Below are 48,282 nucleotides of genomic sequence, written 5' to 3'. Positions count from 1 at the left end.
TCCAGACGGAAAAGGACAACCCCCGCGTCACCGACCCCAACAATTCCACCCTGAACGTGCTGGGCGGCGACCAGAAGGTGAAGGGGGCGGAGATCGAGGTGACCGGCCGCATCACCGACGCCTGGCAGGTCAACACCAGCTACGCCTACATGGACGGCCGGGTCATCAAGTCGACCACGTTCAGCCAGGTGGGCCGCGCCCTGGCCAACGTGCCGCACCATACCTTCAACCTGTGGACCACCTACCAGCTGACCCACGCGCTGCAGATCGGCGGCGGCGCCAACGCGGTGTCGCAGCGCGTCGGCAGTTCCAGCCCGGTGGCGGCCACCAACCTGATCAACACCGTGCCCGGCTATTGGACCTTCAGCGCCATGGCCAAGTACGACATCACCGAGAAGATCAGCGTCCAGGCCAACATCACCAACCTGCTGGACCGGTACTACATCGACCAGATCCACCCGGCCCACCTGATCCCGGGTGAGGGCCGCACGGCCCAGGTCACCCTGAACGTCGCTTTCTGATCCACCCCCAACGCCCGACTGGGCAAGGCCGCATCCATGCTTCTCCACATCCCCGGCGTCCTGACCCGAGAGCAAGTCGCCTGGTGCCGTCAGCAGCTGGACGCGGCCGACTGGGTGGACGGCCGGGTGACGGCCGGCCACCAGTCGGCCCTGGCCAAGAACAACGCCCAGCTGCCCCAGGACCACCCCGTGGCCCGGCGGCTGGGCGACACCATCCTGGCGGCGCTGGAGACCAACGCCCTGTTCCTGTCGGCGGCCCTGCCGCTGCGGGTGTTCCCGCCGCTGTTCAACCGCTATGCCGGGGGGCAGTCCTTCGGCATGCACGTGGACAACGCCATCCGCCAGCTGCCGGGCACGCCGCAGCGCGTCCGCACCGACCTGTCGGCCACCGTCTTCCTGGCCGATCCGGAGGAGTACGACGGCGGCGACCTCATCGTCGAGGACACCTACGGCGACCACCAGGTGAAGCTGCCGGCCGGCGACATGGTGCTTTACCCCTCCACCAGCCTGCATCGCGTGGAGCCGGTGACGCGCGGCGCCCGCGTCGCCTCGTTCTTCTGGATCCAGAGCATGGTGCGGGACGATGGCGAGCGCACGCTGCTGTTCGACCTGGACACGACCATCCAGGACCTGAACCGCGAGGCGGCCGGGGGACCGGCCGCCGTGCGGCTGACGGGCATCTACCACAACCTTCTGCGCCGCTGGGCGGAGGCCTGACGCCATGATGAGGACGCTGCGTTTCCTGCATTTATGGGTGGGGCTGATCCTGGGCCTGCCCCTGTTGGCGCTGGGCATCTCCGGCACCCTGCTGGTCATCGAGCCGGAGCTGCGCGAGCTGTTCGGCCCGTCGCTGCCCGCCGCAGCCCCGGCCGACGCCGGCACCCCGCACACCATCGCGCAGGTGGTGGCCGCCGCCACCGCCGTGGCCCCACCGGGCGCCAAGCCCGCGATGTACATGGCACCCAGCGCCCCGGGGGAGACGGCCACCGTGCGCTTCCAGGCGCCGCGTCGCGCGCCGGGGGCGGAGCATGCCCATGAGGGCCAGCCGGGGGGCCAGCCGCGCCCTGGTCAAGGCGGCCCCGGCGGCGGCCCGGGCGGCGGCATGCCCGGCATCAGCGTGCACATCGACCCCGTCAGCCTGGCGGTGGTGAAGACCCCGGGGCTGGACGCCACCATCGGCTGGATCCACCGCCTGCACGGCAACCTGCTGATCCCGGACCGCAGCGGCCGCGACGTGGTGGGCTATCTCGGCGTCATCATGACGGCGCTGGGCCTCACCGGCCTGGTGCTGTGGTGGCCCCGGCCGGGCCAGTGGCGCCAGGCCTTCATGGTGCGCAAGGCGGCCAAGGGCGCGCGCTTCCATCGGGAGCTGCACGGTGCGGCCGGCATCTGGGGCCTGCTGGTGTTCCTGGTGGTCAGTTTCACCGGTGTCGCCATCGCCTTCCCCCAGACCATCGCCGTCGGCGTGGGCGCCGTGCTGCCCATGGCGGCGCAGACCCAGGGCTTCGCCGTACCCAAGGTGGCGGTGAACCAGGACGTGGACCCCGCCACGGTGGATGAGGCGGTGGCCATCGCCATCGCCGCCGCCCCCCGCCCCGGCCTGGCCCTGCGCGGCGCCAGCCTGCCGCAGAGCCCGGACCAGGCCATCCGCGTGGTGCTGGCCCCGCCCGGCGGCGACGCGCCCAGCGCCGTCACCCTGATGGTGGACCCCTGGGCCCGCCAGGTGGTGGAGACCCGGGACCCCAGCGCCCAGGCGGCCGGCAACAAGGTCACCGGCTGGATGCGCCCCCTGCACGAGGGGGAGGGCCTGGGCCCCGTCTACCGCGTCCTGGTGGCGCTGAGCGGCCTGCTGCCCACCCTGTTCGCCATCACCGGCACCACGATGTGGTGGATGAAGCGCCAGAACCGCAAGGCCGGCGCCGCCCGGGCGGCGGCCATCCTGCGGCCCGCCGCCGAATGACTATGACCAACCGGCACACGACACGCGCGGCCAGGGGCGCCGCGTCATTGAGAAGGGGCACGATCATCATGGCGAACACCTCTCTGAAGCGGACGGCGGCCGGCCTGACGGCGGGCCTGACCCTGGCCTTGAGCGCCACCGGCGCCTGGGCACAAGAGGGGGCTCCCCGCGCCACCGCCGCCACCGTGCCGCACGACCTGTCGGCCATGGGCATGTTCCTGAACGCCGACGGGGTGGTGAAGGCGGTCATCCTGGGCCTGCTGGCGGCCTCCGTCGTCACCTGGACCATCCTGCTGGCCAAGGGGCTGGAGCTGCGGGCCGCGCGCGCCCGGCTGCAGGGCTCGCTGGACAAGCTGGACGAGGCGCCCAGCCTGGACGTCGCCGCCAGCCAGCTGACCGGCGGGGCCGACGCCCTGGCCCTGGCCTTCGCCCGCGCGGCGGAGGCGGAGCGGACCCTGTCCGACGGCTTGCCGGCCGAGGGCGTGAAGGAGCGCGTGGTCCTGCGGCTGGAGCGGCTGGAGGCCAAGGCCCGGCGCGCCATCGTGCGCGGCACCGGCGTGCTGGCCACCATCGGCGCCACCGCCCCCTTCGTCGGGCTGTTCGGCACGGTGTGGGGCATCATGAACAGCTTCATCGGCATCTCCAAGACCCAGACCACCAGCCTGGCGGTGGTGGCCCCCGGCATCGCCGAGGCGCTGCTGGCCACGGCCACCGGCCTGGTGGCGGCCATCCCGGCGGTGGTGGTCTACAACGTCTTCGCCCGCAAGGTGGATGGCTACCGCGTGCTGCTGGCCGACGTGTCGGCCGGCGTGCTGCGCCTGGTCAGCCGCGACCTGGACCGGGCCCAGGCGGATGTGGCGGCCGGCCCCCAGGCCCTTCGCACCCGCGCCCGCGCGGCGGAGTGACCCCATGGCCGCGCGTCTTTCCCACGGCGGCGATGAGCTGGCCGAAACCCACGAGATCAACGTCACGCCCTTCATCGACGTGATGCTGGTGCTGCTGATCATCTTCATGGTGGCCGCCCCGCTGGCCACCGTGGACGTGCCGGTGGACCTGCCCTCCTCCAACGCCCCGCCCCGGCCGCATCCGGACAAGCCGGTGACCCTGACCATCCGCGCCGACCTGACCCTGGCGCTCAACGGCGCCGACGTCGCCCGCGACGCCCTGGCCGCCGCCCTGGACCAGGCCGCCGGCGGCGACAAGGAGCAGCGCATCACCCTCAGCGCCGACCGCGCCGTCTCCTACGGCGACCTGACGGAGGTGATGAACCGCCTGCGCACCGCCGGCTACCTGAAGGTCTCGCTGGTGGGCCTGGACGGCGGCGGGGCGCCGTGACGCCATGGCCATGGCCTCGATGAACGACAACGCCAACCCCAGGGCGTACGGCAGCGACCCCACCGGCCGCGCCCCCATCAGCCGCGACCCCACCGGAGCCGGCCGGGCCCGCCTGGTCTGGGGCGGCAGCCTGGCCGTGGTGCTGGCCGCCCACGCCCTGGCCCTGCCCTGGCTGATGGCGCGCTCCACCCAGGAGGCGCCGCCGCCCCCGCCGGCCCTGCAGATCGACCTGCCGCCACCGCCGGCGCCACCACAGCCCGAACCACCCAAGCCGGAACCGCCAAAGCCCGAGCCGCCCAAGCCGACGCCCAAGCCCACGCCCCCGAAGCCGGTGGCGATGAAGCTCCCGCCGCCGCCGCCCGTGGCCCTGCCGCCCGAGCCGGCACCGGTTGCGACGCCGCAACCCGAGCCGCCGCCCAGCCCGGCGGTGCAGACCGCGGTACCGGCCCCGCCGCCGCCCGCCCCGCCGGCCCCGGCCAGCAAGGGACCGGACACCTATGAGGGCCGGCTGATGGCGCAGCTCTACCGCTTCAAGCGCTATCCGGCGCAGGCGCGCCAGCGCCACCAGACCGGCACCGCCCTGCTGCGCTTCACCATCGACCGCTCCGGCCATGTGCTGGCCGCGTCGCTGGAGCGCGGCTCCGGCTCCGCCCTCTTGGATGAGGAAACGCTGGCCCTGGTGCGCCGCGCCGATCCCCTGCCCCCCATGCCCGACGACCGCCCCGGCCCCAGCCTGGAACTGGTGGTGCCGGTGGAGTTCTCGTTGAACTGAGGCATACGGCCCACGCTATGCGAACCAGCGGCATGAGGTTCTGCCTCATGCCGCTGTAGGACGCGACCGCGTCCGCCGGAGCGAGCACCGCAAGGGCGCAGCGAGGAAGCCAAGGGCCGGACGGCCCGCCGGCGTTTGAGGCTACGAAACAGCCCCGCCCGGCGCTTGAGGGAACCCATATAAACTACAACCGGTTGAATTCGCGGGGCCGCCCCGTCAACGGCCCCCCTCATTTCCGTTGCGCCTGGTCCCGCCGCCGGTCAATTATTTTGACCGTCCCGTCAGCCCCGCCCCCGGCGCCGGCGGGGTTTGGCACGCGTGAGACGGGACCCCATGAAGGACAGCATCCGGCCGGCCAAGCTGGCCGACACCATCGCCGAGCACCTGGAGCAGCTGATCGTGGAGGGCAGCCTGCGCCCGGGCGAGAAGCTGCTGCCGGAGCGGGAACTGGCCGTGCGCTTCAACGTCTCCCGCCCGTCTTTGCGCGAGGCGCTGGAGAAGCTGGAACAGCGCGGCCTACTGCGCAGCGGCCGGGGGGGCGCCACCTTCGTCGCCCCCCTGCTGGGCCCCACCTTCACCGAGCCGCTGCACGCCGTGCTGGCCGCCCGCCCCGAAACCACCCTGGACTACCTGGAATTCCGCACGGAGGTGGAGGGGGCCGCCGCCTACTACGCCGCCCTGCGCGCCACCGACGTGGACCGCGCCCAGATCCAGAGCCGGTTCGAGGCCATGGAGGCCGCCCACGGCCAGGATGTCGCGAAAGAAGAGGCCGACGCCGACGCCGACTTCCACCTGGCGGTCTATGAGGCCACGCACAACGTCGTCATCCTGCACATCATGCGCGCCCTGGCCGAGATGCTGCGCCAGGACGTCTTCTTCAACCGCGCCAAGCTCTACCAGCGCACCGGCGTCCGCCAACTCCTCCTAGGCCAGCACCGCGCCCTCTACGAGGCCATCATGAAGGGCGACCCGGCGGCGGCGAGGGCGGCGGCCGAGGCACACATCAACTTCATCAGCGACGCGCTGGTGGAGATCTCTCGCGCGGATGCTCGACTGGAGGCATCGCTGCGGCGGATCGCGGGTGGGGATATTGTCGCGGAGAAATCATAACGAGGGCCGCATCGACGTGCCCGAAGGCATGATACAACTCACCATGATCAGTCTGCTACTTAGGTGAGTTTGTCACTGAACCGAGTTTCCAAACGGGCTCTTAGGGCATTATTGCACGCAGCCAGAATTTCTGTGTGAAGTGACGAGTATTTTTCAGAATAGTGGATAATACAGAATATCTATATGATACTATGGCACTATGATATTAAATAGCCCTTACCCATTGCTTCTCCAATGGCGTCGATTATTTTCTTATTTTTTGAATATGAAATTCTATTATTTTTCATGTCATCATAAGATAACCATTTATTCCTTTCTGGCCTTGATAAATATTCATCTGTCGAATTAGACAGAGTTCTGTCCAATTTTATCAAAAAGAATTTATACTCGTATAACTTTAGACTTAGATCACCGCCTGATTTCTTAAATTCCCAGAAATCAAACTCCTTTATTCGTTTTGATACTAAGGAATTTACAATTTCATCGGAAATATTTTCTGAAAATTCCCCTCCCAATTTATCATACATAGCCCTATGGATGGATTCGTAACTTTCATCGTCAATATTTTGTTTAATAACATCAACTCCAGGAACAAGATAACAACCCCATTCTCTATGAAACAAATTTAAAAATTCAAATTTTCCGGCCGTTTTTTTAATAATTATGTAAATTGCGACATTTTTTTCCCTAAAGAAAAAACGGATAAAGAAAGGAGCAATTGCCATGCCGAAACGACCAGCTTTGAGTGCTATGCTAGGGATTGTAAGTACCCCCATAACGTCCCCCACATTAACAATTCTAATAATACGGTCCGAATATGGCATACTTATGGCAATAACACAATCTATAAGAGAGATTTGCGTAACGGTTCTGCCCGACCATCGGCGCGCGTATCAGGCGATCTCGGCGGGCGCAGTGCGTCTTAGGGTATGGATTTGGGCTAGGTCACAGCCATTTTTCCCTGATTTCCTCGTGTGGAAGAGAGACTCCGCCCGTCATGCCGTCAGTACCAGGGCGCGGCGGAGGTTGATGGCGGCGAACATCAGGTGCAGATGACACGTATTGCGAGAACGTCCACGGTAGCGGACCCCCCGATACCCATAGTGCCGCTTCATGGTGGCGAACGCCCGCTCCACTCCCGCCCGGATCGGGGACACCGCCTTGTTGAACCAGTGCTGGGCCGGGGTCAGCGGCTTGTTACGGGCCGCCCGGCGCAGGATCTGGCTTTTGATCCCGGCCGCCGCCAATTCGTCGCGCAACGCCTAGCTGTCGTAGGCCTTGTCGGCGTAGACCGCCTCCTCATCCCCTTGGATCAGGGTCCGGGCCACCTGGCTGTCATGCACCTCGGCGCTGGTCAGCACCGCCGCCCGGATCAGGTTGGTCCCCTCGTCCACCGCGACATGCGCCTTGTAACCGAAGGTGCTCTCGCCGTTCTTCGTCGTCCACCCGGCATCCGGGTCCCGCTCCGATACCGTGCCTTCCGAGGATGCTGGCGGCTTCACCGCCGCCTTCACGATCGACGCGTCGATCAGCGTGCCCTTGCGCACGATCAGGCCCCGGGCGTCCAGTTGCCGCGTCACCTCGCCGAAAAGCTGTTCTGACAGACCGTCCTTCGCCAAGCGCTGACGGAAACGCCATATCGTCGAATGATCCGGAACACCTTCATCCAAAGGTAGGCCCGCGAACCGCCGGAACGACAGGCGGTCGTCCACCGCTTCCTCCAAGCCGGGATCCGACAGCCCGTACCACTGCTGCAACAGCAGCAACTTCACCAGCGTCCGCAGCGGATACGAGGGCCGCCCCTCATCGCTGGCATAGACAGACTCCAGTAATCGGTCGATCGCCCGCCAATCCACCAGCCGCTCAACATCCGACAACCACTCCAGGCGTCCCGCCCGTTGATTGACAAGACCGTCCACAAAGCTCGCCTGCCGTAAGTCACGACGCATTGCCAACCACCCGTAAATCAATTAATTCAATAATATCATATAGTTATTGGCTGCGCAAAGCTCTCTATAAGAGAATATAAATCTTCAGCCAAGACAGCCAGGAGTCCGTTTGGAAACTCGGTTCAGTGACAAGTTCGCCTAAGTAGCAGACTGGTCATGGCGAGTTGTATCATGCCTTTGGACACGTCCATGCGGCCCTCGTCATCACGGACGAGAGGCCGCCATCGCGTCTCCAGGCGAAGGTCCGTTCGACCACCTAGCGCCGGGGCGGCACTTTGAAGCCGGGCTCGGCGTCGATCCGCCGGCCGGGCCACTTCAATGGTGTAGTCCAGGAGGGCGGTCTTGTCTATCAAGACGGTTCGGTCGTACCCGCTGTCGAACAGATGTTTCATCCAGGGCCTACGCTTGCGCAGGCCATCCAGAATCTGTTGGCCCCCAACGGAGTCGGAAATGTCGGCCGGGGTCAGGTTGACATCAGTCAGGCGCCCATCGGTATCTACCGCGATGTGCCATTTGTTGCGGGCAATGACTGAGATGCACGGCATGATCCACTGGGGTTAATCCCAAAGTGGCGCACTGGACAGAAGAGGACGGAATGCCGAAGCAGCCAATGGACGCCACCATTCCGTTACCTTCGGTGTTGCACCCCGCCAGTTTTGCCCGCGTAATAAGCAAAACCAACCGGGGAGCCGTCCATGAGCAAACTGACCCTCTATTTTATCCGCCATGCCGAAAAGCCTGAGGAGCCCTGGCCCGGTCCCGGCCTGACGGTGGATGGCAAGAAGGACAAGGAGTCCCTGGTCATCCGGGGCTGGCAGCGGGCGGGGGCTTGGGCGGCGCTGTTCGGGGCGGGGCTGGACACGGGCGACTATGCCACGCCGCAGGCGGTCTATGCCGCCACGCCCGGCACGGTGGCGAACAAGGAGCCGAGCAAGCGGCCGTTCGAGACGGCGTCGCCGCTGGCGGCGCGCCTGGGGCTGGCGGGGCCCAACACCACCTATGGCAAGGGGCAGGAGGCGGCGCTGGTCAATGAGTTGCTGACCCTGTCCGGCGTGGTGCTGGTGTGCTGGCAGCATGAGGCCATCGTCCAGGACATCATCCCCCTGCTGCCCATCCGCCGGGGCAAGCCGCCCACGGTATGGCCCGGCGACCGCTTCGACGTGGTGCTGCGCTTCAAGCGCAAGGAGGCGGACAAGTCCGGCAAGGTTGGCGGCTTCGCCTTCAAGGAGCTGTATCCCCGCCTGCTGTCGGGGGACAGCGACACGCCTTTGTGAGGCGCCCTTAGGCGCCGGGCGCGGCCATCCGGCCGCTTGGCTTCCTCGCTTTCCAGTCCACTGCGTTCCCCGGAAAGCTCCGGCGGACGCGGTCGCGTCCTAGGCATGAGCCAAAGCTCCGGCGCCCGCAGTCGCGGGCTACAACGGCATGAGCCAAATGCTCATGCAGTGTTGGGAGTGCTCGTGCGCGCCCACAGGACTGGAGCGCCCCCAAAGAAAAGGCCCCGGCGGGTGAGCGCCGGGGCGTGGGAGGTTACGGGCTGACAAAAGGCCGATCCGCCTGGGGACGCCGGGCCCGTGAGGGCCCGGACGCCCTCAGCCCGGGATCATGCCGGGGAAGACATAGGCCTGCAGCAGGGTGATGACGCCCACGATGCAGACGAAGAACAGGCTGTGCTTCAGCGTGAAGCGCAGCAGGTTGGCCTCGCTGCCCACCAGGCCCACGGCGGCGCAGGCCACCGCGATGCTTTGCGGGGAGATCATCTTGCCGGTGACGCCGCCGCTGCTGTTGGCGGCCACCAGCAGCAGGTCGGACACGCCGATCTGCTGCGCCGTGGTGGCCTGCAAGGCGCCGAACAGCGCGTTGCTGGAGGTGTCGGACCCGGTGAGGAACACGCCCAGCCACCCCAGGATGGGGGAGAAGAAGGGGAAGCCCTTGCCCGCCTCCGCCAGCATCAGGGCCAGGGTGGAGGACAGGCCGGAATAATTGGCGATGTAGGCGAAGGCCAGGACGGAGCCGATGGTGTACATCGGCCACTTCAGCTCCACCAAGGTTTCACCAAAGGTGCCCAGCGCCTTGGCCGGGCTGTAGCGCAGCACGATCATGCTGAGCAAGGCCGCGATCAGGATGGCGGTGCCGGTGGCGGCCAGCAGGTCCAGCTTGTACTGCGCGGCGTAGGGCGTGGCCTTGGTCACGATGGGGGCCACCTTGGTCACCATGTTGTGCAGGCTGGGCACGTCGAACAGGAACACGGTGTCGATCAGCGACCCGCCCTTGGCGAACAGGGCCTTGAACGGCTTCAGGCTCCAGATCGTCACGACGCCGGTGAGGATGAGGAAGGGCGACCAGGCCTTGACCACCTGGCCGGCGGTGTAGGCGTGGGCGCTCCGCTCCACCACGCTCTGTTCCTTGAAGCGGAAGATGGTCTTGGGCTTCCAGAACTTCAGGAACACGGTCAGGCAGACCAGGCTGATGAGGGCGGAGATGATGTCCGGCAGTTCAGCGCCGATGTGGTTGGAGGTGAAGTACTGGGCGACGGCGAAGCTGACGCCCGTCACCAGGATGGCGGGCCAGGTTTCCTTCACGCCCTTGGCGCCATCCATGATGAAGACCAGCCAGAAGGGCACGAACACCGACAGCGCCGGCAACTGGCGCCCGGTCATGGCCGCCACCTTGGCGACGTCCAATCCTGAGACCTGGGCGCCGACGATGATGGGCGTGCCCATGGCACCGAAGGCCACCGGGGCGGTGTTGGCGATGAGGCAGAGGCCGGCGGCGTACAGCGGGTTGAAGCCCAGGCCGGCCAGGATGGCGGCGGTGATGGCCACCGGCGCGCCGAAGCCGGCCGCCCCCTCCAGGAAGGCGCCGAAGGCGAAGCCCACCATCAGCATCTGCAGGCGCTGGTCCTCGGTGATGGCGATGACGCTGGCGCGGATGATGTCGAACTGCCCCGTCTTCACCGTGATCTTGTACAGGAAGACGGCGGCGATGATGATCCAGGCGATGGGCCACAGGCCGTAGAAGAAGCCGTAGACCACGGCGGCGATGGCGGACGAGGCCGGCATGCCATAGGCGGCGATGGCGATGACCAGGGCGATCAGCACGGTCAGCGTGCCGGCGACATAGCCCTTCAGCCGCAGAACGGCCAGCGCCACGAAAAAGAAGATGATGGGCAGCACCGCGACCAGCGCGGACACCACCATGTTCCCGAACGGGTCATAGACCTGGACCCAAGGCTGCATGGCCTTCCCCCCCAATTGTTGTCAGATGACACGAGGCGGCAGGCATCAGGCCGGTGCGGGCCGGTGGTCGGGGCGTGCCGCCGAAGGGCCGGCCCCGTCCCGCTCATGGACGGCGCGTCACCCCGGAAGGCGGCGTCCCGACGCCCGGGATCCGGAGCGGCCGGTACCCGCCGGCGTTCCCACTATCCCTCAGGCACGTAAAACAAGCGTCCACTTGGCAGGCGTTTACTGGGCAGGCATCTACTGGCAGGCATTTCCACGGGCGGTTCCCAGGTATCGCCCGGGTTGGTGTCTCCTTGGTCAAATTACTGTACCATGGATGCCTTGATGGATAACCCGCGCGCCCGGCGGGCGCAAACGGAAAAGAGTCGCTCATCCCAAGGTCTTGGTTTGGCATCCCAAGGTCTTGGTTTGGTCACCGCATGGGTCGGCCGGCATGCCCAAATGCAGGCAGCGGCTGGCCGATCGGCCAGGACCCGGCCGGCGGTGGGCGTGGGGGTGAATTCTCTTGGTAAAATGATTTGACCAAATTTTGGCGCTGGTAAAATATGGCCGCGCCATTTTCCCCTCCGTCCCCTCCCGCAGGGTGGGCGGGCGGGGCTTCACGGACGGGGGTTCATCTTGGGGAGGGACCGGCTTTTGACAGCCGCCACGACATCCGCCACACCCGGGGCCGGCGCCAGGCCGGACACGGTCTATTTCTTCGGCACCTGCCTGGTGGACATGCTGTACCCGGAGGCCGGGCTGGCGGGCATGGACCTGCTGCGCCACGCCGGGGTGCGGGTGATCTTTCCGGAGGGGCAGAGCTGCTGCGGCCAGCCGGCGCGCAACTCCGGCTATTTCGAGGAGGCGCGGGAGGTGGCGCGGGCGCAGCTGGACGCCTTCCCCGGCGACTTGCCCATCGTCGTGCCCTCCGGCTCCTGCGCCGGCATGATGAAGACCCACTACGGCCATTTGTTCGAGGGCGACCCCGACCAGCCGCGCGCCATCGCCTTCGCCACCCGCATCCATGAGCTGACGGCCTTCCTGGTCAACGTCCTGGGCGTGCGGCTGGAGGACAAGGGGGAGGCCGTCACCGTCACCTGGCATCCCTCCTGCCACTCGATGCGGGAAATGGGGGTGAAGGATGAGCCCAAGACCCTGCTGCGCCAGCTGGCCAACGTCACGCTGGTGGAAAACCCGCGGGAGCGGGAGTGCTGCGGCTTCGGCGGCACCTTCGCCGTGCGCCAGACGGCCGTGTCCACCGCCATGGTGGCGGACAAGCTGGCCAGCGTGAAGGACACCGGGGCCGGCACCCTGCTGTCGGGCGACTGCGGCTGCCTGATGAACATCGGCGGGCATGCCGAGAAGGTGGGCGACGGCACCCGCTGCCGCCACATCGCCGAATTCCTGATGGAGCGCTGTCATGGCACCTGATGGAGAAGCGCACGGCCCCCGGTTCGCAGAATGCGCGCCCGATGCCCTGAACAACCCGCAGCTGCGCCGCAACTTCCGCCGGGCCATGGACGGCCTGATGACCAAGCGCGCCGCCCAGTTCCCCGATCCGGCCTATTGGGCGGAACTGCGGGAGCGGGGGGCCGCCGTGAAGGCCCGCGCCCTGGCCAAGCTGCCGGAGCTGCTGGAGCGGCTGGAGGCGACGCTGACCGCCAATGGCGTCCAGGTGCATTGGGCGGAGACGACGGAGGAGGCCAACGCCATCGTCCTGGGCATCCTGCAAGCGGCCGGCGCCCGCACCGTCATCAAGGGCAAGTCCATGGTGTCGGAGGAGATGCACCTGAACCAGCACCTGGAGCGGAACGGCATCGAGGCGATCGAGTCCGACCTCGGCGAATACATCATCCAGCTGGCGGGGGAGACGCCGTCCCACATCGTCATGCCCTGCATCCACAAGAACAAGGACGAGATTTCGGACCTGTTCGCGGAGAAGATCCCCGGCCTGGGGCGCACCGGCGACGTGGATGAGCTGACGGCCGCCGCCCGCCGCGTGCTGCGGGACCGCTTCGCCAACGCCGACGCCGGCATCTCCGGCGTCAATTTCGCGGTGGCGGAGACGGGCACCCTGGTGCTGATCGAGAATGAGGGCAACGGCCGCCTGTCCACCACCCTGCCGCCGCTGCACATCGCCGTGACCGGCATCGAGAAGGTGGTGGAAAGCCTGGACGATGTGGTGCCGCTGCTGGCCCTGCTGCCCCGCTCCGCCACCGGCCAGCCCATCACCACCTATGTCAACATGATCAGCGGGCCCCGCAAAGCCGATGAGAAGGACGGGCCGACGGCCGTGCACCTGGTGCTGCTGGATGCGGGGCGCAGCCGCGTCTACCAGGATGTGGAACTGGCGGACACGCTGCGCTGCATCCGCTGTGCCGCCTGCATGAACCACTGCCCCGTCTACACCCGCGTGGGCGGCCACACCTACAACGCCATCTATCCCGGCCCCATCGGCAAGATCCTGACGCCGCAGTTGCAGGGCCTGGACGCCGCCGGCGACCAGCCCCACGCCTCCACCCTGTGCAACGCCTGCGCGGAGGTCTGCCCGGTCAAGATCCCCATCCCCGACCTGCTGGTGCGCCTGCGGCGGGAGGCGGTGCGGCCGACCGAGACGCCGGCCACCCACCTTCCCGTGGTCAAGGACGGCGGGGCGGAGCGGTCGCGGCTGGAAAGCCTGGTCTGGGCCGGCTGGCGCCTGGTCTACACCCGGCCGCTGCTGTACCGCATGGTCACCCGCGCCCTGGCCTGGGGCGGCAACTGGGTGCCGGCCACCGCCCCGCTGATGCGCGACTGGACCAGGGCGCGGGCCAAGCCCCGCTTCCGCCCCCGCACCCTGCATGACCTGGCGCGGGAGCGGGGTTACTTGAGCGAGATCCCCAAATGAACGCACGGGCCAATATTCTCGGTCGGCTCAAGGCCGCGCCCGCACGGCCCCAGCCCGCGCTGCCGCCGTGGACGCCGCCGACCTACGCCGACAAGCTGGCCCGCTTCCGCCAGATGGCGGAGGCCAACCATGCCGAGATCCATGACGTCACCGCCGCCAACTGGCCGGAACGGCTGGCCGCCATCCTGGGCAATCGCGGCGTGCGGTCGCTGATGGTCGCCCCCGGCACGCCGCACGGCGACCGGCTGCTCCAGGCCCCCGGCCTGCCCGCCCTGGTCGCCTATGACCGCGCGGTGGAGGCGTTGAAGGACACGCTGGTGCGCCAGGTGGACGCCGGCCTGACCGGCACCCTGGGCGCCATCGCGGAGACGGGGACCCTGATCCTGTGGCCGACGGCGGCGGAGCCGCGCCTGTTGTCCCTGCTGCCACCCCTGCACATCGCCGTGCTGGAGGAGGATGCGCTGCACGACACCCTGGCGGCGGCCGTGCGGCACCAGGGGTGGGCGGCGGGCATGCCCACCAATGCCCTCTTGATCTCCGGCCCGTCCAAGACGTCCGATATCGAGCAGACGCTGGCCTATGGCGTCCACGGGCCCAAGGAACTGATCATCCTGCTGGTGCGAAAAGAAGGGGAGTGAGCGGCCATGCCGGACACCACGCTGAACCTTGGCCTGACGCGCGACTATGACGGGCTGCGGGCCGAACTCGCGGGCGTGGTGCCGGCGGACCGGCTGATCACCGACGCCCTGCGCCGCCTGGCCTATGGCACGGACGCCAGCTTCTACCGCCTGGTCCCTAAGCTGGTGGTGCGGGTGGACAGCGAGGCGGAGGTGTCGGCCGTGCTGGCCGCCTGCCGCCGGCATGGCACCCCCGTCACCTTCCGCGCCGCCGGCACCTCCCTCTCCGGCCAGGCCATCACCGACAGCCTGCTGATGGTGCTGGGCGATGGCTGGCATCGTTCCGTCATCGAAAGGAACGGGGAGGTCATCAAGGTCCAGCCCGGCATCATCGGGGCGGAGGTCAACCGCCGCCTGGCGCCCTATGGCCGCAAGATCGGGCCGGACCCGGCCTCCATCGAGTCCTGCAAGATCGGCGGCATCGCCGCCAACAACTCGTCCGGCATGTGCTGCGGCACGCACGAGAACACCTACAAGACCATGCTGTCGCTGCGTTTCATGCTGGCCGACGGCACCCTGGTGGACACCGGCGACCCGGCCAGCGTGGCCGCCTTCCGCGTCAGCCACGCCGAGCTGCTGGCCAGCCTGGACGCGATGGGCCGGCGGGTGCGGGATGACGAGGTGCTGGCCGCCCGCATCCGGCGCAAGTTCGCCATCAAGAACACCACCGGCTACAGCCTGAACGCCCTGGTGGATTATGAGGACCCGGTCGACATCCTGGCCCACCTGCTGATCGGGTCGGAGGGCACGCTGGGCTTCATCGCCGAGGTCACCTACCGCACCGTGCCGGAGCTGGCGGACAAGGCCAGCGCCCTGCTGCTGTTCCCCGACGTGGTGGAGGCGGGGCGGGCCGCCTGTCTTCTCAACGGCGGTCCGGTGGCGGCGGTGGAGCTGATGGACCGGGCCAGCCTGCGCAGCGCCAAGGGCCAGCCGGGTCTGCCGGCGGAGATCGACGGCATGGGCGACGACGTCGCCTCCCTGCTGGTGGAGACGCGCGCGGAAAGTCCCCGAAAACTCGCCGAAAACATCCAGGAAATTACCGCTTTATTGGGCGGCGTGACCCTGCTTCAGCCCCCCGCGTTCACCACCGACCCGGCCGAATACACCAAGCTGTGGAAGATCCGGAAGGGCCTGATCCCCACCGTGGGCGCCATGCGCCAGACCGGCACCAGCGTCATCATCGAGGACGTGGCCTTCCGCATCGAGGACCTGGCCGACGCCTGCCACGACATGCGGGCGCTGTTCGACAAGCACGGCTATCCCGACGCCATCCTGATGGGCCACGCGCTCGCCGGCAACCTGCACTTCGTCTTCGCCCAGGACTTCAGCACCAGGGAGGAGATCGACCGCCACGCCCGCTTCATGGACGAGATGGTCCACATCGTGGTGGAGAAGTACGACGGCTCACTGAAGGCGGAGCATGGCACCGGCCGCAACATGGCGCCCTTCGTCGAGCTGGAATGGGGCCAGGCGGCCACGGCCTTGATGTGGGAAATCAAGCGTTTGCTGGACCCGGCCAACCTGCTGAACCCCGGCGTGCTGCTGAACACCAACCCCACCCTGCACCTGGAGAACCTGAAGCCCCTGCCGCCCGCGCACGCCCTGGTCGACACCTGCATGGAGTGCGGCTTCTGCGAGAAGATGTGCCCCTCCCACGGCATGACGCTGAGCCCGCGCCAGCGCATCACCGGCCTGCGGGAGATCGCGCGGCTGGAGGCGCTGGGGGATCCGGCGACGGAGCTGCGGGAACTCTACGACTACCACGCCATCGACACCTGTGCCGCCTGCGGCCTGTGCGCCACCGCCTGCCCCGTGGGCATCGAGACGGGGCAGATGACCAAGTCCCTGCGCGGCAAGCGCCATGGCCAGACCGCCCGCACCGTGGCCAGCCTGATGGCCCGCCACTACGGCACCGTGCTGGCCGCCACCCGGGGGGCCCTGACCCTGGCCGGCCTGGCGGCGCAGGCCTTCGGGCCCAGGAAGGTGGCCAGCCTGGCGGCCCACGCCCGCCGCCTGTCCGGCGACCGCCTGCCCCATGTCGGCCCCAACCTGCCGGAGGCGGCGGGCATGGCCTGGCTGAAGGACCTGCCGCCGGCCACGGCCGCCGGTGACCCGGTCGTCTACCTGGCCGCCTGCGCCGGCCGCACCTTCGGCCCCGCCGTGGAGGATGGCGAGGCCGACCCCCTGCCCGCCGTCACCCTGCGCGTGCTGGACCGCGCCGGCTACCGCGCCATCGTGCCGGAGACCCTGTCCACCCTGTGCTGCGGCCTGGCCTTCGACTCCGAAGGCATGACGGAGGCCGGCGACGCCAAGGCGGCGGAGATGGAGGCGGCGCTGAGGGCCGCCAGCGACAATGGCCGCATCCCCATCGTCATGGATGCCAGCGCCTGCACCCAGCGGATGAAGACCTTTCTCTCCGGCCGGCTGTCGGTGAAAGATCTGCCGGTGAAGGATCTGGTGGAATTCCTGGCCCAGGACGCCCTGCCCCGCCTGACGCCGACGCCGCAGGCGGAGCCCGTGCTGCTGCACCTGAACTGTGCCGCCCGCAAGATGGGCATAGACCCGCAGGCCGCCACCGTGGCCAAGGCCTGCGCCCGCACCGTGGTGGTGCCGGAGCGAGTGGGCTGCTGCGGTTTCGCCGGCGACAAGGGCTTCAACGAGCCGGAGCTGAACGACCACGCCCTGCGCTTCCTGGCCCCCCAGGTTCCCGCCGGGTGCGAGGCCGGGTATTCCAGCAACCGGACCTGCGAGATCGGCCTGGCCGACCACGCCGGCGTGCCCTACCGCCATCTGGTCTATCTGGTCGACAGGGCCACGCGCTGAGGGCGTATGCCCGCCCGGGACCTTCCGCACCGTTGACGAGGGCGCCGCCGCCGCCTACCCATATCGGGCGTCGAAAAACAGTGCGTCATAAACCCGCGACGGCCGCCCAAGGCCGCGCATGAGCGAGAGAAATCAGGGGAGAAGGACCATGACGGCACGGGTTACGGCCGGGCATCTTCAGGTGGCGCAGGAACTGTTCGACTTTGTCGAGAACGAGGTCCTGCCCGGCACCGGTTTGTCGGTTGAGGCGTTCTGGCACGGCGTGGACGCCATCGCCCACGAGCTGACGCCGCTGAACCGCGACCTGCTGGCCAAGCGCGACGCCATCCAGGCGCAGATCGATGAGTGGCATCGCGGCCAGAAGGGACGGCCCTTCGACGGCGCCGCCTATCGCGCCTTCCTCTCGGCCATCGGCTACATCCAGCCCGAGGGGCCGGACTTCAGCGTCAGCACCGCCAACGTGGATGCCGAGATCGCCACCATCGCCGGCCCGCAGCTGGTGGTGCCGGTGATGAACGCCCGCTATGCCCTGAACGCCGCCAATGCCCGCTGGGGCAGCCTGTACGACGCCCTGTACGGCACCGACGCCCTGCCCGACGACGATGGCGCGGAGCGGGGCAAAGGCTACAACCCCATCCGCGGTGCCAAGGTCATCGCCTTCGGCCGCACCTTCCTGGACCAGTCCTTTCCCCTGGCCGACGGCTCGCACCGCGACGCCACCGGCTACGCCATCGTGGATGGCGCGCTGAGCGTGACGCTGGAAGGTGGCGCCACCACCGGCCTGGCCGACCCCGGCCGCCTGTCCGGCTGGCAAGGCGACGACGCCACCCCGACCGTCATCCTGCTGTGCCGCCACGGCCTGCACGCCGAGATCCACATCGATGCCAGCCACCGCATCGGCCGCGAGGACAAGGCCCACGTGGCCGACATCGTGCTGGAATCCGCCATCACCGCCATCATGGACTGTGAGGATTCGGTGGCGGCGGTGGATGCCGCCGACAAGGTGCTGGCCTACCGCAACTGGCTGGGCCTGATGGACGGCACCCTGACCGCCCAGTTCGACAAGGGCGGCCAGACGGTGGACCGCCACCTGAACCCGGACCGCGTCTACACCGCCCCCGGCGGCGGCACCCTGACCCTGCCCGGCCGCAGCCTGATGCTGGTGCGCAACGTCGGCCACCTGATGACGTCGGACGCCATCCTGCTGGCCGATGGCGGCAACATCCCGGAAGGGATCATGGACGCCATCATGACCGGCACCATCGCCCTGCACGACCTGCGGCGCGACGGCGTGGGCGACACCCCGGCCGTGCGCAACAGCCGCGCCGGCAGCGTCTACATCGTGAAGCCCAAGATGCACGGGCCCGAGGAGGTGGCGTTCGCCAACCGCCTGTTCGGCGCCGTGGAACAGCTGCTGGGCCTGGCGCCCAACACGCTGAAGATGGGCATCATGGATGAGGAGCGGCGCACCACCGTCAACCTGAAGGAATGCATCCGCGCCGCCCAGCACCGGGTGGTGTTCATCAACACCGGCTTCCTGGACCGCACCGGCGACGAAATCCACACCTCCATGGAAGCCGGCCCCATGGTGCGCAAGAACGACATCAAGTCCACCGCCTGGATCAAGGCGTATGAGGACTGGAACGTCGACACCGGCCTGGCCTGCGGCCTGAAGGGCCGGGCGCAGATCGGCAAGGGCATGTGGGCCATGCCCGACCGGATGGCGGACATGCTGGCGGCCAAGATCGCCCACCCCCAGGCCGGCGCCAACACCGCCTGGGTGCCCTCCCCCACCGCCGCCACCCTGCACGCCCTGCACTACCACACCGTGGACGTGGCGGCCCGCCAGGCCGTGCTGGCCGGCCACCGCCGCGCCAAGCTGGAGGACATCCTGACGCCGCCCCTGGCGAATGGGGCCAACTGGTCGGAGGAGGAAATCCAGCAGGAACTGGACAACAACGCCCAGGGCATCCTGGGCTATGTCGTCCGCTGGGTGGACCAGGGGGTCGGCTGCTCCAAGGTGCCGGACATCAACAATGTCGGCCTGATGGAGGACCGCGCCACCCTGCGCATCAGCAGCCAGCACATCGCCAACTGGCTGCACCACGGCATCTGCACCAAGGACCAGGTGCGCGAGACCCTGGAGCGCATGGCCGGCGTGGTGGACACGCAGAACGCCGGCGACCCGGCCTACACCCCCATGGCGCCCAACTTCGCCCAGAGCATCGCCTTCCAGGCCGCCTGCGACCTGGTGTTCGACGGCATCCGCCAGCCCAACGGCTACACCGAGCCGGTGCTGCACCGCCGCCGGGCGGAAGCGAAGGCGCGGCAGGCCGGGGCGTAGACGTCACCAGGGTTTGATGGGGCGGCGCCATACGGTGTCGCCCCATCAAACCCCTGCGTTACAGTTTCCCAGTCAATGTCTCGACATCAGGGTCACCGCGTGCCGGTTTGATCCGCTTCCAATGCCAGGGTCGCGCGATGATCCGCGGCGATGGCCAACAGGGCCTTCGCCGCCGCCTTCCGGATGTCGCCCGTACACAGCGCCTGGTCGATATGCGCCTCAAAATCACGGCGAAGGTGGACCACCTGGCCATCCTGCGACCAATGGCTGGTGTATTTGAGGTTGTCGCTGCTGATCGCCGCATCCTTGGGAAGACTCATCAAATGATAGCCCTGGGGCAGTTCCAGTGACAGGTCCTCAGCCGTGTGCCCAGTGTAGCAGGGCGTCGGTTCCGTATCCTTCATGCGCGGCAAGGCCAGAAGCCCCATGAGGAAGTTGCCGACAGGATTGAACAGCCGCAACCCGCCGGGCATCGCGAAGCCGGCACCGGACAGCCGCTCCGGCATGGGATCGGCGGCGAAGCGTCCGCTGACGCTGTAGCTGGGCGCCAGGTCCGTGGGCGCGGCGGCCAACGTGAACGTGCCCGTGCCCGGCGTTCCCAGGGACTGCAACTGCGTGGCTGCGGCCTGTTCCAGCCCGCGCGCCTGTATGCCTTGTGCCATCTGGCGCAGCACAACGGCGAAGGGCCCGGTGGCCGTGGTCACCGTTTCCCCGGTGAGCGCGCCGTCGGCTCCCAGCTTCGCGGTGGTGGAAACCTGGGCTTCCGCACCGGCCGCCACCACCGGCACCTGGCGCAGGGCGTGGCCGGCGGCGGTGGCATGCACCACCGGCTTGCCATATTCCGGGAAGGGCAGGACGCCGAACGGGGCCACGCCGGCGGTGGTGTCGGCGTACAGCTTGAACTCGGGCAGCCAGGTGATGGCATGGTTGAGCGATAACAGCGACGGATGCTTGGGCAAGGTGTAGCCATTGCCGCCGTTGATCAGCACCACCTCGCTGGCGATGCCCTTGGCCTTCAGCAGCGCGCCGAACAGGACCGCATGGTCCTTGCAGTCGCCGTAGCCATTGCCCAGCACCGCTTCGGCCCCATGGGGAATGACGCCACCCCGGCCCAGTTCGAGGCCGACATACCGGATGTGGCTGGACACCCAGGCATAAATCCGTTCGGCCTGCTGGCGCCGGTCGGTGACGCCGGCGGTGATGCTGTCCGCCTGTTCCTGGATTTTGGGCGTCACCTGCTCCGCCGGCGCGGACAGCTTGGCGTACTCGGTGGCGAAGCTGTCGTAGTCCTTGAATGTGGTTGCGAAGTAGCGCGGGTTGCGATCCGTCGGCGCCAACATGGCGATGTCTTCGGTCGGTGGGGTCAGGTTGGCATACCGCCACCGGTACAGGACGCGGTCGCCCTGTTCCTCCTGGCTGAGCGTCATGCCCTCGGCATCCATGTACAGCGGCATGTCCTTGGGCAGCGACAGGCTGCCATGGGCATCATGGACAGTCACCGTGGTGCTGAAGAAGGAACCGTGCAGGACCTCGCCGGGGAAGTAGGGCTTTGTCAGCCGCTTGCGTATCGTGGCGACGATGATGTCACCCGCCGCCACATCGGGGAAGATCAGGACCTTCTGACGCTGGTCATTGTACATGGGAACATTGGGCGCCCCGTGGGGCAGTTGCGCCTGAATGGCCGTCACATCGATCGGCAGCTTCCGGCCATCCGCCTTCAAGGTGTACGCCTCGGCGACGTCCACCTCCTCCATCGCCTCGCTATAAGACAGGGGGAATTGGCCGATGGCGTGGGCGGCGGCATCCGTCTTGGCCAGGATCTCAAAATGGTCGGTGGCGACGAAGGTGCCGTCCTTCTGCGCCACGATGTCCTCGGTGGACAAGACCGTTTCGATGGGAAGATCCGCACCTTGGACCACTGACCAGCTGGAGGCAAGCGCCGTGACCGCCAGAAAGGCGCAAGCGTAAGCCCTGAGCATGATGGATCGGCCCGGTACTAAGCTGCCAACGACCACCTTGGGAATTAAACGCATTCTAGTTATTTCCCTCGCTAGAACTCATCCATGCTTCGCATAAAGGAGAGCGTAAGGCCCGGACGACGAAGACGGCTTTGCGATGCCTGAGGAAATGGCCCCTGGATATCGGCAAGCACTCCGACTTCACAGGACACCTCAAAGAGCTTCCCCGCCACCCTGGCATTGAACAGACCGTCGCATGAATCAACTGAAACAGGCGGCTAGCAAGGACTCTGAAGTCCATCGGAAGGGGCCCTCGCTTGGCTCATGGTCACAAGCCACTTCCTAGGAGATTAACCGGAACTTGGTCATGCCGCACGCTTCCATGCAGGCGCTAACGGCGCCTTATGACTGATAGAATCAAATAAAAACCAAAAAATGATATGGATCCAATAATAACTGCCGCCGAATTCCTAATAAAATGCCCAGAGCCATCATCAGGTATTGGGTATATTTTTAATATTATAGATTTTGCGAACAAATACACCAACAAAGACAAAGCGATTGATATGGAATACATTATTCTTTTTGCCGAATTCATTTCGACCTCACTTTCATCCGTTACACACAAAATTTAGACCAAAACGCAAAAACCGGAGTATGGCCTGTGATGGTCATGATTCTATGACCACAGACCATACTCCGAGAATCTAAGCCTATCTCATAATTGGGAGCACCATCATGTACGGTACCTTGGCACCGCATCGCTGGCAGTTTTCAGGAAAGCGATGTTAAAGTGCTAATCAAATCATGAGCGGCAACTAGAATTCCTTAATCTTCGTTCATATGGCCATTATCGAATTGGGACCATGAACCTGGGCTGCCACCACCACCCCCATCCCCACCACCCCCACCGCCTCCATAGCCGCCGATGAAGCTGTCCGACGATGGTGTGTTACTCTCCTGCGAAATTGCCGAGCTGGCGGTGGAATTAATATTTTCCGGCGTTAGGGGCAACCCATTGTCAAAGCGTGATCCAACCGCGCCTCCCAGAATTCCGCCCGCAGCACTTCCCGCCATAACACCGAAAGGACCACCTGGCGTTCCGAGGTATCCGCCAACGGCGGAGCCAATTGAACTGCCGACCGTTTCTGCAGTCAAGCCTCCAGAAACTGATTCGACCTGATCATTACTCAGCTCATACATAGCCATATCCTCTGATTTCCGTGAAAGAACGTCTTCAAAATCCGTTAACCTCACATGATCTTTTTCTTGACATCCTCCGTCTTCAGTATTTTCTAGATACTGCCCTTATTGGGTCGAGCATCCAGTCGATGAAGTGCCAGCGGTCGGTGACGACATCGCCGGTCAGGGTCATGCCGGAGGTGAGCGGCCGGTCCTCGCCATAGGCGGTGACGCTGGTGCGCTCCAGGCTCACGGTCACCCGGTACACCGGGTCCTTGTAGGGGATGGGCGCCAGCAGTTCGCCCTCGCGGTAGGTGGCGTGGCTGACCTGCACCACCCGGCCCCGCACCGCGCCGAAGCGCTGGTAGGGGAAAGCGTCCACCCGCAACCGCACCTCCTGCCCCGGCTGGATCAGCCCCGCCGCCCGCGACGGCACCAGCAGGTTGGCTTCCAGGTCGCTGTCCGCCGGCACCAGGGCCGCCAGCGGCGATTGCGCCGCCGCCGTCTGCCCGGGCTGCGCCTGCAACGCCGCCACCCGGCCCGCCACCGGCGCCACCATGACGTAGCCCCGGTTCACCTCCAGTTGCGCCAGCGATTGCTCCAGCTCGCTGCGGGCGCCGCGCAGTTGCGCCAGCTTGTCCGACCGCTCCGCCGGCAGCGTGGCCAGTTGCGATTGCGTGTCCCGCAGGTCACCCTGGCGCGACTCCCGCTGGCGTTCCAGCTCCCGGATAGAACCTTCCTGCGCCAGCACCTGCTGCTTGCGCCGCGACAGTTCCAGCCGCGTGCCGTTGCCGTTGGCCTCCAGCTCGGCATACCGGGTCACATCGTCCCGTTGCAGCATCTGCAGGTCCCGCTCCGACACCAGGCGCTGGTCCAGGCTGGACAGCTCTTCCGCGATGCCCTTCAGCCGCGCGGCCAGGCGCCGGCCCTCCTCGGCATAGCGCGCCTCGGCCGCCGCGATCTGGGCGTCGGTCTCGCGGATGCGCGCCTGGGTTTCCAGCCGCAGCTTCTCCCCCACCGGGCCGTCCGCGCCCGCCGTCTCCAGCGACAGCGCCACCAGCGGCTGGCCCTGCGCCACCAGGTCGCCCTCGTGCGCCAGCACCGCCGTCACGATGCCGCCCTTGCTGGCGTAGACCTGGGCCAGACCACCGGTGGGGGCGACATAGCCCTGCACCGTCTCGGTCTTGGCGTAGGTGCCGGTCACCAGGTAGGTGGCCGCCGCCACGGTGAACAGGCTCAGCACCGCCGTCATCACCCCGTGGCTTACCGGCTGGACGATGATGACCTCGCCCCACAGGCGCCGGCGGCGGTTCTCCACCGCCTCGGGGCGGAACAGGCCGGCGGTCATGGCACGGCCTCCAGCGTCTCGACCGGGGTCGGCACCAGATGCGGCGGCTGGCTGGGAACCTCCCGCACCAGTTCCCGCACCTGCCCGCCCTCCACCGCGAACAGCCGGTCGGCCCCCTCGATGGCCGTGGGCCGGTGCGCCACCACCACCCGGGTGATGGCGAGGGCGGCGAAGGCCTGCATGATGCGGCGTTCCGCCAGCATGTCCAGGTTGGCCGTCCCCTCGTCCAGGAACAGGACGCTGGGCCACCGGTACAATGCGCGCGCCAGCAGTACCCGCTGCTGCTGCCCACCCGACAGGGTGGAGCCCAAATCGCCCACCAGGGTCATGTAGCCCATGGGCATGCGCACGATATCCTCATGGATGGCCGCCAGCTTGGCCACCTCCTCCACCCGTTCCAGATCCAGGTCGGGATCGAAGAAGGCGATGTTGTCGGCGATGGTGCCGGCGAACAACTGGTCGTCCTGCATGACCACGCCGATGCGTTCCCGGTAGGCCCGCAGGCCGAAGGCGGTCAGCGGCAGGCCATCCACCAGCACCTCCCCCTCGTTGGGCGGGTACAGGCCCATCAGCAGCTTCAGCAGGGTGGACTTGCCGCCGCCCGAGGGGCCGACGAACGCCACGAACTGCCCGGGCTCGACGGATAGGGCCACGTTCTTCAGCACCCAGGGCTCATGCTCGGCATAGCGGAAGCTGAGGTTGCGCAGGGCCAGGGCGCCGGTCAGCGGCCGTTCCTCCCGCACCTCGGCACCCAGGCCCGCCTCGGGGTCCTGGTGCACGGCGTCGGCCAGACGTTCCAGGTGCAGGCCCAGCATGCGGAACTTGAAGAACTGGTTCACCAGCGACAGGGCGGCACTGGAGAACTGGCCGCGATAGGACTGGAAGGCCATAAGCATGCCCAGGGTCATCTCCCCGGCGATGACCGCCTTGGCACCCAGGTAGAACACCAGCAGCGTCTCCGCCCCCGACAGGATGGACAGGCCGGCGCCGCCGTTCAGTCCCACCTTCTGCACCCGCAGGCCATTGTTCACGCTGTCGGCGTAGGCGTTCTGCCACACGGCGTGGCGCTCCCGCTCCCGCCCAAACAGCTTGAAGGCTCGGGCGCCCCGGATGGTCTCCAGGAACACGCTGTCCACCTTGGACTGGTACTGGATGCCCTCGTTGGCCAGGCGCTTCAGCCAGGGGAAGGTGCCCAGCCGCACCCCGATCAACAGTACCAACCAAGCCAGGACGACGCTCGTCAGCACGGGGGCGTAGAGCACCATCACCACCAGGGTGATCAGGGCCATGACCCCATCCAGCGCCACCGAGATGATGCCGCCGGCCAGCAGGTCCTGCACCGGCTGCAGCGAGTTGAAACGGGACATGATGTCGCCCAGGCGCCGCTTCTCGAACCAGGGCACCGGCAGGCGCAGGGCGTGGCGCAGCAGATTGCCGCGCATCTGGAAGGTCAGCAGCGTGCCGAAATGCATCTGCACATAGCCGCGCAGCAGGGTTGTCCCCGCCTGGATCAGCAGCAGCAGCGCGGCGCCGATGACGATGACGTTCAGCAGGTCCAGATCGCCCTTGGATATCGCGTCGTCCACGATCATCTGGTTGACCAGGGGCGACACCAGGCCGAACAGCTCCAGCAGGGCCGACAGCGCCAGGATCTGCACCAGGCTGGGAACGAAGCCCGCCGCCTTGGACCACAGGTCGGCCAGGCGCACCCGCTCCACCACCTCCCGCTTCTGGAAGGTGGCCGCCGGCGTCAGTTCCAGCGCCACGCCGGTGAAATGCTTGGACACCTCGGCATGGGTCAGGCGGCGCAGGCCGCTGGCGGGGTCGTGCACCTCCACCCAGCGCGGCGTCACCCGGCTCAACACCACGTAATGCGCCAGGTCCCAATGCAGCACGCAGGGGCGCTTCAGTTTGGGCAGGTCGTCCAGCTCCAGCCGCAAGGGCCGGCTGGTGAAACCCAAGGCGTCGGCGATGGCGATCAGCGTCTTGAGCGTCGTGCCCTTCAGCGACACCGCATGCCGCCGCCGCAGCTCCGACAAGGTCACGCGGTGCCCGTGGTAGCCCGCCACCATGGCCAGGCACGCCAGCCCGCACTCCGCCGACTCCGATTGCAGCACGGTCTCAACCTGAGAACGATGACGGAAGGAAAGCATCGACGAAAGAAGCCCCGATATTGGCGAACAAATATTGCGCATGGTGCGCAATCATTGGCTGTATCGGATGCGACACGCGGCAAATGTGTCAACTCTGTTTTGCCATTAACGCGTTCAATCCGCCTGGAGCATGCATGCATAATATTGTAGTCGGCGGGATATATGCATCAATTTCAAATACTTATCGGAACCAACGCCAAGCCGCCGATCATGGATACAATCTCCCATACCTACTTCAGGTGATGTGACAATACATCACAGATATTGCGCCATAACGCGCCATACCTGCGTCAATTTCTTACATATCATGCGTCAATTTTTCACAGATGCATGCCGCCAGTCCTTACAATGGAAAAGACTCGATTTAGGTAGATGGACGACATGACGCGCAGGTGCCCGCATTGAGCGAACATTGATATGCAGTGACTTGAGCATTCTTTGAATTCCCTCACATTATGCGTCAATGGGCGGGGAAATCATTTATGAGGAGGCGGTTCCAAGCCACCCATCGCGGAACGTCGTCTTTATCAACTGTTCCGCAAGGGCCACTCCGATGGTGTGTTCAAATGTCCGCGCCAGGAGTGGGCGTGCCCGGGCGGCGGCGGCCCGGTTCAGGCCATTCCAGGCCGCCCGCCAGTGATGCCGGTCATATCGGCGGTCGCGACCAATTCATGAGTATCCCTCAAGCGAAGGGCTGCCATGATTGAGCATTGCGAAATTGCCCCCGGCGCCGCAATGATCTTATACGTTCCCGGTGCAGCCCATCGCTGGTGCACGATTTACCCCGTGTCAGGAGGCGGCGATGGCGGTGCTTGGGGGGCGGTTGGCCTTGGTGAGGCGGGAAACGGCAGGTGCGCAGTTGACCGGGGATGGCCTGTGGGACCGCATCCGGCATGAGGCGGAGGAGGCGCTGGCCGGCGCCCCCATGCTGGCGCCCCTGTTCCTGGATTCCATCATCAACCAGTCCTCCTTTGAATCGGCGGTGTTCCACCGCATCGCCGCCCGGCTGAAGAACGACGTGGTGTCCCAGGCCCTGATCGTGGACACCTTCAACCAGGCGGCCAAGGACGACCCGACCATTCCCGCCGCCCTGCGCGCCGACATCGCCGCCGTGCTGGAGCGCGATCCGGCGTGCGAGCGGCTGATCGAACCGGTGCTGTACTTCAAGGGCTTCCATTCCATCCAGACCCACCGGCTGGCCCACTGGCTGTGGCTGAACGGCGCGCGCGACTTCGCGCTGTACCTGCAGAGCCGCTCGTCCGACGTGTTCCAGACCGACATCCACCCGGCCGTGCCCTTCGGCAAGGGCGTCTTCCTGGACCATGCCACCGGCCTGGTGGTGGGTGAGACGGCGGTGGTGGAGGACGACGTGTCCATGCTGCAGGACGTCACCCTGGGCGGGACCGGCAAGGAGACGTGCAACCGCCACCCCAAGGTGCGCCAGGGCGCCATCATCGGGGCGGGCGCCAAGATCCTGGGCAATATCGAGATCGGCGCCTACACCCGGGTGGCCGCCGGTTCCGTGGTGCTGCGTCCGACGGAACCCTATTCCACCGTCGCCGGCGTCCCGGCCAGGGTGGTGAAGGTGGACGACAGCGCCCGCAACGGCGCCCGGCAGCTGGACCAGACCCTCAGCGACCTGGCCTACAGCTCGTTTAATTATTCGATTTAGGTTGGGGCTCCCTCAGGCGCCGGGCGCCCGCGTCCGCGGGCTTGGCTATCCTCCCTTTTCAGTCCGCTCCGCTCCCCGAAAAGGTCCGGCGGCCCCGGTCGGGGCCTACAGCGGCATGAGTGTTCATGCCGCTGGTGTGAGGCCGGGCCAGCATCCGTACGGCCTGGGGCCGGCCGATCGCCTTTGCGCGCAGGCCCGGGGCCTGGGTGGCACCTTGCCGCGCGCGCACGGCCGGAGGGGCTGGCGCCATTCTCCTAAACAGGCCCGCGCGGGCGTTTTATCCTTTGCACCGGGACGATGACGTGCGATTAGAAATTTTATAATATTTATATCCAAAGAAGCCGGGCGCGCGCCCGGACCCCTGGAGGACAGGATCTCAAGATGGTGGGTTCACGGAAAATGACGCCGTTCCTGCGGACGGCACTGGCAGCGTTCACGTCGATGGTAGCGCTAACGTCCGGCATGGCCATGGCCGAGCCCGTGGCGGTGCTGGACCGCAACGGCGCCTATGTCGCGGTGGAAGGGTATGGCGCCAACGTGGTGCGCGTCACCATCGCCACGGAGAAGGACCAGGCGCTGAAGGGCCCCGGCTATGGCCTGCTGCCCGGCGCCGTGGACAATGGCGGCTTCCGCCGCGTGGGCGACCAGACGGGCGACAGCTTCACCTCCAACGCGCTCAGCCTGCATGTCGACGCCGCCAAGCCGCCGCGCGTGCCCAGCCAGATGGAGAAGTACTTCGCGCCGCAGCTGCCGCCCGTGACCCTGCAGGTGAAGAACGCCCAGGGCCAGGTAGTGCTGGCCATGGACGGCTGGTCCATGGCGCCGCACACCGTGGCGGGTGAGAAGACCTACCAGGTGGGCGCCAGCTTCAAATCGCCGGCGGATGAGCACTACTACGGCATGGGGCAGAACCAGCAGTCGCTGGGCCCGCTGGACCTGCGCGGCCGCACCCTGGACTGCAAGCACTGGTACGACGCCCCCGGCGGCGAGACGGTGTGCGTGCCGGTGCTGGTCAGTTCCAAGGGCTATGCCATCGTCTGGGACAACCCGGCCGAGACCATCCTGAGCGCGGGCGTCAACGGCGCCACCACCCTGTCCTCCACCGTGGGGGAGCGGGTCAGCTTCTTCGTCATCACCGGCGACACCCCGGCCGACATCTACGGCGCCTATGCCCGGCTGACCGGCAAGACGCCCATCCCGCCCAAGGCCGCCTTCGGCCTGATCCAGTCCAAGGCGCGCTATGACAGCCAGGATGAGATGCTGCGGGTGGCCAGGACCTACCGGCAGAAGAAGTATCCGCTGGATATCATGGTGCTGGACTGGTTCTACTGGACCCGCATGGGCCAGCTGGACATCAACCCGGCCGAGTTCCCCAACCCCGACGCCATGAACCAGGACCTGCACGCCCTGGGCATGCAGTCCATCGTGTCCATCTGGCCGCGGTTCGAGACCGCCAGCCGCTATTACAATGAGCTGGACACCAAGGGCTATCTGCTGAAGGACGAGGACGGCAAGAGCGTGGACGGCCTGCCCTTCCGCTCCGACCGCGTGGGCGGCCTGATCGACGCGACCAACCCCGACGCCCGCAAGTGGTTCTGGGAACACGCCCGCGACAACGTGCTGAGCCACGGGTTCGATTATCCCTGGCTGGATGAGACCGAGCCCGACCTGGTGCCCGACGGCTATTTCTATTCCATCGGTTCCGGCGACCGGTACCATAACCTGTTCCCGCTGCTGCATGTCGAGGGCGTGGCCCAGGGGATGCGCGCCTGGCGGCCCAACCGCCGGCCGCTGATCCTGTCCCGCGCCGCCTATCTGGGGTCCCAGCGCACCGGCGCCCTGTTCTGGTCGTCCGACATCACCCCGACCTGGGAGGCCCTGCGGCGCCAGATCCCCACCGGCCTGAACATGACGGCGTCGGGCATCGCCTATTGGGGCAACGACATCGGCGGCTGGCAGTACCTGCCGCAGACCACCGACTATACCGGCACGCCGCTGGTCAGCCCCGCCGGGGCGGAAGAGACGGTGGGCCAGAACCACGACTATCCGGAGCTGATGGTCCGCTGGTTCCAGTACGGCACCTTCCTGCCCACCCTGCGCCTGCATGGCGACCGCAAGCATACGGAGATCTGGGCCTTCGGCCCGGCGGCGGAGGCCATCATGGCCCGCTATGACAAACTGCGCTATGCCCTGGTCCCCTACCTGTACGCCCAGGCCAAGGCGACCTACGACACCGGCGTGCCCTTCATGCGCGCCCTGTGGATGGACTTCCCCCACGATCCCACCGTGGCGGACATCGGCACCGAATACATGTTCGGTCCCGCCTTCCTGGTGGCCCCGGTGACGCAGGCCGGACAGACGCAAAAGCAGGTCTACCTGCCCGCCGGCGCCGATTGGTACAACTACTGGACCAACGAGAAGCTGGCCGGCGGCCAGTGGGTGACGGTGGCCGCCCCCATTGACCAGCTCCCCCTGTTCGTGCGGGCCGGTTCCATCCTGCCGATGGGGTCCGAGGTGCAGTCGACGGCGGAGAAGCAGAAGATCGTGGCCCTGAAGGTCTACCCGGGCCGCGACGGCGCCTTCACCGTCTATGACGACGACGGCCTGAGCCTGGAGTACGAGAAGGGCAAGGGCGGTGTCCTCGCCACCCTGCGCTGGGATGACAAGGCCGGCAAGCTGACGGCCGACGGCTCGCGCGAGCCCTTCGCCAAGGCGCCGGCGGACCTGGTGCAGGTGGTCGGCCACTGATCTGATACCAACGGCATGAGACGGCGTCTCATGCCGTTGTAGGCTGCGACCGCAGCCGCCGCAGGTATTGGACCCTCAACCATTCATAGCGTTGGCGAATGAGGGCCTGAAGTCATTCGATTGGATTTCCCCCCGCCGGCCCGCCATCCTGGCGCCCTGGGGACGGACGGGCGCGACCGAGGGGAAACACCACACCATGAGTTTTGAGGCACAGCGACAGCAGTTCGCCACCGAAGGCTACGCCGTCTTCGACCGGGCGTTGCAAGGCCCGGCGCTGGATTTGCTGCGCGCCGAATGCCAGCGCTTCGTCGCGCGCGAGGATGCGCGGCTGGACGCGCTGGGCGTGGAGGTCGACGGCATCACCCATCGCGGCCGGCGCTATTTCGCCGGCGAATGCCAGCGGGAGCGGCCGGCCCTGCGCACGGTGCTGTACGGTTCGGTGATGGCCGACATCTGCCGGGCCACCCTGGGACCCGACGCCTATTTCTTCTATGACCAGTTCGTGGTGAAGGGGCCGGACAACGGCATGGCCTTCAGCTGGCACCAGGATTCCGGCTATATGGCCCACAACGGCGGGCCGCCCGACCACCTGCCCTATCTCACCTGCTGGTGCCCGCTGGACGACGCGACGGTGGAGAACGGCACAGTACGCCTGCTGCCCTTCTCCAAAGTGCCGGAAAGCCGCGACGCCATCCTGCCGCATGAGCGCGACCCGGCCAGCCGCGACCTGGTGGCGACCTGGAACGGGCCGGACGACGGCGTGGTGGTGGAGGTGCCGGCCGGCAGCGTCGTGGCCTTCAGCAGCCGGCTGTTGCACGCCACCGGCGGCAACCGCACGCCCAAGCTGCGCCGCGTCTATCTGATGCAGTATTCCGCCCTGCCCATCCTGGACCCGGGCGTGGGCCACCTGCGCCGCAACGCCGTGCCCCTGGTGCGCGACGGGCGGCAGGTGACCCTGGGCTGACGCCGGAAGCCGGGGCGCCCCGGGGCGCCCCGGCCTTCCCTTCAGCGCCGCAGTTCCGCCAGGTCCACGGCCCGGTGTTCGCGGGCGCTCAGTTCCGCCGCGGCGCCGATCTCCACGGCGCGGTAGCCGTCCTCCGCCGACACCGCCACCGGGCCGCCGTTCAGGATGGCGTCCAGGAAGGCGCGGTGCTGGAAGTAGGTGGCGCCGTGGTGGCTGCCGGCGGCCAGGGCCGCCCCATCCACCGCCACGTGCGTCCGCTCCACCAACTCCGGCCGGCGGAAGGCCTGGCGGGGGCTGTGGACCAGGTCGCCCCGGGGGATGGTGACGTCCAGGCGGGCCTGGTCGCCCACGGCCACGATCTCCTCCTGCTCCTGCGCGCCCTCGGCGAACATGGAGAGATCCAGCAGGGCGCGCACGCCGTTGGCGAAGTCCACGACGGTGTAGCTGTTGTCGATGATGTCCGGCGTCTGGCCGCCGTACCGCTCATCCCGGTGGTTCACGTCCATGGCGCCGGAGCAATAGACCCGCACCGCCTCCGCCCCCACGGTCAGGCGCATCAGGTCGAAGAAGTGGCAGCACTTCTCCACCATGGTGCCGCCGGTGTTGCGGCTGAAGCGGTTCCAGTCCCCCACCTTGGTCAGGAAGGGGAAGCGGTGTTCCCGCATGGACAGCATGACCAGCCGGCCGACCCGGCCGCCGTGCACCTGCTCCACGAAGCGGCCCACCGGCGGCATGTAGCGGTATTCCATGCCCACCCAGAACACGCCCTTATGGCCAGCCGCGGCCTCCGCCACCCGGGCGGCATCCTCCAGGCTGGAGCACAGCGGCTTTTCGCACAGGATGTGCAGGCCGGTACCCAGCAGGGGTCGCAGCACGTCGTGATGGGTATGGTTGGGCGAAGCGATGATGACGCCGTCCAACTTGGCCTCCCCCACCATCTCCTCAACCGTGCGGTAGGCGGCGACGCCGGCCGCCCGCTCCCCCAGGGCGTCGCGCGCCCAGTCCAGGGAGGTGGGCGTGGGGTCGACGATGGCCGTGACCGCCACCTCGGGCGACAGGGCCAGGCTGGTGATGTGCTCCACCCCCATCATGCCGGTGCCAATGATGCCGAAACGCAGACGCGCACTCATACTCGGACAACTCCCCTGGGTTATAGCAGCGGCGTGAGATCCCCCTCATGCCGCTGAGGCCGGCGACTGCCGGCCCGGGCCGGTCAGGCCCGTGAGCCAAGGCCACGGATGTGGCCGCCCAGCGCCTGAGGGGCCTTTGATCGGTCACGATCAAAGGCGATCGGAACTAGTTGCCCAGCGCCAGCGGCGCGTGCGGCAGGTGGGGCAGGACATGGCGGGCGAACAGGTCGCCCTCCGCCATGTGCGGGTATCCCGACAGGATGAAGGCCTCGATGCCCAGCGCCTGGTAGGCCCGCAGCTTGGCCAGCACTTGGTCGGGGTCGCCGACGATGGCGGCGCCACAGCCGGAGCGCGCCCGGCCGATGCCCGTCCATAGGTTGTCCTCGACATAGCCGTCACCGGCGGCCGCCTCCCGCAACTGCGCCTGCTGGCGCACGCCGACGGAGGCATGGTCCAGGGAACGCTGGCGGATGGTGGCGCCGGTGTCGGCGTCCAGCTTCGACAGCAGGCGGTCCGCCGCGGCGCGGGCCGCCGCCTCCGTCTCCCGCACCACCACATGGGCGCGGTAGCCGAAGCGCAAGGTCCGGCCGCGCGCGGCGGCGCGGGCCCTCATGTCATTGATGACGGAGGCGACGCCGTCCATCGTGTCCGGCCACATCAGGTAGACATCCGCCCCTTCCGCCGCCGCGTCGCGCGCGTCCTCCGACAGGCCGCCGAAGAAGAAGGGCGGCGCCTTGCCGCTGACGGTGCTGACGCGCGGCGGGTCCAGCGCCAACCGGTAGAACTCCCCGGCATGGTCGATGGACTGGCCGTTCAGCAGGGCGCGCAGGATGGACATGACCTCCGTCGCGCGGCGGTAGCGTGGGCCGGACTCCAGCGTCTCCCCCGGCAGGTCGCTGGAGATGATGTTGATGGCCAGGCGCCCGCCCGCCAGGCGATCCAGCGTCGCCAACTGGCGCGCCGCCTGCGGCGGCCACAGCTCGCCACAGCGGATGGCGGTCAGCAGGCGGATGCGCCGGGTCAGCGGCGCGATGGCACCGGCGAAGGCGATGGTGTCGATGCCCAGGGCGTAGCCGGACGGCAGCAGGATGGTATCGTACCCGCCGCTCTCCGCCGACAGCACGATGTCGCGGCAATGCTCGAACGACGATTGCAGGCGGCTGTCAGGCACGCCCAGGAATTCATAATCGTCATCGCACAGGGCGGAAAACCAGGCGACATCGCATGTCGCCGGCGCAGTCGTCTCGGCCACCGTTCAGGTCCCTTTCTGGCGTCGCGTCGTTAATCCCACAACGGGATGGTGAAATCCCAACCAAAGTACGGTGGCACTGTTGATCCATTCATTCCAATCGAATTGATTTCCCAATTCATCCTGGAATACTATGGATGGATGCAGATACGTCAGATCGAAGCCTTCCGCGCCGTGATGGCCAGTGGCGGCATCACCGCCGCGGCCTCCATGCTGAACATCAGCCAGCCGTCGGTCAGCCGCCTGATCTCCGACCTGGAGCGGGTGGTGGGCTTCGACCTGTTCGAACGGCGCGGCCGGCGGCTGGTTCCCACCGAGCAGGCCAACAGCTTCTATGAGGCCGTGCGGCAGAGCTTCACCGGCGTGGAGCTGCTGAAGCAGGCGGCCCGCCGCATCCGCGCCCATCCGGTGGGCACCATCCGCGTCGCCGCCCTGGCGGCCTTGGCCGGCGGCATCCTGCCGGCGGTGCTGGCCCGCTTCCACGCCCAGTACCCGGACGTGAAGGTGACCGTGGAATCCCAGGGGCAACGGGGGGTGGAGGACAGGGTGTTCCTGGGCCAGGCCGACCTGGGCCTGGGCGTGGAGGCGGCCCCCCGCCAGGGCTTGCGGACCAGCCCGCTGGTCCCGGCCGAATATGTCTGCGTGCTGCCGCCCGGCCACCGCCTGGGCGCCAAGGCCGTCATCCAGGCCAGCGACCTGGCTGGGGAGCGGTTCATCGGCCCCATGCACGAGACGGACGCCCTGTGGGACGACATCGACCGCATGTTGATGACCGAGGGCGTGGTGGTCGACCGCCTGATCGAGACCCAGCACTCCTTCCCCGCCTATTGCTATGTCGCCGCCGGCCTGGGCATCACCATCGCGGAGCCCTTCTCCGCCCCCCTGTTCGCCCGGCTGGGCGCGCAGATCCGCCGCTTCCGTCCCCGCGTGGCCTCCACCTTCACCCTGCTGGAACCCACCGCCATCGGCCCGACGCCGGCCCTGGTCGCCCAGTTCCGCCAGCTGGTGAAGGAAGTGGCGGCGGAACACATGGCGACGGTGGAGAAAATGCTCACCGCCGCCGAGAGCCCTTAAGTCTTCCCCACCGGGCGCAGCGCCGGCTGCAACAGGTGTATCCAGCCCAGGGCCAGCAGGTAGGACACTGACGCCAGCGCCAGCATGGGCAGGTAGCCGCCGCCCGCCGCCAGCACCCAGCCGGTCACCTGCAGGATCAGCATGCCGGCCAGGTTGCCCGACAGGGCTCCCAGGCCGGTCACCATGCCGATGCGCGATGCCGGCACGATGTCGGTGATGATGCCGAACAGGTTGGAGGAGAAGCCCTGGTGCGCCGCCAGCGTCAGGGCCAGCAACGCCACCGCCGCCCACAGGCTGCCCACCGTCAGGACCAGGGGTACCGGCAGGACGCACAGGCCACAGACCAGCAGGATGGTTTTGCGCGCCCGGTTCATGCTCCACCCCAGCCGCCCAACCAGCCAGCCGTAGGCGGTACCGCCCAGCAGGGAGCCGATGGCCGCCGCCAGGTAGATGGCCGCCAGCGGCACGGCCACACCGGCCATGTCCAGGTGGAAGACGCGGGTGAACAGGTCAGGCGCCCAATACAGCAGGAACCACCACACCTGGTCGGACATCACCTTTCCGCCGGCGATGGCCCAGGTGCGCCGGTCGGCCAGGGCCTCCCGCCACAGGCCGGCGCGCGGCCCGGCGGGTGCGGCGGCGGCCGGGGCCGGCGACGCCTCCTCCGCGCCCCCCAGCCGCATGAACAGCAGCCACAGCGCCACCCACACCAGGCCCAGACCGCCCGTCACCAGGAAGGTGGCGCGCCAGCCGATGTGCCCGGCGACGAGGGGGATGGCCAGCGGCGTCAGGATGGCGCCGACGCTGCCGGCGGCGTTCATCAGGCCCAGCGCCGCCGTCCGGCCGGTGGGGCCGAAGCTGGCGGCGATGGTCTTCACCGCCGTGGGGGTGCCCAGCGCCTCCGTCGCCCCCAGCGCCACCCGCGCCGCCAGGAACTGCGGCAGGGTGACGGCGAAGGCGTGGGCCATGGCCGCCAGGCTCCATGAGCCGACGGCCAGCGGGTTGGACCATTTCACGCCCACCACGTCGACGAAGCGACCGGCGAACAGGAAGGCGCAGGCCGCCGCCAGCTGGAAGACGGCGGTCAGCCGGCCATAGTCGGCGTCCGTCCATCCCAGGTCCTGGGACAGCAGCGGCTTCACCAGGGCGATGATCTGGCGATCGGCGTAGTTGAGGATGCAGGCGCCCAAGATGAGCGCCAGCAGCCATCGGCGTCCTGGAAGCACCGGTCAGAAGTCCTTGTGCAACGTGACGCCCCAGTACCGGCTGCCGTCGCGCGGCACCCAGCGCACCACGCCCGCCAGGTTGCCGCGCGCGAGGTAGGAGGAATAGTGCGTGTCCAGGATGTTCTTCACCAGGATGCTGGCGCGCCACTGCTGGTCCGTGTTGGCCAGGGTCACGCCGCCGTTCCAGATGCCATAGGCGCCCTGGATGGTGTCCGGCGTTTCCGTCAGCTGGTACTGCACCTTGCTCTGCCAGCGGTAGTCGGTATCCAGGATCAGGCTGAGGCCCTGGTACAGCGGCACGGTGTAGCTGGCGGCACTGTCCAGCTTCCAGTCGGGGGCGAAGGGCAAGGGTTGGCCGTCGATGTCGCAGCTGCTGGCCGCCCCCACCGGGCATTGGAAGTGGTCAACCCGCGCTTGGGTCCAGGCCAGCGACTGGGTCAGGGTCAGGTTGTCGATGGGCCGGTAGGTGAAATCGGCCTCCACGCCCTTGGTCGACACCTGGCCGGCGTTGATCAGACGGGTGACGATGGCGCCGGCCACCGTGTCGGTGAAATTGGCCTGGTAGTTGTCGAAATTGGTGATGTAGCCGGCCAGGTTGGCCTGCAGGCGCCCGCCCAGCAGCTTGGCCTTCACCCCCACCTCGTAGCTGTCGGAGGTTTCGGGCTTCAGCGCCAGGGCCGCCGTGGACGTCATGTTGAAGAAGACGTTGTAGGCCGGGCCCATGTAGCCGCGCGAATAGGTGAAGTAGGTGCTGACGTCGCGGTCCACGTCCCACTGCAGACCCAGACGGTCAGCATAGTCGGTGGTGCCGGTGGACCCGTTGCTGGCGTAGGAGGGCTGGATGCCCGTCACCGCCGTGGCGGAGGAGGAGACGCGCTGGAAATGGTAGTCCAGGTCGTCATGCACGACGCGGACACCGGCGATGCCCCGGAAGTCCGGCGTGATGTTGATCGTGGCCTCGCCGAAGGCGGCGTAATTGTCGCCGGTGGTGCCGAAGCGCGAGGTGCCGTTGTTGGACAGCGTGCCGCCGCCCGACACCTGGGTCACGCCGCGCTGATACACCTCCGTATCCACGGCGTGCATGTAATAGAGGCCGGTGACATAATCGATCAGCCCGCCCTTGGGCGAGGCCAGGCGCAGCTCCTCCGACGTCTGGCTGAACAGCAGATAGCCGTTGTCCACCACGGCCGGCAGGCCGGTGGACAGGGCCGACAGCTGGTCATAGTCCTGGAACTGCTGGTTCTGCCATTTCCGGTACGCGGTGACGGAGGTCAGGGTGTAGCCGTTGAGGTTCCAGTCCACCGTGGCGGCGATGCCGCCGTTGTTGTCCTTGGTGCCGCTGTTGGTGTTGGCGCTGATCTCGGTGTTGTAGGCGGAGGGATGGATGCCGGCGGTCGCCAGGCTGGTGGCCAGGGCGGCGCTGTTGGTGACGGCGTTGGTCGGGTAGGCCGTCTGGGTCGTCGTGATGAAGACGCCGGTGGGCACGCTGTCGCGGGAGAAGAGATAGTCCGCCGCCACCGTCACGGTGACGTCGTCGTTGGGCGTGAAGCGCAGCTTGGCACGGGCGCCGCTGTGGGTATAACCGTTCACGGTGTCGCCCGTGGCGCGGTTGGTGACGTTGCCGTCATAGCCGCTGGTCATGGCGGAAATCAGGCCGGTCAGCTTGCCCGGGACCAGGGCGCCGGACACGCCGGCCTTCACCCGGTATTCATCGCCCCCGCCCAGGTAGGCGGCGTCGACATAACCGTGCGCCTCTTCCGTCGGATCCTTGGACACGATGTTGATGACGCCGGCGGTGGCGTTCTTGCCGAACAGCGTGCCCTGGGGGCCGCGCAGCACCTCGACGTGGTCGATGTCCAGCAGGTCCAGCGTCGCCTGGCCCGGCCGCGCCAGCACCACGCCGTCCACCACGGTGGAGACCGACGGCTCCACCCCCGGCGAGGTGGTGACCGTGCCGATGCCGCGCACGAAGATGTTGCGGTCCTTGTTGGAGGCGCCGGTGCGGAAGTTCAGGGCTGGCACGGCGGTGCTGATGTCCTGGATGTCGGTCAGCAGGCGGCGTTCCGCCACCTCCCCGCTCAGCACCGACACGGCGATCGGCACCTGGTCCAGGCGCTCTGACCGGCGGGTGGCGGTGACGATGATCTCCTCCAGCGCGCCGGCATCCGCCGGTGCGGTCTGCGCCAGGGCCTGGGCGGCCGTCATGCTGAGAAGCAGGGCAGCGGCGGTCAGCGCGGCCCCCGTCTTGGCCTTGCCCGGATTGAACTGCCGGGACATTGATTTTTTCATGATCTCCCCACTGCATGGCTTGCCTGGCGGCCCAGGACGACACCGATGGTCACGCCCGAACCGTTCAATGCGGCATCGGTTAACGCGCAATCGATGTTGAATTACTCAATTACCGCTGATTTCACGTCAAATCGAAATGATTTCACTAATCATTTGCCAATGCTATGAATCGGGAAGGGCGCCGGCGGCGCAGCCGGCAGCCAGCCCCGCCCGCGACGCGGAGGGACTTGCCAACGAGTTGGGGAGAGTGAGGATCAGCCAAGCCAGCGGATGCTGGCGCCCAGCATACGAGGGAGCGGGCACCGGAAGGAACCGGGCGCCTGGGGGAACGCGTAAAACCCTCAGGCCAGGGCCTTCCGCGGGCGGACCAGCGACAGGAGGGTCGTCAGGAACGCCTCCTGCCGGACCGGCTTGGTCAGGACGGGGACGCCGGGATATTTGGCCTGCATGCGGGGCGACAGCATCTGGCCGCTGTAGAAGCAGAACGGAATCCCCCGCTCCACCAGCACGTCGGCCACGGCCTCGGACGTTTCCCGGCCCAGGCTGACGTCCAGGATGGCGGCGGTCAGGTTCGGTGTGCGGGCGGCGATGATTCCCTGCGGCACGGTGGCGGCGCTGACGATGTCGGCCCCGGCGTCGCGGAACGTCTCTTCCAGGTTGAGGGCGATCACCACCTCATCGTCCGCGACCAGGATGCACATGCCGGCCAGGGGCAGATCTGGATCCCGCGTCTCTGGATCACGTGTCGTCACCATCATGCTCTTCCTCCTCAAGACCGATCTCGATCGTGCAGACCAACCCCGCCGGGTCGAACCGCCGCGCCACGACCGCCCCGGGCAGTCCGCGCTCTATAAGAACCCCGCCGAAGCCTTGGCGTTCCGGCACCACCACGACGGGGCCGCCGAATTCCCGCCAGCTGACCGCCAGAATGGGCCGCCCGTCCCGCTCCCCCCGCGTCCAGCTCAGCAGCACACGCCCGCCGGCGGTGGAGAAGGCGCCGTACTTGGCGGCGTTGGTCGCCAGTTCGTGCAGCACCAGGCCGAACGGCGTCGCGAGATGGGGCGGCAACAACACCGCCTCCCCCTCCAGCCGCAAGCGCTGGGGATCAGCGCCCATGTAGGCCGCCAGTTGCACGCGGGCCAGGGCCGTCAGCTCCGCCCCCTCCCAATGCCCGTCCACCAACAGGGTGTGGGCGCGGGCCATCGCGGTCAGGCGGCCTTCGAACAGGTCCACGAAGCGGTCGTTGGACCCGGACGTCCGCAGGGTCTGGCGCGCCAGCGACTGCACCACGGCCAGGGTGTTGCCCACCCGGTGGCGCAACTCCCCCAGCAGCAGCTGGCGCCGCTGTTCCCATTTCTTCTGGTCGGTGATGTCGCGCGTGCTCTCCAACACCAGCCGGCGGCCGGCGACGCTGATCATCTCGATCTGGCTTTCCACGGTCAGCACCCGGCCATCCTTGGTGGTGTGCTGCAGCTCCCCGCTCCAGACGCCCTGGTCGGCCAGGGCTTGGCGCACCGCGTCGAAGGTGCCCCCGGGCGGGGTGGAGCGCAGCAGCGCCGCCACGTCCCGGCCCAACACCTCCGCCCGGGAATAGCCGTACAGTTCCTCGCTGCCCCGGTTCCACTGCACGGCGCCGTCGTCATATTCCCAGACGAAGATGGGCGCGCGGGAGAATTCGACCAGCCGCATCTCCTGCTTCAGCCGCGCCTCGCTGTCACGCAGCGCCTCTTCCACGCGGCGGCGCTCCGTGATGTCGACGAAGGTGACGACGACACCGTCGATGCGATCGTCCACCGTGCGATAGGGCCGGATGCGTACCAGGTACCAGCCGCCGTCCCGGCTCTGCACCTCATGTTCCAGCAGGGTCAGCTCACGCAGGACGGCATGGGCGTGATCGGCCAGCTGGTCATAGTCCAGCTGGTGGGTGAAATCCGTGATGGGCCGGCCAGCGTCGGTGGCGGTGATGTTGAACAGCTCGGTGACGCGGGGGGTGAAACGCTTGATGCGCAGGGTCGAGTCCAGGAACAGGGTCCCGAAATCCGCCGCCGCCACCAGGTTCTGCAGGTCGCTGTGGGCACGCGAGACGCTGGTCAGCTTCTGCTTCAGCTCATTGTTGACCGTCTGCAGTTCCTCGTTGGTGGACTGCAGCTCCTCCTTGCTGGTCTCCAGCTCCTCCGACGTCGAGCGGTATTCCTCATTGATGGACTGCAGTTCCTCGTTGGCGGCGCGCAATTCCTCGTTCGCCGCCTCCGACTCCTCCCGCGTGGCGCGCAGGCGGCTCTGGGCCAGCTGCAGCTCTTCCTGCAGGTGCCGGATGGTTTCATTGGCGGGTTCACGGTTGTCCGCCGCCTCCGCGTCGTCGCCGTCCGCCCGCACCGCTTCCCCCTCGATGAACAGCACCAGGGCGTAGCGGCCGGGGTCGCCCTCCTCCAGCACCGGCTTCACCTGCAGGTAGATGCGCTGCGGGGCGCCGTCGAAGCGGACCACCAGCGGCCGGCTGAGGGTGGTTTCACCCCGGTCGAAGGCACGGTGCAGCGCCGCCTCCAGGTCGAAGCGCAGTTCCGGCCGCACCATGTCGGTGGCGACCGTGGTGACCGGCCCGCCCGAGGGCTGGAGAAAGCGGCCGGCGGTTTCCGACAGATGGATGGCGCGGTGCGTCTCATCCACCAGCATGCTGGGCGGCGCCACCCGTTCCAGCATCTGGCGGTGCAAGGCGACATCGCTGCTGGGGCCTGACAGCCGGTGGGGTGCGGCCGCCCGGGCGGTCGCGGAATGGTGGGTGCCGGGCAGGATGGGCAGGGCCGTGCGGCGTTCGCCGGTGTTGGGCACCATGCGATAGATGCGGGACTCCCGGTCCACCGCGCGGAACAGTCCCGGTGGATTGTCGGCGCTTTCCGACGCCCCCAGGAACAGGAAGCCGCCTGGGTTCAGGGCATAATGGAACGTGGTGCAGACCTGGTGCTGCAGATCCCGGTCCAGGTAGATCAGCAGGTTACGGCAGGACACCATGTCCACCCGGGCGAAGGGCGGATCGCGCAGGATGCTATGACTGGCGAACATGACCACGTCGCGCAGTTCGCGCCGGACGCGGTAGTTGTCGCCCTCGCGCTGGAAAAACCGGGCCAGGCGTTCCGCGCTGATGTCGCTGTCGATGTCGGCGGCGTAACACCCCTCCCGCGCGACCGCCAGCGCGTCGGTATCCAGGTCGGAGCCGAACACCTGGATTTCCGGGCGCACGTCGCGGCGCGCGGCCTCCTCCAGCAGCAGGATGCCGATGGTGTAGGCCTCCTCCCCCGTGGCGCAGGCCGGGACCCAGATGCGGATACTGCTCGCCGCCTCCTTCCCCTCGAACAGCTGGGGGATGACCAGGGTGGCCAGCTGCTCGAAGGCCCATTTGTCGCGGAAGAAGGTGGTGACGGAAATCAGGAAATCCGCGAACAGGGCCTGCGCCTCGTTCGCATGTTCGCGCAGGTAGACGTGATAGGCGGGCAGCGTGTCCTGCTGGCTGACCTGCATGCGCCGGGCGATGCGCCGGGTGATGGTCGCCCGCTTGTACTGGCTGAAGTCGTGGCCCACGCGCACGCGGACGTGGGACAGGATGCGGCGCACCATCTCGTCTTCGCTGTCCGGGATCAGCGGGTCGGCGTCCTGGCCCTTGTGCTTCAGCAGCTCCGCCAGTTGCCGCGCCAGGTCGCGGACCGGCAGGACGAAGTCGGCGGCGTCGGTGGCGATGGCGTTGCGCGGCATGGAGGCGAACTCCGCCTCGTCCGGGTCCTGCACCAGGACGATGCCGCCCACCTCCTTTATCGCCCGCACGCCCAGGGCGCCATCCGCGCCGGCGCCCGTCAGGATGATGGCGAAGCCGTCGCTGTGCTGCGCCGCCAGCGACCGGAAGAACAGGTCGATCGGCGCCCGCTTGGCCCGCGGCTCATCGAAAGGCAACGCCGAGATCATGTGGTCGGCGATATTGAGCGCGCTGTCGGGCGCGATCACATACACATGGTTGTTGCGCAGGTGCACCTTGTCCGCGACCTGCGACACCGGCATGCGGGTGCGCGTGGACAGGATGGCGGCGAGTTCGCTGCGCTTTTCCGGGTTCAGGTGGATCACCACGACGAAGGCGGCGTTGGGCTCATCCGGCAGCGCCTCGAAGAAGGCCTGAAGCGCCTTCACCCCGCCCGCCGACGCCCCGATGCCGACGATCGGCGGATCGGTCACCAACTCCACATGCCCCTCCAAAACCCAGCCCGCGGCGCCGCGCGGCCAACCTGCGATTTCCCCGCCCCCGCGCCGTGGCCGGATGGCCGGCCACCCTGTAAACCGTTGGCGCGCAAGCCCGTCATAAGCGCCCGCCGCGGCCGCCGGGCGCAAGGACGAAAAAGGGCCTATGCCCATTGCCGGTGGCGGTAGCAGCATGCTTCTTCACGTCGCCACCCTGTTCCGCCAAGCCTCCGTTCCGCCAATTGAGGTGAATCATTTTGACAATGGCCAAGATGGTGAATGGTTAGGTCATGCACGGGTGGGGCGCTAGCCCGTTGAGTTCCGTGCGTTTTGTGACAAGGATGTTTTCCATCATGTCCCGCGACGCCCCCTTTCCCGCCAACCGGGCACAGACATCGTCACCAGCCTATCGCCTGCCCGCCCTGGACCGGGATTTCCTGATGGGCGACAGCATGCGCGGCGCCCGCCTGATGTTGGAATACGAAAAGGCGGAGGAGGGGCTGCGCGCCTGGGGTGTGCGGTCCACGCTGGTGACGTTCGGCAGCGCGCGCGTGCGCGACCCGGCCACGGGTCCGATCACGGAGGAAGAGGCGGCGCGCCTGGCCCAGTTCCCCAGCGCGGCGCGGTGGTACGAGGAGGCGCGGGCCTTCGGCCGGCTGGCGTCCCTGCGGGGCGGCGCGCTGGATGGACGGTCCGGCGTCCGGGACAACGTCATCGCCACCGGCGGCGGCGGCGGGCTGATGGCGGCGGTGAACCGCGGCGCATGGGAGGCCGGCGCGCCCAGCATCGGCTTCAACATCGCCCTGCCCCATGAGCAGCAGCCCAACCCCTACACCACGCCGGACCTGACCTTCCAGTTCCACTACTTCGCCATGCGCAAGCTGCACTTCGCCATGCGCGCGGCCGGCCTGGTGATCTTCCCCGGCGGCTTCGGCACCCTGGATGAGATGTTCGAGATCCTGACCCTGCGCCAGACGGGCAAGTCCCCGCCCATACCCGTGGTGCTGATGGACAAGGTCTACTGGTCCCGCATCCTGGACTTCGCGGTCCTGGCCAAGACCGGCATGGTTTCGTCAGCCGACCTGGAGCTGTTCACCTTCGCCAACGACGCCGCCGGCCTGTGGCGCGCCCTGCTGGACCATGGGCTGAAGGTGCCGGCCGACCCGTGCGCAACCGCTTCAGTCCCCGCCTGATCGTTTAAAGGCCTGCCACATGATCCCCACCGTCACCTTCCACGGCGCCGCCGGCACCGTCACCGGGTCCTGCACCCTGATCCGCCACGACGGCGGCACCCTGCTGATCGACTGCGGCCTGTTTCAGGGCCCCAAGACGGTCAAGGAGCTGAACTACCGCGACTTCCCCTTTGACGTGCGCGAGCCGGCGGCCCTGGTGCTGACCCACGCCCATATCGATCACAGCGGCCTGGTGCCCAAGCTGTGCCGCCAGGGCTTCAAGGGCCGCATCCATTGCACCAGCGGCACCCGTGACCTGCTGACCTTCATGCTGCCGGACAGCGGCTTCATCCAGGAAAGCGAGGTCATGCACCTGAACCACCGCAACCGCCAGCGCGGCCGGGCGGAGGTTCAGCCCATCTACACCCGCAAGGACGCGGAAGCCTGCCTGGAGCAATTGGAGGCCGCTGACTACGGCATCTGGGTGGAGGTGATGCGCGGTGTGCGGATCCGCTTCTGGGACGCCGGCCACCTGCTGGGTTCCGCCTCGGTGGAGGTCAGGGTGGCGGGCGATGGCGGGGAGCAGACGCTGCTGTTCTCCGGCGACCTGGGCCCGGGCGACAAGCCCTTCCACGGCCTGCCCGAGGGCCCGGCCGGGGTGGACTGGGTGTTCTGCGAGTCCACCTACGGCGGCACGGTCCGCCCGCCGGTGGACAACGACGAACGGCGGCGCCAGCTGGGCGAGGAGGTCCAGGCGGCGCTGAAGACCGGTGGCGTCCTGCTGATCCCCGTGTTCGCGGTGGAGCGGACGCAGGAGCTTCTGTACGACCTGGACCGGCTGATCGACGATGGCGCGCTGCCGCGCACCGACATCTTCCTGGACAGCCCCCTGGCCGTGAACGTGACGGAGGTGTTCCGCCAGCACCTGCCCACCATCAACCACGCCGCCGTCGCCAACCCCTTCGACCGGCCCTATTTCCACCCGATCACCGCGGTGGAGGGCAGCAAGCGCCTGAACCGCCTGGGCGGTGGCGCCATCATCATGGCCGCCAGCGGCATGTGCGACGCCGGCCGCATCCGCCACCACCTGAAGAACCACCTGTGGCAGCGCAACGCCACCGTCCTGTTCGTAGGGTACCAGGCGCCGGGCACCCTGGGCCGCATCCTGGTGGAAGGCGCCAGCCATGTCCGCATCCATGGGGAGGAGATCGAGGTCCACGCCCGCATCCGCACCCTGGACAGCTATTCCGGCCATGCCGACCAGGCGGCCCTGCTGGCCTGGCTGGCGGCGCGCGGCCCCATCCGCGGCGGGGTGGCGCTGATGCATGGCGAGACCGCACCCCGCCAGGCGCTGGCCGACGTCCTGGCCACCACCATGACCGCCAGCGGCCTATCCGTCCCCATCCACCAGCCGCAGTTGGATGACACCATCGTGCTGCGGCCTGGGCACGCCGAAAGGGTGGCCCCCGCCAAGCCGCGCCTGGCCACCGTGCCGGAGGAGGATTGGCACAACCTCTACGCCCGCACCGTGCTGGACCTGAGCGAGCGCCTGCGCCAAGGCGACGACGCCCAGCGCCTGACGCTGCTGCGCCAGATGGCGGCCCTGCTGAAGGCGCCCGCCCCGCCGCAGACCCCTGAAGCCGCCGGCCATTGAATAGGAGCACCATCCCATGCGTTTCCTCAGGTTCCTGCTGGTGCTGATCCTGCTGGCCGGTGCGGCCGGCGGCGGTTACGTGTACTGGCAGCGGTCCCAGGGCAATAAGCTGCCGGCAGGCTTCGTCTCCGCCGATGGGCGGATCGAGGCGCAGGAGGTGGACATCGCCGCCAAGTACGCCGCCCGCGTCCTGTCCATCGAGTTCGAAGAGGGGCAGTTGGTGCAGGCCGGCGCCGTGCTGGCCAAGCTGGACGTGCGCGACGTGCAGGCGCAGTCCCGCGCCGCCCAGGCGGCCCTGGCCCAGGCGCGCAAGACCCGCGACCAGGCGGCGGCCCTGGTGGTGCAGCGGCAGAGCGACCTGGACCTGGCCAACAAGGAAATGAAGCGCGCGACCGAGCTGTTCGAGCGGGGCAACGTCTCGCAGCAGCGGGTGGACACCAACCGCAACCAGCAGCGCAGCGCCGGTGCCGCCCTGCAATCGGCCAAAAGCGGCCTGAGCGCCGCGGACGAGGCCATCCACGCGGCGGAGGCCGACGCCGACCGCATGCGCGACCTGGCCGACGACGGCATCCTGAAGGCGCCGGTGACGGGCCGCATCCTGTACAAGCTGGCCCAGCCGGGGGAGATGCTGGGCGCCGGCGGCAAGGTCGCCACCCTGCTGGACCTGTCCGACGTCTACATGACCTTCTTCCTGCCGACCGAGTACGCCAACCGCGTGGCGCTGGGGGCGGAGGTGCGCCTGTTGCTGGACGCCCTGCCCGGCCTGGCCATCCCGGCTTCCGTCAGCTTCGTGGCGCCCAAAGCCCAGTTCACACCCAAGCAGGTGGAAACCCGGGCGGAGCGCGACCGCATGATGTTCCGCCTGAAGGCCCGCGTGCCCCAGGCCCTGGTGACCGGCCATATCGAGCAGGTGAAGACCGGCGTCAGCGGTACGGCTTACGTCCGCCTGGACGCGCAGGCCACCTGGCCCGCCTGGCTGCAATCGCGCCTGACCACAACCCCGACGGCGACCAAATGACGGCGGGCGTCGCGGTACGGGTGGCGGGCGTCAGCCACCGCTATGGCCGCACGCGGGCGCTGGATGCCGTGGAGCTGTCGGTGACGGCCGGCGGCAGCCTGGCCCTGATCGGCCCCGATGGGGTGGGCAAGTCCACCCTGCTGGGCCTGATCGCCGGGGCCAAGCGTCTGCAGCAGGGCGGGCTGGCGGTGCTGGGCGGCGACATGGCGCGCGGGGCCGACCGGCGGCGGTTGCAGCCCCGCGTCGCCTTCATGCCCCAGGGCCTGGGCCGCAACCTTTATCCCGACCTGTCGGTGCGGGAGAACCTGGAGTTCTTCGGCAAGCTGTTCGGCCAGGGGGCCGAGGAGCGCGGCCGGCGCATCCACCACCTGCTGGCCGCCACCGGCCTGGCCCCCTTCCCCGACCGGCCGGCGGGCAAGCTGTCCGGCGGCATGCGGCAGAAGCTGGGCCTGTGCTGCGCCCTGATCCACGACCCCGACCTGCTGATCCTGGATGAGCCGACCACCGGTGTCGACCCCCTGTCGCGCCGGCAGTTCTGGGACCTGATCGACAGCATACGGTCCGAACGGCCGGGCATGACGCTGCTGGTCGCCACCTCCTACATGGATGAGGCCCAGCGCTTCGACCGGGCGGTTATGATGGACGGCGGCCGCATCCTGGCCGACGGCTCCCCCGCCGACCTCATGGCCCGCACGGGCACCGCCGACCTGGAATCCTGCTTCGTGGCCCTGCTGCCGGCCGACCGGCGCGGTCCCGACGCGGCCACCGCGGTGCCCCCGCTGCCCCCCGGCCGGCCCATCGCCATCGAGGCGCGCGACCTGACGCGGCGCTTTGGCGACTTCGTCGCCGTGGACCGCGTCAGCTTCGCCATCCCCAAGGGGGAGATCTTCGGCTTCCTGGGTTCCAACGGCTGCGGCAAGACCACCACCATGAAGATGCTGACCGGCCTGCTGCCGGCCAGCGCCGGCACGCCGCTGCTGTTCGGCCAGGCGGTCGACCCCGGCGACCTGGCCACCCGCCGGCGGGTGGGCTACATGGCGCAATCCTTCTCCCTCTACGGCGACCTGTCGGTAGCGCAGAACCTGGACCTGCACGCCACCCTGTTCGGCCTGACCGGCGACGTGGCGCAAGCCCGCGTGGCCGAGGTGGTGGCCGATTTCGGCCTGGCGCCCTATTTGCCGGCGCTGGCCGACAGCCTGCCCCTGGGCGTGCGCCAGCGCCTGTCCCTGGCCGTGTCGGTCCTGCACAGGCCGGAAGTGCTGATCCTGGATGAGCCCACGTCGGGCGTGGACCCGGTGGCGCGCGACGCCTTCTGGCGGCAGCTGACCACCCTGTCGCGCGACCAGGGTGTGACCATCTTCGTCTCCACCCACTACATGAACGAGGCCGCGCGCTGCGACCGCGTGGCCTTCATGCAGGCCGGCCGCGTGCTGGCCGTGGGCGCGCCCGATGACCTGCGCCGGGCCAAGGACGCCGCCAGCCTGGACGACGCCTTCGTCGCCTACATGCGTGAGAACGCGCCGGAGGAGGCGGTGGCGGAACCGGTGGCGGCAACCCCGGTGGAGCAAAAGGGGGCGGAGCAAAAGGGGACGGATCCCGCCGGCTTCTCCCCCCGCCGCATGTCG

Annotated in this window: 33 protein-coding genes and 2 pseudogenes; 21 read left to right on the top strand and 14 right to left on the bottom strand. The window is 67.7% G+C overall.

Annotated features, from left to right (window positions below):
• The 7 genes from I55_RS14545 to I55_RS14515 all read left to right on the top strand — a co-directional run.
• On the top strand, positions 1-521 hold a 521-nt coding region (locus I55_RS14545), incomplete at its 5' end, for a TonB-dependent receptor domain-containing protein (RefSeq protein ID WP_044561300.1).
• Between the two features lie 36 nt (positions 522-557).
• A complete protein-coding gene (locus tag I55_RS14540) occupies positions 558-1,238 on the top strand; it encodes a Fe2+-dependent dioxygenase (RefSeq protein WP_044561299.1) in 681 nt (226 codons plus the stop codon).
• Positions 1,239-1,242: 4 nt separating this feature from the next.
• Complete coding sequence (locus I55_RS14535) at positions 1,243-2,481, top strand: PepSY domain-containing protein (RefSeq protein ID WP_083901121.1); 1,239 nt, start codon at positions 1,243-1,245, stop codon at positions 2,479-2,481.
• A 68-nt stretch (positions 2,482-2,549) separates the two neighbouring features.
• Positions 2,550-3,386 carry a tonB-system energizer ExbB gene (exbB, locus tag I55_RS14530; protein WP_044561297.1) on the top strand — a complete coding sequence of 279 codons (837 nt, stop codon included), beginning with the start codon at positions 2,550-2,552 and terminating at the stop codon, positions 3,384-3,386.
• Positions 3,387-3,390: 4 nt separating this feature from the next.
• Complete coding sequence (exbD, locus tag I55_RS14525) at positions 3,391-3,816, top strand: TonB system transport protein ExbD (protein WP_044561296.1); 426 nt, start codon at positions 3,391-3,393, stop codon at positions 3,814-3,816.
• A gap of 4 nt (positions 3,817-3,820) precedes the next feature.
• Complete coding sequence (locus tag I55_RS14520; RefSeq protein WP_049974134.1) at positions 3,821-4,588, top strand: energy transducer TonB; 768 nt, start codon at positions 3,821-3,823, stop codon at positions 4,586-4,588.
• 333 nt (positions 4,589-4,921) lie between these two features.
• Positions 4,922-5,698 carry an FCD domain-containing protein gene (locus I55_RS14515; protein ID WP_044561295.1) on the top strand — a complete coding sequence of 259 codons (777 nt, stop codon included), beginning with the start codon at positions 4,922-4,924 and terminating at the stop codon, positions 5,696-5,698.
• 197 nt (positions 5,699-5,895) lie between these two features.
• On the opposite strand, the gene I55_RS35955 is transcribed toward I55_RS14515, so the two are convergent.
• The 3 genes and pseudogenes from I55_RS35955 to I55_RS14505 form a co-directional block, all read right to left on the bottom strand.
• Positions 5,896-6,486 (bottom strand): hypothetical protein, encoded by a 591-nt coding sequence (locus tag I55_RS35955; RefSeq protein ID WP_148293736.1) that lies wholly within the window; start codon positions 6,484-6,486, stop codon positions 5,896-5,898.
• Positions 6,487-6,693: 207 nt separating this feature from the next.
• Positions 6,694-7,647: pseudogene (locus tag I55_RS38435) on the bottom strand (IS5 family transposase).
• Positions 7,648-7,769: 122 nt separating this feature from the next.
• Positions 7,770-8,174: pseudogene (locus I55_RS14505) on the bottom strand (transposase); the annotation flags it as partial.
• Positions 8,175-8,342: 168 nt separating this feature from the next.
• Between I55_RS14505 and I55_RS14500 the strand changes: the two are divergent.
• Positions 8,343-8,921, top strand: a complete 579-nt coding sequence (locus I55_RS14500) for a hypothetical protein (protein WP_044561294.1) — start codon at positions 8,343-8,345, stop codon at positions 8,919-8,921.
• Between the two features lie 315 nt (positions 8,922-9,236).
• On the opposite strand, the gene I55_RS14495 is transcribed toward I55_RS14500, so the two are convergent.
• Positions 9,237-10,883, bottom strand: a complete 1,647-nt coding sequence (locus I55_RS14495; RefSeq protein WP_044561293.1) for a lactate permease LctP family transporter — start codon at positions 10,881-10,883, stop codon at positions 9,237-9,239.
• A gap of 639 nt (positions 10,884-11,522) precedes the next feature.
• Here I55_RS14495 and I55_RS14490 point away from each other — a divergent pair.
• The 5 genes from I55_RS14490 (at position 11,523) to I55_RS14470 (ending at position 19,599) form a co-directional block, all read left to right on the top strand.
• Complete coding sequence (locus tag I55_RS14490) at positions 11,523-12,299, top strand: (Fe-S)-binding protein (protein ID WP_044561292.1); 777 nt, start codon at positions 11,523-11,525, stop codon at positions 12,297-12,299.
• Positions 12,289-13,755: a LutB/LldF family L-lactate oxidation iron-sulfur protein gene (locus tag I55_RS14485; protein WP_044561291.1), complete on the top strand. Its 1,467-nt coding sequence runs from the start codon at positions 12,289-12,291 to the stop codon at positions 13,753-13,755. The genes I55_RS14490 and I55_RS14485 overlap by 11 nt, the downstream gene beginning before the upstream one ends.
• A complete protein-coding gene (locus I55_RS14480; RefSeq protein WP_044561290.1) occupies positions 13,752-14,393 on the top strand; it encodes an LUD domain-containing protein in 642 nt (213 codons plus the stop codon). The genes I55_RS14485 and I55_RS14480 overlap by 4 nt, the downstream gene beginning before the upstream one ends.
• A gap of 6 nt (positions 14,394-14,399) precedes the next feature.
• Positions 14,400-17,255, top strand: a complete 2,856-nt coding sequence (locus I55_RS39040) for an FAD-binding and (Fe-S)-binding domain-containing protein (protein WP_044561289.1) — start codon at positions 14,400-14,402, stop codon at positions 17,253-17,255.
• Between the two features lie 148 nt (positions 17,256-17,403).
• Positions 17,404-19,599, top strand: a complete 2,196-nt coding sequence (locus I55_RS14470; RefSeq protein WP_044561288.1) for a malate synthase G — start codon at positions 17,404-17,406, stop codon at positions 19,597-19,599.
• A 92-nt stretch (positions 19,600-19,691) separates the two neighbouring features.
• Here the strand turns inward: I55_RS14470 and I55_RS33090 are convergent, their stop codons facing one another.
• The 4 genes from I55_RS33090 to I55_RS14450 all read right to left on the bottom strand — a co-directional run bounded on the left by I55_RS33090 (position 19,692) and on the right by I55_RS14450 (position 26,204).
• Positions 19,692-21,482, bottom strand: a complete 1,791-nt coding sequence (locus I55_RS33090) for a DUF3857 and transglutaminase domain-containing protein (protein ID WP_049974130.1) — start codon at positions 21,480-21,482, stop codon at positions 19,692-19,694.
• A 903-nt stretch (positions 21,483-22,385) separates the two neighbouring features.
• Positions 22,386-22,760 (bottom strand): hypothetical protein, encoded by a 375-nt coding sequence (locus I55_RS35950; protein ID WP_148293735.1) that lies wholly within the window; start codon positions 22,758-22,760, stop codon positions 22,386-22,388.
• Between the two features lie 82 nt (positions 22,761-22,842).
• The gene (locus I55_RS39035) at positions 22,843-24,087 is read right to left on the bottom strand and encodes an HlyD family secretion protein (RefSeq protein ID WP_044561286.1); all 1,245 of its coding nucleotides are present in this window, start codon (positions 24,085-24,087) and stop codon (positions 22,843-22,845) included.
• Positions 24,084-26,204 (bottom strand): peptidase domain-containing ABC transporter, encoded by a 2,121-nt coding sequence (locus tag I55_RS14450; RefSeq protein ID WP_199902595.1) that lies wholly within the window; start codon positions 26,202-26,204, stop codon positions 24,084-24,086. The genes I55_RS39035 and I55_RS14450 overlap by 4 nt, the downstream gene beginning before the upstream one ends.
• An 838-nt stretch (positions 26,205-27,042) precedes the next feature.
• Here I55_RS14450 and epsC point away from each other — a divergent pair.
• The 3 genes from epsC to I55_RS14435 all read left to right on the top strand — a co-directional run bounded on the left by epsC (position 27,043) and on the right by I55_RS14435 (position 31,624).
• Complete coding sequence (gene epsC, locus I55_RS14445) at positions 27,043-27,912, top strand: serine O-acetyltransferase EpsC (protein ID WP_083901118.1); 870 nt, start codon at positions 27,043-27,045, stop codon at positions 27,910-27,912.
• A 441-nt stretch (positions 27,913-28,353) separates the two neighbouring features.
• Positions 28,354-30,660, top strand: a complete 2,307-nt coding sequence (locus I55_RS14440; protein ID WP_252181148.1) for a TIM-barrel domain-containing protein — start codon at positions 28,354-28,356, stop codon at positions 30,658-30,660.
• 196 nt (positions 30,661-30,856) lie between these two features.
• Positions 30,857-31,624, top strand: a complete 768-nt coding sequence (locus tag I55_RS14435; protein ID WP_044561305.1) for a phytanoyl-CoA dioxygenase family protein — start codon at positions 30,857-30,859, stop codon at positions 31,622-31,624.
• 41 nt (positions 31,625-31,665) lie between these two features.
• On the opposite strand, the gene I55_RS14430 is transcribed toward I55_RS14435, so the two are convergent.
• Entirely contained in the window at positions 31,666-32,754 is a 1,089-nt protein-coding gene (locus I55_RS14430) for a Gfo/Idh/MocA family protein (RefSeq protein ID WP_252181147.1), read from the bottom strand.
• A 166-nt stretch (positions 32,755-32,920) separates the two neighbouring features.
• Positions 32,921-34,006, bottom strand: coding sequence for an LLM class flavin-dependent oxidoreductase (locus I55_RS14425; protein WP_044561283.1), 1,086 nt, complete (start codon positions 34,004-34,006; stop codon positions 32,921-32,923).
• Positions 34,007-34,144: 138 nt separating this feature from the next.
• Here I55_RS14425 and I55_RS14420 point away from each other — a divergent pair, with 138 nt between their 5' ends.
• A complete protein-coding gene (locus I55_RS14420) occupies positions 34,145-35,077 on the top strand; it encodes a LysR substrate-binding domain-containing protein (RefSeq protein ID WP_159107197.1) in 933 nt (310 codons plus the stop codon).
• Here the strand turns inward: I55_RS14420 and I55_RS14415 are convergent.
• From I55_RS14415 to I55_RS14400, 4 genes are all read right to left on the bottom strand, one after another.
• Positions 35,074-36,303: an MFS transporter gene (locus I55_RS14415; RefSeq protein WP_044561282.1), complete on the bottom strand. Its 1,230-nt coding sequence runs from the start codon at positions 36,301-36,303 to the stop codon at positions 35,074-35,076. The genes I55_RS14420 and I55_RS14415 overlap by 4 nt on opposite strands.
• Before the next feature lie 3 nt (positions 36,304-36,306).
• Positions 36,307-38,580, bottom strand: a complete 2,274-nt coding sequence (locus I55_RS14410; RefSeq protein WP_044561281.1) for a TonB-dependent receptor — start codon at positions 38,578-38,580, stop codon at positions 36,307-36,309.
• A 353-nt stretch (positions 38,581-38,933) separates the two neighbouring features.
• Positions 38,934-39,350, bottom strand: a complete 417-nt coding sequence (locus I55_RS14405) for a hypothetical protein (RefSeq protein WP_199902594.1) — start codon at positions 39,348-39,350, stop codon at positions 38,934-38,936.
• A complete protein-coding gene (locus I55_RS14400; RefSeq protein ID WP_199902593.1) occupies positions 39,331-42,810 on the bottom strand; it encodes a chemotaxis protein CheB in 3,480 nt (1,159 codons plus the stop codon). Before I55_RS14400 ends, I55_RS14405 begins: the two co-directional genes overlap by 20 nt.
• Before the next feature lie 356 nt (positions 42,811-43,166).
• Here I55_RS14400 and I55_RS14395 point away from each other — a divergent pair, with 356 nt between their 5' ends.
• From I55_RS14395 to I55_RS14380, 4 genes are all read left to right on the top strand, one after another.
• Positions 43,167-44,006: an LOG family protein gene (locus I55_RS14395; protein ID WP_199902592.1), complete on the top strand. Its 840-nt coding sequence runs from the start codon at positions 43,167-43,169 to the stop codon at positions 44,004-44,006.
• A 19-nt stretch (positions 44,007-44,025) separates the two neighbouring features.
• On the top strand, positions 44,026-45,639 hold the full coding sequence (locus I55_RS14390) for an MBL fold metallo-hydrolase (RefSeq protein WP_044561278.1): 1,614 nt from the start codon (positions 44,026-44,028) through the stop codon (positions 45,637-45,639).
• A 16-nt stretch (positions 45,640-45,655) separates the two neighbouring features.
• Positions 45,656-46,657 carry an HlyD family secretion protein gene (locus tag I55_RS14385; RefSeq protein ID WP_044561277.1) on the top strand — a complete coding sequence of 334 codons (1,002 nt, stop codon included), beginning with the start codon at positions 45,656-45,658 and terminating at the stop codon, positions 46,655-46,657.
• Positions 46,654-48,282 (top strand): ATP-binding cassette domain-containing protein (locus I55_RS14380; protein WP_148293734.1); only part of this gene is annotated, 1,629 nt, incomplete at its 3' end. The genes I55_RS14385 and I55_RS14380, both read left to right, overlap by 4 nt.

The organism is Azospirillum sp. B4 (assembly GCF_000333275.1).
GTDB lineage: Bacteria > Pseudomonadota > Alphaproteobacteria > Azospirillales > Azospirillaceae > Nitrospirillum.
Note: the sequence above shows the minus strand (reverse complement) of the source record. Positions and strands in the feature narration are given on the sequence as shown.

Coding starts and splice junctions, on each gene's coding strand:
- exbD (WP_044561296.1), top strand. CDS start 3,391: ATGGCCGCGCGTCTTTCCCACGGCGGCGATGAGCTGGCCGAAACCCAC.
- I55_RS14470 (WP_044561288.1), top strand. CDS start 17,404: ATGACGGCACGGGTTACGGCCGGGCATCTTCAGGTGGCGCAGGAACTG.
- I55_RS14485 (WP_044561291.1), top strand. CDS start 12,289: ATGGCACCTGATGGAGAAGCGCACGGCCCCCGGTTCGCAGAATGCGCG.
- I55_RS14520 (WP_049974134.1), top strand. CDS start 3,821: ATGGCCATGGCCTCGATGAACGACAACGCCAACCCCAGGGCGTACGGC.
- I55_RS14420 (WP_159107197.1), top strand. CDS start 34,145: ATGCAGATACGTCAGATCGAAGCCTTCCGCGCCGTGATGGCCAGTGGC.
- I55_RS14440 (WP_252181148.1), top strand. CDS start 28,354: ATGGTAGCGCTAACGTCCGGCATGGCCATGGCCGAGCCCGTGGCGGTG.
- I55_RS14405 (WP_199902594.1), bottom strand. CDS start 39,350: ATGATGGTGACGACACGTGATCCAGAGACGCGGGATCCAGATCTGCCC.
- I55_RS14385 (WP_044561277.1), top strand. CDS start 45,656: ATGCGTTTCCTCAGGTTCCTGCTGGTGCTGATCCTGCTGGCCGGTGCG.
- I55_RS14480 (WP_044561290.1), top strand. CDS start 13,752: ATGAACGCACGGGCCAATATTCTCGGTCGGCTCAAGGCCGCGCCCGCA.
- exbB (WP_044561297.1), top strand. CDS start 2,550: ATGGCGAACACCTCTCTGAAGCGGACGGCGGCCGGCCTGACGGCGGGC.
- I55_RS14495 (WP_044561293.1), bottom strand. CDS start 10,883: ATGCAGCCTTGGGTCCAGGTCTATGACCCGTTCGGGAACATGGTGGTG.
- I55_RS39035 (WP_044561286.1), bottom strand. CDS start 24,087: ATGACCGCCGGCCTGTTCCGCCCCGAGGCGGTGGAGAACCGCCGCCGG.
- I55_RS14500 (WP_044561294.1), top strand. CDS start 8,343: ATGAGCAAACTGACCCTCTATTTTATCCGCCATGCCGAAAAGCCTGAG.
- I55_RS14390 (WP_044561278.1), top strand. CDS start 44,026: ATGATCCCCACCGTCACCTTCCACGGCGCCGCCGGCACCGTCACCGGG.
- I55_RS14435 (WP_044561305.1), top strand. CDS start 30,857: ATGAGTTTTGAGGCACAGCGACAGCAGTTCGCCACCGAAGGCTACGCC.
- I55_RS35950 (WP_148293735.1), bottom strand. CDS start 22,760: ATGTATGAGCTGAGTAATGATCAGGTCGAATCAGTTTCTGGAGGCTTG.
- I55_RS14395 (WP_199902592.1), top strand. CDS start 43,167: ATGTCCCGCGACGCCCCCTTTCCCGCCAACCGGGCACAGACATCGTCA.
- I55_RS39040 (WP_044561289.1), top strand. CDS start 14,400: ATGCCGGACACCACGCTGAACCTTGGCCTGACGCGCGACTATGACGGG.
- I55_RS14535 (WP_083901121.1), top strand. CDS start 1,243: ATGATGAGGACGCTGCGTTTCCTGCATTTATGGGTGGGGCTGATCCTG.
- epsC (WP_083901118.1), top strand. CDS start 27,043: ATGGCGGTGCTTGGGGGGCGGTTGGCCTTGGTGAGGCGGGAAACGGCA.
- I55_RS14515 (WP_044561295.1), top strand. CDS start 4,922: ATGAAGGACAGCATCCGGCCGGCCAAGCTGGCCGACACCATCGCCGAG.
- I55_RS14430 (WP_252181147.1), bottom strand. CDS start 32,754: ATGAGTGCGCGTCTGCGTTTCGGCATCATTGGCACCGGCATGATGGGG.
- I55_RS14540 (WP_044561299.1), top strand. CDS start 558: ATGCTTCTCCACATCCCCGGCGTCCTGACCCGAGAGCAAGTCGCCTGG.
- I55_RS14410 (WP_044561281.1), bottom strand. CDS start 38,580: ATGTCCCGGCAGTTCAATCCGGGCAAGGCCAAGACGGGGGCCGCGCTG.